This is a genomic window from Mycobacterium sp. NGS62, from assembly GCF_059812285.1.
This window is the reverse complement of record NZ_JCALCK010000005.1, coordinates 112180-165213: the sequence shown is the minus strand read 5'-3', so window position 1 is coordinate 165213 and position 53034 is coordinate 112180. Positions and strand designations below refer to the sequence as shown.

The following is a 53034-nucleotide window of genomic DNA, read 5'->3' as shown; positions in this document are numbered from 1 at the left end:
GGGTATCACCACGGACTGGAAGTCACGCTGGTACGCCGACAAGCAGTACGCCGACTACGTCAAGGAAGATGTGGCGATCCGCCGCCTGCTCTCCAGCGGGCTGGAGCGCGCCGGAATCGCCGACGTGGAGATCGAGCGCACCCGCGACCGGGTCCGGGTGGACATCCACACCGCCCGGCCGGGGATCGTCATCGGACGCCGCGGCACCGAGGCCGACCGCATCCGCGCGGACCTGGAGAAGCTGACCGGCAAGCAGGTCCAGCTCAACATCCTCGAGGTGAAAAACCCCGAGTCCCAAGCACAGTTGGTGGCGCAAGGCGTAGCCGAACAGCTGAGCAACCGCGTCGCGTTCCGCCGCGCCATGCGTAAGGCGATCCAGTCGGCCATGCGTCAGCCCAACGTCAAAGGCATCCGGGTGCAGTGCTCCGGTCGTCTCGGCGGCGCCGAGATGAGCCGCTCGGAGTTCTACCGCGAAGGTCGAGTTCCGCTGCACACGCTGCGCGCCGACATCGACTACGGCTTGTACGAAGCCAAGACCACCTTCGGCCGCATCGGCGTCAAGGTGTGGATTTACAAGGGCGACATCGTCGGTGGGAAACGGGAGCTGGCCGCTCCCACGGGTGGCGCCGACCGCCCGCGCCGCGAGCGGCCGTCGGGCACCCGTCCGCGCCGCAGCGGTGCCGCCGGCACGACGGCCACCAGCACCGATGCGGGACGCGCTGCCTCGGGTGCCGAAGAAGTCGCTGCGCCGGCCGCCGTCGCTGCGGAGCCGACCGCCGAAACGCAGAGCACGGAGAGCTGAATCATGTTGATTCCCCGTAAAGTCAAGCACCGCAAGCAACATCATCCCCGTCAGCGTGGCATCGCCAGCGGCGGCACCACGGTGAGCTTCGGCGACTACGGCATCCAGGCACTTGAGCACGCCTACATCACCAACCGGCAGATCGAGTCCGCTCGTATCGCCATCAACCGGCACATCAAGCGTGGCGGCAAAGTGTGGATCAACATCTTCCCGGACCGCCCGTTGACCAAGAAGCCCGCCGAGACCCGAATGGGTTCGGGTAAGGGTTCGCCGGAATGGTGGATCGCCAACGTCAAGCCGGGGCGGGTGCTCTTCGAGCTCAGCTACCCGAACGAGTCGATCGCCCGGGCCGCGCTCACCCGGGCAATTCACAAGTTGCCGATCAAGGCACGCATCGTCACCCGAGAGGAGCAGTTCTGATGGCAGTGGGAGTTTCCGCTGGCGAACTGCGCGAGCTCACCGAAGAAGAGTTGATCGAGCGGCTGCGCGAATCCAAGGAAGAGCTGTTCAACCTGCGCTTCCAGATGGCGACCGGCCAGCTCAGCAATAACCGTCGACTCCGCACGGTGCGTCAGGAAATCGCGCGCATCTACACCGTGCTCCGCGAACGTGAACTCGGCCTGGCTTCCGGGCCGGATGGTGAGGAATCGTAATGGCAGAGGCGAAAACCGGCGCCAAGGCTGCGCCGAAGAAGGCTGCTACCAAGGCTGCCAAGACCGCTCCGAAAAGTGCGGCGTCGAAAGATGCTGCTTCGGAGGGGAAGGGCCCCAAGCACACTCCGCGCACCCCGAAGCCGCGGGGCAGGCGGAAGACCCGCATCGGTTACGTGGTCAGCGACAAGATGCAGAAGACCATCGTGGTCGAGTTGGAGGACCGGGTACGCCACCCGCTCTACGGCAAGATCATCCGCACGACCACAAAGGTCAAGGCGCACGACGAGAACGGTATCGCCGGTATCGGCGACCGAGTCTCGCTGATGGAGACGCGCCCGCTGTCGGCAACCAAGCGCTGGCGGTTGGTGGACATCCTGGAGAAGGCCAAGTAGCGGTTGACGACCGCACACCCAGAAGCCCCTGAACAGGCATTGTTTCAGGGGCTTTTGCGTATGTTCGCAGGTATAGTCTGCAGCCGATATCCGGTAGGTCCACCACGAGAGTGAGGCCAGCGATGGCATCCGAGTCCAGTGAGTTCAACGGCAAAATCGAACTGGATATTCGTGACTCGGAGCCGGATTGGGGACCGTTCGCCGCTCCAAACGCACCGGAAAACGCCCCGAACATCCTGTATTTGGTGTGGGACGACGTCGGCATCGCCACCTGGGACTGCTTCGGCGGACTGGTCGACATGCCGAACATGACCCGCATCGCCGACCGCGGCGTGCGACTGTCGCAGTTTCACACCACGGCGTTGTGCTCGCCAACCCGAGCGGCGTTGCTGACCGGTCGCAACGCCACCACGGTCGGCATGGCCACCATCGAGGAATTCACCGACGGGTTCCCCAACTGCAACGGGCGCATCCCCGCCGACACTGCGCTGCTGTCCGAAGTGCTCGCCGAACGCGGCTACAACACCTACTGCGTCGGCAAATGGCATCTGACGCCGCTGGAGGAATCCAACCTGGCGTCAACGAAGCGGCACTGGCCGCTATCTCGCGGCTTCGAACGGTTCTACGGGTTCCTGGGCGGTGAGACCGACCAGTGGTATCCCGACCTGGTTTACGACAACCATCCGGTGACTCCGCCCGGTACCCCTGAGGACGGCTACCACCTGTCGAAAGACCTCGCCGACAAGACCATCGAATTCATCCGTGACGCCAAAGTGATTGCGCCGGACAAACCGTGGTTCAGTTATGTGTGCCCCGGTGCCGGCCATGCACCCCACCATGTGTTCAAGGAATGGGCCGACAGATACGCCGGTCGCTTCGACATGGGCTACGAGCAATACCGCGAGATCGTGCTGGAGAACCAGAAGTCGATGGGCATCGTCCCACCCGATACCGAGCTTTCGCCGATCAATCCGTACTTGGATGTGACGGGGCCGTCCGGTGAGTCGTGGCCGTTGCAGGACACGGTGCGCCCCTGGGAATCGCTGGGTGCCGAGGAGAAGAAGCTGTTCGCCCGGATGGCCGAGGTGTTCGCCGGCTTTCTGTCTTACACCGATGACCAGATCGGACGGATCCTGGATTATCTCGAAGAATCCGGGCAATTGGACAACACCATCGTCCTGGTGATCTGTGACAACGGTGCCAGCGGCGAAGGCGGGCCGAACGGATCGGTCAACGAGTCGAAGTTTTTCAACGGCTACATCGACACCGTCGAGGAGAGCCTGAAATTCCTCGATCGTCTCGGCGGGCCGGAGACCTACAACCATTACCCCATCGGGTGGGCGATGGCCTTCAACACGCCCTACAAGCTGTTCAAGCGCTACGCCTCGCATGAGGGCGGCATCGCCGACAGCGCAATCATCTCGTGGCCCAGCGGAATTGCCGCCCACGGTGAGGTGCGCGACAACTACATCAACGTCTGCGACATCACTCCGACCGTGTACGAGCTGCTGGGCATCACCCCGCCGGAGGTCGTGAAGGGGATTGCCCAACGGCCGCTGGACGGTGTGAGTTTCAAAGCGGCCCTGGATGATCCGGCGGCAGACACTGGCAAGAACACTCAGTTCTACACGATGCTGGGCACTCGGGGGATCTGGCACGACGGCTGGTTCGCCAACACCGTACATGCCGCCACCCCGGCCGGCTGGTCACATTTCGACGCCGACCGGTGGGAGTTGTTCCACATCGCCGCTGACCGCAGCCAGTGCCATGACCTCGCCGGCGACCATCCGGAGAAGCTGGAGGAGCTCAAAGCGCTGTGGTATTCCGAGGCCGACAAATACAACGGGCTGCCGCTGGCCGATTTGAATATCTTCGAAACGATGTCGCGGTGGCGGCCCCATCTGGCCGCCGACCGCTCCAGCTTCACCTACTACCCGAATGCCGCCGAAGTTGGTATCGGGGCCGCCGTCGAGCTACGCGGACAGTCGTTCTCGATAGTGGCCGACGTGACGGTGGACACCACCGGCGCCGAAGGGGTGCTGTTCAAGCAGGGCGGGGCGCACGGCGGCCATGTGCTGTTCATTCAGGACGGGCGACTGCACTACGTCTACAACTTCCTCGGCGAGCGGCACCAGTGGATATCGTCGTCGGGAGCAGTTCCGTTGGGCCGGCACCTTTTCGGGGTCCGCTACACCCGGTCGGGCACCGTGCCGAACAGCCATACACCGCTGGGCGAAGCCGTGCTCTACATCGACGATCAGGCGGTCGCCACGTTGTCGGAGATGACGACTCAGCCGGGAACGTTCGGGTTGGCCGGCGCCACGGTGAGCGTCGGGCGCAACAGCGGTTCGGCAGTGTCCAGCCGCTACAAGGCGCCATTCACCTTTACCGGAGGCACCATCACACGCGTCACCGTGGACATCTCGGGTACGCCCTACGAAGACTTGGAAAAGACGCTGGCACTGGCATTTTCGCGTGACTGACCGGCATGCTGACCGACCTGGTTGACTTACCCGGCGGCTCGTTTCGGATGGGATCGACGAGCTTCTATCCCGAAGAGGCGCCGATACACACCGCGACGGTGGGCGCCGTGGCGGTGGAGCGTCATCCGGTGACCAATGCCCAGTTCGCCGAATTCGTGGCTGCGACCGGCTATGTGACAGTTGCCGAGCAGCCGATCGATCCGGCGCTCTACCCCGGCGTTGATCCAGCGGACCTGCAGCCCGGTGGACTGGTGTTCCGTCCGACGCCGGGTCCGGTCGATCTGCGCGACTGGCGGCAATGGTGGCACTGGGTGCCGGGCGCGAGTTGGCGGCAGCCGTTCGGCCCGGCCAGCGATGTGGTGGACAAGGCCGACCATCCCGTCGTGCAGATCGCCTATCCCGACGCCGCGGCCTACGCGCGCTGGGTCGGCCGGCGGTTACCGAGCGAGGCCGAGTGGGAGTACGCCGCCCGCGGCGGATCCACCGGGACCTACTCGTGGGGCGACGAGGAGAGGCCGGGTGGGCAGCTGATGGCGAACACCTGGCAGGGCAGCTTCCCGTACCGCAACGACGGCGCTCTCGGCTGGACCGGAACCTCGCCGGTGGGGATCTTTCCGCCCAACGACGTCGGCCTGCTCGACATGATCGGCAATGTCTGGGAGTGGACGACCACCGAGTTCTCGGTGCATCACCGGCTGGATCAGCCGCCCAAGGCCTGCTGTATGCCGTCGGAAGCTGCTGATCCGGCGGTCAGCCAGACGCTCAAAGGCGGCTCGCACCTGTGCGCGCCGGAGTACTGCCATCGCTACCGGCCAGCGGCGCGGTCACCGCAGTCGCAGGACACCGCGACCAGCCATATCGGGTTTCGCTGCGTGGCGGACGTCGGTTAGTGGCGAGCGTGCGTGTTCCCGGCGTTTAGTGCGGCGTGTCGGCCGGGGACACGCACGTTCGCGGCAAAAGGGGAGGCAAAGGGGGACGAATTTGGCGCTGAGCTGGTCGTCACCTAGACTCTAGGGGTTGCCGTGGGCAGACCTCGGCCGGCGCGAGTCGGCCCCGCGTGCCCTTCGGTAATGAAGACCACGCACGTCAGGCCTCGACGGCACTGTATGGGCGTGCACACGTTAACCAGGGCCGAGGAGATCTAGTGATTCAGCAGGAATCGCGGTTGAAGGTGGCCGACAACACCGGCGCCAAGGAGATCTTGTGCATCCGCGTGCTCGGCGGCTCGTCACGGCGGTACGCCGGTATCGGTGATGTCATCGTGGCGACCGTCAAAGACGCCATCCCCGGCGGCAACGTCAAGCGCGGGGAGATTGTGAAGGCCGTCGTGGTGCGCACCGTCAAGGAACGGCGCCGCGCCGACGGCAGCTACATCAAGTTCGACGAGAACGCGGCGGTCATCATCAAGCCCGACAACGACCCGCGTGGAACTCGCATCTTCGGCCCGGTGGGCCGCGAACTGCGTGAGAAGCGCTTCATGAAGATCGTGTCGCTGGCCCCGGAGGTGTTGTAAATGAAGGTCCACAAGGGCGACACCGTCCTGGTCATCTCCGGCAAGGACAAGGGCGCCAAAGGCAAGGTGTTGCAGTCCTACCCAACGCGCAACAAGGTGCTCGTCGAAGGCGTCAACCGGATCAAGAAGCACACCCCGATCTCGACCAATCAACGCGGCGCGCAGTCGGGTGGCATCGTCACGCAGGAAGCTCCGATCCACGTCTCCAACGTGATGGTCGTCGATTCCGACGGCAAGCCCGCCCGGGTGGGCTACCGGGTCGACGAAGAAACCGGCAAGAAGGTCCGCATCTCCAAGCGCAACGGCAAGGACATCTAGAGATGACGACTGCAGAAAAGGTTCAGCCGCGGCTGAAGGTGCGCTATCGGGAAGAGATCCGTGACGCGCTCAACCAACAGTTCGGCTACGTCAACGTCATGCAGATCCCGACTGTGGTCAAGGTCGTCGTCAACATGGGCGTCGGCGACGCCGCCCGCGACGCCAAGCTGATCAACGGCGCGGTCAACGATTTGGCGCTGATCACTGGGCAGCGGCCGGAGATTCGGCGGGCCCGCAAGTCGATCGCACAGTTCAAGCTGCGTGAGGGCATGCCGATCGGCGCCCGGGTCACGCTGCGCGGCGACCGGATGTGGGAGTTCCTCGACCGGCTCACCTCGATTGCGCTGCCGCGTATCCGCGACTTCCGCGGCCTGTCGCCCAAGCAGTTCGACGGCGGGGGCAACTACACGTTCGGGCTGAACGAGCAGTCGGTGTTCCACGAGATCGACGTGGACTCGATTGACCGGACACGCGGCATGGACATCACCGTCGTCACCTCGGCGACGACCGACGACGAAGGACGAGCGCTGTTGCGGGCCCTCGGCTTTCCGTTCAAGGAGAACTGAACAGATGGCGAAGAAGGCACTTGTCAACAAGGCCCAGCGCAAGCCGCGATTCGCGGTGCGCGCGTACACCCGCTGCAGCAAGTGCGGCCGTCCGCGTGCGGTGTACCGCAAGTTCGGGCTGTGCCGGATCTGCCTACGCGAGATGGCGCATGCCGGCGAATTGCCCGGCGTGCAGAAGAGCAGTTGGTAACCGGCCCCGAACAGTTGCGCAGCAGGCCCGGACGGGGAACCGCTGCGAGGAAGGTGATACGGCTGTCATGACCATGACGGATCCGATCGCAGACTTTTTGACACGTCTGCGCAACGCCAATTCGGCGTACCACGACGAGGTGAGTCTGCCGCACTCGAAGATCAAGGCCAACATCGCCGAGATCCTCAAACGCGAAGGCTACATCAGCGACTATCACATCGAAGACGCTCGAGTCGGCAAAGCGCTTGTCGTGCAGCTGAAGTACGGGCCGAGCCGCGAGCGCAGCATCGCCGGTCTGCGGCGGGTGTCCAAGCCGGGTCTGCGCGTCTACGCGAAATCAACCAACCTGCCGCGGGTGCTTGGCGGCCTGGGTGTGGCGATCATCTCGACCTCCTCGGGCCTGCTCACCGACCGTCAGGCAGCCAGACAGGGCGTGGGCGGCGAAGTCCTCGCGTACGTGTGGTGAGGGAGACGTAGAGATGTCGCGTATTGGTAAGCAGCCGATTCCGGTCCCCGCCGGTGTCGACGTGACGATCGACGGTCAGAACGTGTCGGTCAAGGGCCCCAAGGGCGCCCTGGAACTCAAGGTGTCGGACCCGCTGAGCGTCGCGCGAGACGACGACGGCGCGATCGTGGTGACCCGCCCAGATGACGAGCGGCGCAACCGTTCCTTGCACGGCCTGAACCGCACCCTGGTGTCCAACCTGGTCACCGGTGTGACGCAGGGCTACACCACGAAGATGGAGATCTTCGGCGTTGGTTATCGCGTGCAGCTCAAGGGCACCACGCTGGAATTCGCGCTCGGGTACAGCCACCCCGTAGTGATCGAGGCGCCGGAAGGCATCACGTTCGCGGTGGAGACGCCGACGAAGTTCTCCATCTCCGGGATCGACAAGCAGAAAGTCGGCCAGATCTCGGCGAATATCCGCCGGTTGCGCCGTCCCGACCCCTACAAGGGCAAGGGCGTGCGTTACGAAGGCGAGCAGATCCGCCGCAAGGTCGGAAAGACAGGTAAGTAGTCATGGCACAAACGCAAGCTGGTACCGCGCGGAAGCCGGTGGGGCAGAGCGTGTCCGCTGCTCGTCGCGCAGCCCGGCTGCGCCGGCATGCGCGGCTACGCAAGAAGATTTCGGGCACCGCGGAGCGTCCGCGCCTGGTGGTGCATCGGTCGTCGCGGCATATCCATGTGCAACTGGTCAATGACCTCAACGGCACCACGTTGGCGGCTGCTTCGTCGATCGAGGCCGATGTGCGCGGGGTCGATGGCGACAAGAAGGCCCACAGTGTGCGGGTCGGCCAGTTGATCGCCGAGCGGGCCAAAGCAGCCGGAATTGACACCGTGGTGTTCGACCGGGGTGGCTACACCTACGGCGGGCGGATCGCTGCGCTGGCCGACGCCGCGCGCGAGAGCGGGTTGAAGTTCTGATGAAACACAATGGAGGGACCGCATCATGACGGAGCAGCCGACTGCAGGGGCCGCCGCTCCGGACACCGGCGGCGCGACTCGCGGTGAGGGGCGTGGCGAAGGGCGCGAGAGCCGGGGACGTCGCGACGACCGCGGCGGGGGCCGTGGCCGCGACCGCGATAGCAATTACCTGGAGCGGGTCGTCACCATCAACCGCGTCTCGAAGGTGGTCAAGGGTGGACGCCGGTTCAGCTTCACCGCATTGGTCATCGTCGGCGACGGCAACGGGATGGTCGGTGTCGGCTACGGCAAGGCCAAGGAGGTGCCGGCCGCGATCGCCAAGGGCGTCGAAGAGGCGCGCAAGGGCTTCTTCCGGGTGCCGCTGATCGGTGGCACCATCACCCACCCGGTGCAGGGTGAGGCGGCGGCCGGCGTGGTGCTGTTGCGACCGGCCAGCTCCGGTACCGGAGTGATCGCCGGCGGTGCCGCACGTGCGGTGCTCGAATGTGCCGGTGTGCGCGACATTCTGGCCAAGTCGCTGGGCAGCGACAACGCGATCAACGTGGTGCACGCGACGGTGGCGGCGCTCAAGCTGCTGCAGCGGCCCGAAGAAGTGGCCGCTCGACGTGGGCTGCCGATCGAGGACGTCGCACCGGCCCGCATGTTGAAGGCGCGGCGGGAAAGCGAAGCGCTGGCAACGAATGCAGCGCGTGAAGGAACGGCATAGCCATGGCAGACTTGAAAATCACCCAGGTGCGCAGCACCATCGGTACTCGCTGGAAGCAGCGGGAAAGCTTGCGTACCCTGGGACTGCGGCGAATTCGCCATTCGGTCGTCCGCGAAGACAATGCTCAGACTCGCGGGCTGATCGCGGTGGTGCGCCACCTCGTCGAGGTAGAACCTGCGGAGGCGAAGAAGTGACGATCAAACTTCACGACCTGCGGCCCGCGCCCGGGTCGAAGACCAAACGCACCCGTGTCGGTCGGGGTGAGGGATCCAAAGGCAAGACTGCCGGCCGCGGCACCAAGGGCACCAAGGCCCGCAAGAACGTGCCGGTGACCTTCGAAGGTGGGCAGATGCCGATCCACATGCGGCTGCCCAAGTTGAAGGGTTTCCGCAACCGATTCCGCACCGAATACGAGGTCGTCAATGTCGGCGACATCAATCGGCTGTTCCCGCAAGGCGGTTCAGTCGGTGTCGACGAGCTGGTTGCCAAGGGCGCGGTGCGCAAGAACTCACTGGTGAAGGTGCTCGGCGACGGCAAGCTCGCGGTCAAGGCCGACGTCACCGCCCACAAGTTCAGCGGCAGCGCCCGGGAGAAGATCACCGCCGCGGGCGGCTCGGTCACCGAACTGTAGCGAGACCACTGGCGCGAGCGTGCGTGTCCCCGGCCGCCACGCCGCACTCAGCACCGGGTTTACGCACGCTCGCCGCGGCTACGTCTGCGGTCGAGCGCCCAGCACGTCGCGAAACAGCGTCTGGCGCAGCGCGATTTCCCGCGGATCGCTCCACAGGTGAAAACCCAGCCGGTTCATTACATACCCGAACCCGATACCGGTGTCCGGGTCGGCGAACCCGAACGAGCCACCGAGCCCCGGCGTGCCGAACGCCCTGTCGGACGAGCCGAAGCAGAAGTGTGACACCGGTTTGCAATAGCCCAACGAGAAGACCGAGTCGACATGCAGCACCTTGTCGTGTAGCCCGCCGGTCGGAGTGACCGCCGGCTGGGTAAGCGCATCGAGAGCGGTTGCGGCTAAACCGAGTTCGCTGCCTCCGGTCGCCGCGCAACCGTAGGCTTTCGCGACCGAGCGGGCGGTGCCGATTCCGTTGGCGGCGGGAATCTCGACGGTACGGACGTCTTCGCGGTTGTAGTCGCGCATCGCGTCGACGTCGTGGGGCAACATAGCGGCTCGGCTGGTGAGGCCGAAGGGATTCAGTAAGCCCAGCGCGACACGCGGCGGCAGCGTATTGAGGTGTAAGAGCGCCTCGGAGCGTCGCCAGCCGTGCAAGTGGGCGACGAGGCCGCGGTCCACCGAGGCGGGCAATCCGATGTGCAGGTCCAGACCAAGCGGAGTAGCGACTTCGTCGGCGAAGAATCGGCCCAACGATCGGCCCGCCGGATCGGCGTGCCGGATCAATTCGGACTCATACCAGCCCAGCGTGATGGCGTGATAGCCGTGCCGCGTTCCCGGTGGCCAGACCGGAGCCTGTGCTGCCAGCACCGCCGACAGCTTGTCTGGATCGGCCAGGTCGGCCAGTCGCAGCGGTGCATCCAGCACGGGTAGTCCAGCTTGATGAGACAGCAGCTGCCGCACGGTTACCTCGGCCTTGCCGGCCTGCGCAAACTCCGGCCAGTGATCGGTGACCTTGGCGTCGTAGTCGAGGAGGCCGCGGGAGGCGGCGACGGCAACCGCAAGGGAGGCAATGCCTTTCGTCGTCGAGAACATGTTGACCATCGTGTCGTGGCGCCACGGTTCCTTGGTGATGCCGTTGCGGTAGCCGCCCCACAGATCGACGACTTTGACGCCGTTGCGGTAGACGGCGACGGCGGCGCCGACCTCACGGCCGCGGGAGAAATTGGCCCGAAACGCGTCGGCGACCTTGCCATACCCCTCGTCGACGTTGCCGTCGATCAGATCCGGCGACACGGTGACTTTGAGGACCATCGGGTGTTTATATCGCGACCCGCCGCCGAGGACCGCCGAATCGCCATTTCTTCGGTGTGTGAAGGTGCGCAAACCCGGAAAATTGCTCGGCGTGTCGACCGGAAACACGCACGCTCGCGCGGATTAGGCGATCTGTGGGATCACCTCAGCGGCAAGGCGTTCCATTTGCTCACGGTCTTGCGCGACGTCGTCGCCGACGGGGTTGAGCAGGATCATCTGAGCGCCGGCGTCGATCACTTCCCGCAGTCCGCGGGCGACGTCGTCGGGAGTGCCGCAGACCGGGACCGCGTCGATGCCGCGCATCTGGCCGTAAATGCGCCGTAGCCCGGCGATCACACGTTCGCGGGCCTTGGCGGCGTCGTCGTCGACCATCAGATAGACACGCTTGCCGATGGTGAACCGCGCGGGATCCTTGCCCTGGTCTGCGAGCTCGCGCCGCACTGTGTCGACGGCCTGGGCGAAGTTGGCTGTGGTCGACGAGCCGGCACCCAGAAACGCATCGCCATGGCGCACCGCCCGAGCCAGCGCCTGCGGTGCCTGTCCACCAAACCAGATCGGTGGGTGGGGCCGCTGCACGGGTTTCGGCTGGATCGGCAGATCGTCAACCTGACGGAACCGGCCGTGAAACGTCACCCTCGGCTGATCGGACCAGGCCGCCTTCATCAATTGCAGACCTTCGGTGAAACTGCGCACGAAGGTCGCCTTCTCCACCCCGAAGGCTGAGAACTGGCGAAAGCCGCCGCCGGTTCCGACCCCGACGTCCAGCCGCCCGTGACTGAGTCGATCGACGGCAGTCACCGCCGCGGCCAGTTGCAGTGGATCATGCAGTGACGCAACGAGCACCGCCACGCCCAGCCGCAGCCGCTCGGTGCAGGCCGCCGCGAAGGCCAGCAGCTCCAGCGGCGCCAGCAGAGGCGCTTGGCCGACAACCTGCTCCAGCGTCCAACCGCCGTCAAACCCGAGCTCCTCGGCGCGGGCAAGGTAGGACCGCACACCCGCCGCATCGAAGCCGGTCGAGTCCAGTTGAGGGATGGAGATCGAAAACCTCATCCTGCTCACCGTAGGCCGCCGCGGTGACCTGGGCCATCGGTAGGCTCGACGCCATGCTTGGTTTCCTGCCCGACCCGCCCGGCGCTGACGGGGTGCGCGCTCTGGTACGTCGCGTCGACGCCGCCCGCCACCACGGCATCCCCAACGGGTGCGTACTCGAACTCGACTTGTACGGCGCACCGCCGGAGACGGGCGGCTTCGACCCGCTGGCGATCATCAGCGCCGGTGGCCGGCCACTCGTACTGCGCGAAGCCGTCGCCGCAATTTACCGGGCCGCCGACGACCCTCGGGTCGCCGGCCTGATCGCACGGGTGCAGCTTCCGGCCGCCTCGCCCGGTCCGGTTCAGGAGTTGCGGGACGCCATCACCGCGTTCACCGCCCTCAAGCCGTCGTTGGCCTGGGCTGAGACCTACCCGGGCACGCTGTCGTACTACCTGGCTTCGGCGTTCGGTGAGGTATGGATGCAGCCGGCGGGTAGCGTCGGGCTGATCGGCTTCGCCACCAACGCCCTGTTCCTGCGTGAGGCCCTGGACAAGCTCGGTATCGAAGCCCAGTACGTCGCCCGCGGCGAATACAAGTCGGCGGCCAACCGCTACACCCAGGACCGCTACACCGACGCGCACCGCGAAGCCGACACCCGGCTGTTGGAGAGCCTGCGTACGCAGGTGTGGCAGGCGGTTTCCGAATCTCGCAAGATCGACCTCGATGCCGTCGATGCACTGGCCGATCGTGCGCCACTGCTGCGCGACGATGCGGTGAGCGCCAACCTCATCGACCGCATCGGCTACCGCGACGAAGCTTACGCGCGGATCGCGGAACTCGTTGGCGCCGAAGGCATCTCGCCGGAGACCGGCGACGCCGACAGCGATAACGCGCCGGCACGGCTCTACCTGGCCCGCTACGCCCGTGCGAGCGTTCCGCGGTCGGCGCCCTTGCCGCCGATTCCCGGTCGCCGGCCCAAACCGACCGTCGCCCTGGTCACCGTTGCCGGCATGATCGACAGCGGGCGTGGCGGTCCCCGAGTGTTCCCGTTCGGGACATCCAGCGTCGGCGCCGACACCATCGCGGCGGCGCTGCGCGAAGCCGCGGCCGACGCGTCGGTGTCGGCGATCGTGTTGCGTGTCAATAGCCCGGGCGGCGTGGTCACCGCGTCCGAAGTCATCTGGCGCGAGGTCGCCAAGGCCCGCGGTCGCGGCAAGCCGGTGGTCGCGTCGCTGGGTGCGGTTGCCGCATCCGGCGGCTACTACATCTCGATGGGCGCCGACGCGATCGTGGCGAATCCGGGAACGATCACCGGTTCGATCGGTGTGGTGACCGGAAAGCTGGTCGCCCGAGACCTCAAGGATCGGCTGGGGGTCGGGTCAGATTCGGTGCGCACCAACGCCAATGCCGACGCATGGTCGGTTAATGCGCCGTTCACCCCAGAACAGCATGCCCAGGTCGAAGCGGAGGCCGACCTGATCTACACCGACTTCGTGGAGCGCGTCGCGGAGGGCCGGCACCTGAGCGCGGCGGCGGTCGAGGAAGTGGCCCGGGGCCGGATCTGGACCGGCGCCGACGCCCTCGAGCATGGCTTGGTCGACGAGCTCGGCGGACTGCGTACCGCGCTGCGCCGGGCGAAGGTGCTCGCCGGCCTCGACGAAGATGCCGAGGTCCGGATCGTCAGCTACCCCGGATCCTCGTTGTGGGAGTTCCTCCGGCCGCGTCCGTCGTCGCAACCGGCCGCCGCGTCGCTGCCGGACGCGGTGGGCGCGTTGATCGGCCAGTCGGTCGTCGGACTTGTGGACCAGGCTGAGCGGACGCTGACCGGCGCGAGCGTGCTATGGCTGGGGGAGTCGCGGCTTTAGCCCGCCAGCGTCCCGCTGACGAAAATGATCTCGCCCAGCGGGTCGTCGTCGTCGATTGCGGGAACTTCGAGTCCGTTGCGCACGAACAGTTCCGCGCGCGTGACATCGTTGACTGCCCATCCTTTGCCATGCAGGTATTCGACGACGTGGTTGCGCTCGCCGGCGTACACCAACGACGCCATATCGATGTCGATGCCTTGTTCCCGCAGCGGCGCCGACATTTCCCGAACCCGCTCAGCGTCGAAATTTCGGATGCCCGGTACATATTCGGTGGCGATGGTGCTGCCCGGCACGCTCAGCGCGGTGATGTTGTCGAACAACCGGTCTTGGGCTTCGGGCGGTAGGTAAATCAGCAGTCCTTCGGCCAGCCAGGCCGTCGGCGCGCTGATGTCCAGGCCGGCCTCCTGCAGCGCCGCCGGCCAATCCGAGCGCAGGTCGATGCGGATGGTGCGCCGCGTCGCGGTCGGATCAGCGTCGATGCCGGCCAGTGTGGTGGTTTTGAAATCGACGACCTGGGGCTGGTCGATCTCGTAGACCACCGTCTCGGCCGGCCACTGCAACCGGTAGGCGCGTGAGTCAAGTCCGGAGGCCAGTATCACTGCCTGGCGCACGCCGGTTCCCATGGCGTCCAGGAGGTAGTCGTCGAAGTACTTGGTGCGCACCGCGATTCCGTCGATCATCGCCTGTACGCGGGCCGGTGATGCGTTCTCGATGGTCGACAGATCCAGCTCGTCGTCGATCATCTTGACGAAGAAGTCCAGCCCTACTGCGCGCACCAACGGCTCAGCGAACGGGTCGTTGATCAGTCCGCGGGCATCCTTCGTCGCCATCGCCCGACCCGCGGCGACCATGGTCGCGGTCGCGCCCACGCTGGAGGCCAGATCCCAGCTGTCATCATGTGTGCGTGCCATCGGTGTCCCTATCCGAGCGTCGCTGAGACGTAGCTCATCTTGCCGAAGACAGCCATCAAATCGCCGTCCGGATATTCAAAGCCGTTGCGGTCATACAGCTCCCGGATCGGGTAGGGGCTCACCTGCCAATCGCGGTTGGAGAGGTAATCGACGACGATGCTGCGTTCGCCCTGATAGAACAGGTCGGCCATGTCGACGTCGAAACCGAGTCGGCGCCACCGTTCGCTGATCCGCTGCGCATGGTCGCCGGAGAAGGCGTCGGGCTCAGGGAAGTGCTCGGTGGCCAGCCGGCTACCCGGAGCGCTGAGCGCGGTGATGTTGTCGAACAACCGGTCCTGGGCCTCCGGAGGCAAATAGGGCAGCAGCCCTTCGGCGCTCCACGCGGTCGGTTGGTCGGGGTCGAAACCGCCCTCTTTCAGGGCTGCCGGCCAGTCGTCGCGCAGGTCGATGCCGATTGTGCGGCGCTGCGCCGACGGTGTGGCGCCGAAATCGGCAAGGGTGCTGGTCTTGAAGTCGATGACCTGCGGCTGGTCGATCTCGTAGACCACGGTGCCCGCCGGCCACCGCAGTCGATAGGCCCTGGTGTCCAGGCCGGAGGCCAGGATCACCGCTTGCCGTACGCCGGCCTCTGTGGCGCTGGTGAAGAAGTCGTCGAAAAACCTTGTGCGTACCGCCATTTGCTCCGTGCGCGTTTTGCGGTTGAGCCACGGATCGTCATCCAGGCTGACCTCGCCGTCGATCAGCCGGATGAACGGAGTAAGGCCGACCGCACGGACCAGTGGATCGGCGAACGGATCGTCGAGCAGCGCGTCGGGGCCCTGCGAGGCCAGCGCGCGCGAGGCCGCCACCATCGTCGCGGTGGCACCCACGCTGGAGGCCAGATCCCAGGTGTCGTCGTGAGTTCGTGCCATTGGGTCCTCCTAGATTGGGCTGTGCCGAGTCGCTGCGATCGGCGCTAGTTCAGGGTGGCGCTGACGTAGCGCAGGTCACCGAACGGCATGTCTTCCTCGTCGATCGGCGGAAGACCGTTGGCGGCAAACAAATCCCGGACGCTGTCGCCGGTGACCCGCCAACCGTGGCCGGATAGGTAGGGTGCGGCTTCGTTGCGGTCGCCGAAATAGACCAGCTCGGTCATGTCGAGGTCGAAACCATGCTCGCGCCACCGCTGCGAGGCCTTCTGCATCCGTTCTTTCATCTTTTGCTCGTCGGCGGGCACGGGGTTGGACACGCTTTCGGTGGCGAACCGGCTACCCGGTGCACTGAGCGCAGTGATGGTGTCCAGCAGTCGGTCTTGTGCTTCCGCAGGCAAATAGCCCAACAAGCCCTCAGCGCTCCACGCCGTCGGCTTGCTCGGATCGAACCCGGTCTCGCGCAGCGCGGTGGGCCAGTCGTCGCGCAAATCGATGGCGACCGCGCGCCGCTCTGCGGTGGGTTCGGCGCCCAGCTTGGCCAGCGTGCCGGACTTGAACTCGATGACCTGGGGCTGGTCCACCTCGTAGACCACCGTCCCGGCCGGCCACGCCAATCGGTAGGCGCGGGCATCCAGACCGGATGCCAAAATGACCACCTGGCTGATGCCGGACTGCGTCGCATCGAGAAAGAATCCATCGAAGAACTTGGTCCGCACGGCCATGTTGTCGGCCATGCGGTGTGCGCCGGCCCGGTCGTCGTCGTCCTGCAGGTCGGCGGGGTTCAACTCGCCGCTGGCCATCCGGGTGAACAGATCGATACCGACGGCCCGCACCAGCGGTTCAGCGAACGGATCGTTGATCAACGGGCGTTCGGTACGAGTCGCCACCGCCCGAGCGGCCGCGACCATGGTGGCGGTTGCCCCCACGCTCGAAGCGAGATCCCAGGTGTCGTTATCCGTCCGCGCCATATCTGCTCCTTCAAAGTCGTTACTTAGCCAATGTAACTTGCTTAGCGCTGGGTGGCCACTTGAGGCACGTATCTTGCGGTTTTGCGTGTCATAACTGGCCAGTCGCGCCACGCTTTGGGCATGCCCTATTCGGTGGTAGGCAAGCGGGTGCTGATTACCGGTGCATCGTCGGGCGTGGGCGCCGCTTTGGCCCAACAACTCGCTGCCGACGGCGCGGTGGTCGGCCTAGTCGCCCGCCGGCGTGAGCGGTTGGACGCGGTGCTGACCGCCTGCCGGCGAAGCTCGCCGGATTCGCAGATGTGGGTCGCCGACCTGGCCGACACCGCGGCCATCGATCCGCTGGCCGTTGCGGCATGGGAGGGCCTCGGTGGCATCGACGTGTTGGTCAACAATGCGGCGATCCCGAAGCGCCGGGCGGTCAGCGAGTTGGAGCCGGCGGCGGTGGAGGCGGTCATGGGGGTCAACTTCTTTGCGCCGATGCGGCTGGTGCTGGCGGTGCTGCCGCGGATGCTGGCCCGCGGTGTGTTCGCCGACCCGTTCTCGGTTTCACTGCACGCGATCACCCGCCACCTGCTGCCACGGTCGGGCCGGGTTCGTTCGGCTGGTCAGTGATGGTTTGGCCAACAAAGACATCGCCACAAGGCTTTTCATCTCGCCTCGCACCGTGGAAACCCATCTCAGCCACGTCTATGCAAAACTCGACTTCGCCTCGCGCGTGCAGCTAGCGCAGGAAGCCGCCCGCCGTAGCTGAGCCACATTCGTTCACAGTCGGAGCATCTCGCGTCCCATGCAGGAGCGCTCGAGGAATCCATAGCGCTTCGGGTAGTTCCGGTGCGGCTGGCAGCCAGACGGTGTCGAGATGATCGACAGCCGGCGCATCGCGGCGACGACGATACCCCGCACCTCAGTCCGCCAATGAAAAGTATTCGGCCGCAACGGTATCGCTGCCGCGGTACCGAAGACAACCTCGTGCTCGCTGATGAGGATCGGCGCCCGGGAAGTCGTGCCGGGATGTTGCTTGGGGGCCGTGGCGCCGGTGACCATCGTGGCGTTGCCGTTAACGATGTTCATGACAGGTCCTTCTGCTTTCCTGTTGATGCTTCGACTATGCGACTTGGTCGGACGAAGTCCATCGGTGGTTGCGCGCAAATCTGCAGACGAGGTCGTAGATTTTGCGCGACGGCTACGGTGGTCATCCGCGTTTCCGCTGAGAGGCGGCCCGCCGAGTGAGCTGCTCAGTGTCGCTTTGAGGCACGCGGAATCGTGGGCCGCATCTCGCTCGATCAATCGCGATGGTCATGGCAGTCTCCCGAAGGGCGTCGGTGAAGTACCGTCGCCCCACAAAGTCTTGTCGCCGGAGCCACGCACCACACGCGTAGCGGACTACCTGTGTTCGGGGCGGCTGGGGTCGTCGATCGCCCGCCCAGCTTGATGCACGATGCGAAAAGCCAGTCGATCGCGCGCTGGTAATACATTACAGTTAATGTATGAAGACCATCACGGTCAATGTAAGCGAGCCGGTCTATGAGGACTTCCAGCGTGCTTCAAAACGTCTTGGCCGTCCCACCTCGGAGCTGATTCGCGAAGCCATGGAGGAGTACCGGCGCGAACGCCTTCGCCCGCGTAACAATCTGCGCGACTTTCGGCCGCGCTCGCTCGGCGCGGTACTCAAGCCGTTGGCAGCCGAGGACGATCTACTGTCGGAGATGCTCGGGTCCGAATCGTGATCGGCGTCGACACGAGCTTCCTGGTCGGCTTGACCGCCGAAGAACACCCTTCGCACCGCACGTGTTGGGAACTATTCGATGGCGAGATTGTCGGCAAACCGGCGTCGATGGCCATTACGGCGCAGGTGCTGACCGAGTTCTGTCACGTCGTCACCGACGAACGACGGTTCGAGCGACCCCTCCACATGGCTGCAGCACTGGACCTATGCGAGCAGTGGTGGCATGCCCAAGAGTCGCGCGTGGTGGTCGCCGATGCCGAAGTGGGCGCGGTCTGGTTGGTGTGGATGCGCGAGCTGAGATTAGGAAGGAAACGGCTGCTCGACACGATGCTCGCCGCAACTTATTACCGGGCCGGCGTTCGCCGCCTTGCGTCGACCAATTGGCGTGACTTCGCCGGTTACGGAGTCTTCGAGCTGGAGCGTCTGTAGGCGAGCCCGCCCACGACTCCTGACGCGCTGATATGCGCGGTCCACCCACGTCTACAACAAGCTGGGAATCACCGCCCGCATGCAACTCGGCGCAGGAAGTGGCTTGTCATTCGCGGTAGCTCCAGGCGCGCAGTTGCTCGGCGATCGTGTCGAGATCGGGGAGTGCGCCGGTGGCAACCTGGATGACGAATTCGAAGCGGTCATCCTCCGGGGCGCTGATCCACTGGTCGTTGACCGCGAGGAACGTCCGGCAGGCTGTCCATGCCGTTCGCTTGTTTCCATCGACCAGCGCGTGGTTTCGCACCAGGGAATGCAGCAGCGCTGCCGCCTTGAGGTGCACATCGGAATAAGCGTCCTGACCGAAAACCGTTGCGCGGGGGCGGGCCAAGGCTGACTCGAGCAAGCCGTAATCGCGGACTGCCGCGTCGGCCCCGCCGACCTCGCGGGCTATGTCGAGCAGGTCGTCGAGATCGAGGTACTCGATCATGCGTCTTTGAGACGCTCCAGGACCCCGGCCTCCTCGCGCAGTACCCGGTCCAGCGCCGTCGCAACCTTCGCTTTGTGCGTCCGCCGTGCGATGTATTCGTCAATGGCCGACAGCGCGACCGCCTGCATCGAGCGTCCCTCGGCGGCGGCTTGCTTGCGCAGCGCTTCGGTTTGCTCGGCACTGGTCCGCAACGTCATACCCATACCCCGGATGATACCGGAGTGATACCACCCCCAGCTATGGCCCGTGAGTGACGAATCTGCATGTGTTAACATGCATGCATGCGGACGACCGTGGAAATTACCGATCAGCAGCATCGCGCGCTCAGTGCGATTGCTCAGCGCCGCGGGGTGCGCGGTTTCTCGGCGCTCGTCCAGGAGGCACTGGATGCGTATTTGGGGAGTATGAACAGCGACGAGACAGACCTGCTGTTGGGACTCGAAGGCGCGCTCACGGACTCCGAGACACAAGAGGTGCAGTCATGCATCAAGGACGTAAGGGCTAGATGGCGGGCCTCGTAATTGTCGACACTGATCTTGTGGTCGATTTTCTTCGTGGCAAGGGACCCGGAGTACCGCTGGTGCGCGAGTTGATCACCGACCACCGCTTTCGGGTGACCGCGATAACCGCATTCGAATTACGCGTCGGTACGGATTTCTTGGCTCGCCGGGATGACATTCTCCGCCTGGTGCGTTCACGGGCTTTTCCGCTGGATCCGGTTAGTGCGCTACGCGCCGGGGATGTGGCCGCAACGCTGCGGACGGCCGGCCAAGATATCGGCATGGCGGATTGTCTGCAGGCGGGTATCTGTTTGAACTTCGAGTTGCCCTTCGCGACTCGGAACCGCAAGCACTTCGATCGCGTGGCGGGCTTGCAATTGTTCGACGTCGCTTGACCTGCTACATCGGATTGGCGCGCAGATACGAGTAGATCCCAGCAAATCCCGCGTTGACGTCCTCCGGGATGGGCACCGGCCCACCGAGAGCTCGTGCACCCCAGACGATTTGGGCGGTCCGCTCAACCAGCGCCGTGACGTGCAACGCCTTGCCCGGCCGCGGTGCGACGGCCACCATGCCGTGATTGGCGATCAGCGCCGCCGCGCGGCCCTCCAAAGCCTTGACCGCGTTTGCGCCGACGTCGGGTGTTCCGGACGCGGCGTACTCGGTGCAGCGGATATCCCCACCGCAGTACACCGCGAACTCGTCGATGCAGGCCGGAATCGATTGATGCGCAACGGCGAACATGGTCGCCCACACCGGATGGCTGTGGATCACGCTGCCGATGTCGTCAAAAGCCTTGAAACAAGCCAGGTGCAGCTGCATTTCCGTCGACGGTGATCGACCGTCGGCAGCCTGCAGCACGCTGCCTTCCGGATCTACCAGCACCAGATCCTCGAGCCTCATCTCGGCGTAGTCGACCGATGACGGGGTGATGACCAGGTTGCCGTCCTCGCGTCGCGCCGAGATGTTGCCCGCGGTCCCTTCGACCAGACCGCGCCGCAGCATGTCCTTGGCGGCCGCCAGCACCGCGGCTTCGGGGTTATCAACGAATCTCACGAGGCGAGCACCTCCGGGTTGACGATATGCGCCGGCCTACGACCGGACAGCAGCGCTTCCAAATCGTCGGCGACCATCTGCGCCTGTCGCGCTTCAGTGTTCCACGTCGCGCCGCCAATATGGGGGGTGAGCACCACATTCGGCAAGCTCACCAGCGGGTGATCGGTCGGCAGCCATTCGCCGACGAAGTGGTCCAGTCCGGCGGCCCCGACCTTGCCGCTGCGCAGCGCCTCGACGAGTGCATCGGTGTCATGCAGCTGGGCCCGCGCCGTGTTGAGGAACACCACGCCGTCCCGCATCGCGGCGAATTGCTCGGCGCCGATCAGCCCGGTGGTGTCGTCGGTGACTGGCGCGTGCAGCGAGACGATGTCGGCCTCGGCGAGTAGTTCGTCGAGGCTGTGGCGGGCATCGTCGTTGTACGGGTCGTACGCGATCACCTGCATGCCCAATCCGGTCAGCCGCCATTGCACCGCGCGGCCGACCGCTCCGAGGCCGACCAGTCCGGCCGTCAAACCCGCGACTTCGGCCGCCCGGAATCGCTGATACGGAATCATGCCGTCGCGGAACACTTCTCCGGCCCGCACGTCGGCATCGGCGGCCAGCACATGCCGGGTGGCAGCGAACAGCAGCGCCACCGTCATCTCGGCGACGGCGTCGGCGTTGCGGCCCGGCGTGTTGAGCACCGGGATGCCGGCCGCGGTGGCGCCGGCGATATCGACGTTGTTCGGGTCGCCGCGGGTGGAGGCGATCGCCCGCAAACCGAGCTCGAACACCGGCCCGCTAACTGAATCGCTTTCCACCACAACGATATCGGCGCTCTCAGCAGAAATCCGGTCGGCCAGCTGCTCGGCGGTGTAAATCCGCAGCGGCCGCTGGTCGATCCACGGGTCGTAGACCACGTCGACCAGCCGCCGCAACGTGTCGAACCCATCGCCACGCAGTGGCGCCGTCACCAAAGCACGCGTCACGACTGCCAATGCTGGCGTACGGTGACGGCCGTGTCACGCGCAGAGGTCACAATCGGCATCGACATCGGCAGCACCGCCGTCAAAGCCGTCGCCGCCGACGAGAACGGCCGGGTGACTGCGCGGGCACGTATCCCGCACCAGCTTCGCGTGCCCGCCCCCGACCGGCTGGAGCACGACGCCGACGCAGCGTGGCGAGCAGGCCCGCTGGCCGCGGTGGACCAACTGGCCCGCCATGACGCCCGCGCGATGGCCGTCTCGGCGATGGTGCCGTCGCTGACCGCGGTCGATGCGGCCGGCCGGCCGATCACGCCCGGGCTGCTCTACGGCGACAGCCGTGGCCGCGTCCCGGTCACCGACACCTCGTTCCCGCCGGCAGGGGAGACGGCCGAGTTTCTGCGCTGGACGGCAGCCCAAGCGCCCGAGGCCGCCGGGTACTGGCCCGCGCCGGCGGTGGCCAACCATGCGCTGGCCGGCGACGCAGTTGTGGATTTCGCCACCGCTTATACGACCCTTCCGCTGTTCGACGGCACCGGCTGGAACGAGCAAGCCTGCGCGGAATGTGGTGCCGGCGCCGGCCGCATGCCGCGGGTGGACGCCCCGGGCGCGGCGGCGGCGCAGGCGCCCGACACCGACGCTGTGCTGGCGGTTGGGGCCATCGACGCACTGTGCGAGCAGCTGGTGGCCGGCGCCGACCACGACGGCGACGTGCTGGTGCTGTGTGGCACCACGCTGATCGTGTGGGCGACGATTCCCGAGTGGCGGCAGGTGCCGGGTTTGTGGACGATTCCGCACACCGCGGCGGGGAAGAGCCAGATCGGCGGTCCGAGCAACGCCGGCGGCCTGTTCTTGAACTGGGTGGACCGCATCCTGGGACCGGGCGACCCGAAAACCGCTGAGCCGCGGCGAGTTCCGGTGTGGTCACCGTATGTACGTGGCGAACGCACGCCCTACCATGATCCGGACCGCCGCGCGGTGCTCGACCGGCTGGATCTCACCCACGACGCCGCGGCGCTGCGACGGGCCGCCTACGAGGCGTCCGGCTTCGTCGTCCGCCAGCTCGTCGAACGCAGCGGTGCCCCGGCGTCGCGCATCGTGGCAGCCGGCGGCGGCACCCGCGTGCTGCCTTGGATGCAGGCCATCGCCGACGCCACCGGCCTGCCGGTGCAGGTCTCAGCGGTCGCCGAGGGCGCGGCGCTGGGAGCGGCTTTCCTGGCCCGGCTGGCCGTCGGCCTGGAATCGTCGATGACCGACGCTGCGCGATGGGCCAGCACCGAATGTGTCGTCGAACCCGATCCGGCATGGACGAGTGCCACCGACGAGCGCTACCACCGATTTCTAGAGCTGGCCGACCGCCCGTCGACGCCTACCGAACGGCAGTGACCGCCAGGGTGTTTTGGGTGGGTATCGGCGTTTCCGGCAACTCGAGGCCGGCGTCGGTGAACAGGTCGGCGCGGCTGCGTGTCGACACCTGCCAGCCGCGTTCGGTCAGATAATCGGTCACCGGGTTGCGTTCACCGCGGTACACCAGCGAGGACAGGTCGACGTCGAAACCGTGTTTGCCCCACCGCTCGGTCATCGCTTTCGCTCGCTCGTCGAGCATCGGTGGACCGTCGGGGTGGTATTCGGTGGCCAGCCGACTGCCCGGCGCGCTAAGCGCGGTCACGGTGTCGAACAGCCGGTCCTGCGCGTCCGGCGGCAGATACAACAGCAGACCTTCGGCGCTCCAAGCGGTCGGCTTGCTTTCGTCGAACCCGTTGCGGCGCAACGCTGCCGGCCAGTCTTCCCGCAGATCGATGGGCACAGTTCGGCGCTCGGCGGTGGGGCGGGCGCCCAGTTTCGACAACGTCGACGTCTTGAACTCGACCACCTCGGGCTGGTCGATTTCATAGACGACAGTGCCGTCCGACCAGGCCAGCCGGTAGGCCCGCGAGTCCAGACCGGCGGCCAAAATGACGGCCTGGTGAATTCCTGCGGCGCTGGCGTCGGTGAAGAAGTCGTCGAAGAAGCGGGTGCGCACCGCCATCACATGGGTGAGCCGCTGCAGATTGAACTCCGCGTCTTCGTCGGCGCCGGGAACCTCGATCTGACCGTCGAGCAGCCGGGCGAAGAAGTCGACGCCCACCGCCCGCACCAGCGGGTCGGCGAACGGGTCATCGATCAACGGCTCGGGCTCTCTGCTGGCCAACGCGCGGGCAGCGGCGACCATCGTCGCCGTCGCGCCCACACTCGACGCCAGATCCCAGCTGTCACTTTCGCTGCGTGTCATGGGTACATCCTGATATTTAGCCAATGTAATGAGCCACCGAAACTGTACGCCTGCGTGCGGGCGTTCGCTGCCTGCGCTGTTACTCTCGTAGACTGCTTGACGCGCATATTCTGGCCTGCGGGTCGGCGCGTAATACAGGACAACCCGTTGCTGGCCAGACCAGCCCATTGGCATGCCGCGACCAGAGCCCGGCTGCGCAGGAGGAAGAGTGCTTTCGGCTTTCATCTCATCGCTGCGAACAGTCGATCTGAGACGGAAGATCCTGTTCACGATCGGCGTCATCATTCTCTACCGGGTCGGCGCGTCGCTGCCGTCGCCCGGCGTGAACTACCCGAACGTGCAGAAGTGCATTGCCCAGGTCAGCGGCGGGGAAGCCGCACAAATCTACTCGCTGATCAACCTGTTCTCCGGCGGCGCGCTGTTGCAGTTGACGGTGTTCGCAGTCGGGGTGATGCCCTACATCACCGCGAGCATCATCGTGCAGCTGCTCACGGTGGTCATCCCGCGGTTTGAGGAACTGCGCAAGGAAGGCCAGTCCGGCCAGGCCAAGATGACGCAGTACACCCGCTACCTGGCGATCGCGTTGGCCATCCTGCAGGCCACCAGCATCGTGGCGCTCGCCGCCAATGGCGGGCTGCTGCAGGGCTGCAGCCTGGACATCATCGACGACCAGAGCATTTTCACCCTGGTCGTCATCGTGCTGGTGATGACCGGCGGCGCGGCGTTGGTGATGTGGATGGGCGAGGTGATCACCGAACGCGGTATCGGCAACGGGATGTCGCTGCTGATCTTCGTCGGTATCGCCGCCCGGATTCCGGCCGAGGGCAAATCGATCCTGGACAGCCGCGGCGGGGTGATCTTCACGGCGGTGTGCGTGGCCGCGCTGATCATCATCGTCGGCGTCGTGTTCGTCGAGCAGGGCCAGCGCCGTATCCCGGTGCAATACGCCAAACGCATGGTGGGCCGGCGGATGTACGGCGGCACGTCGACGTATCTGCCGCTCAAGGTCAACCAGGCCGGCGTTATCCCGGTCATCTTCGCGTCGTCGCTGATCTACATCCCGCATCTGATCACCCAGCTGATCCGCAGCGGCACCGGCGGCGCGGGAAACAGTTGGTGGGACAAGTTCGTCGGCAACTACCTCACCGACCCGGCCAGCCCGGTCTACATCGCCATCTACTTCGGGCTGATCATCTTCTTCACCTACTTCTACGTGTCGATCACCTTCAACCCCGACGAACGTGCCGACGAGATGAAGAAGTTCGGCGGCTTCATTCCCGGTATCCGACCCGGCCGGCCGACCGCTGACTACCTGCGCTTTGTGCTGAGCCGCATCACACTGCCGGGTTCGATCTACCTCGGTGTGATCTCGGTGCTGCCGAACCTGTTCCTGGAGATCGGCAATACCGGACAGGTACAGAACCTGCCGTTCGGCGGCACCGCGGTTTTGATCATGATCGGCGTCGGTTTGGACACCGTCAAACAGATCGAGAGCCAGCTCATGCAGCGCAACTACGAAGGGTTCCTGAAGTGAGAGTGGTTTTGCTCGGACCGCCCGGGGCGGGCAAGGGCACCCAGGCCGTCAAGCTGGCCGACAAATTCGGGGTTCCGCAGATCTCCACCGGCGACCTGTTCCGCGGCAATATCAGCGCGGGCACCAAACTCGGCTTGGAAGCCAAGCGCTACCTCGACGCCGGCGACTTGGTGCCCTCTGAGCTGGCCAACGCGCTGGTCGAAGACCGGATCGACCAGCCCGACGCGGCCTCCGGGTTCATCTTGGACGGCTACCCCCGTTCGGTGGAGCAGGCCAGGGCGCTGCACGAGATGCTCGAACGGCGAGGAGCCCCGCTCGATGCGGTGCTGGAATTCCGGGTGTCCGAAGAGGTGCTGCTCGAGCGCCTCGAGGGGCGCGGCCGCGCCGACGACACCGAGGAAATCATTCATAACCGGATGAAGGTCTACCGCGACGAGACGGCGCCCTTGCTGAAGTACTACCAGCATGAGCACGAACTGAAAACCGTCGACGCCGTCGGCACTGTCGACGAAGTGTTCGCCCGAGCTTTGCAGGCGCTGGGCAAATAACCGTGATCGGCGGACTGCGAAGTCGCAAGGTCGTGCCGCAGCGCAGCTCCGGTGAACTCGACGCGATGGCCGCCGCGGGCGCCGTCGTGGCTGTCGCGCTGGGCGCAGTGCGGAAGGCCGCCGCACCCGGGGTGTCGACGCTGAACCTCGACGAGATCGCCGAATCAGTGATCCGCGACGCCGGCGCCACACCGTCGTTTCTGGGCTATCACGGGTACCCGGCATCGATCTGCTCGTCGGTCAACGATCGAGTGGTACACGGCATCCCATCCGCCACCGAGACCCTGGCCGCCGGCGACCTGGTGTCCATCGACTGCGGCGCCATCCTGGACGGTTGGCACGGCGACGCGGCGATCACCTTCGGGGTCGGGCAGCTCATCCCCGCCGACGAATTGCTGTCCCAGGCGACCAGGGAGTCGATGCAGGCCGGAATCGCGTCCATGGTTGCCGGCAATCGGCTCACCGACGTCTCGCACGCCATCGAGAGCGCCACCCGCGCCGCCGAAGCCCGTTACGGCCGCGCCTTCGGCATCGTCGAGGGCTACGGCGGTCACGGCATCGGCCGGCAGATGCACATGGACCCCTTCCTGCCCAACGAAGGCGCCCCGGGACGCGGACCGCTGCTGGCTGTCGGATCGGTACTGGCCATCGAGCCGATGCTCACACTGGGGACCCGCAAAACCAAGGTGCTCGACGACGAGTGGACGGTCACTACCGCCGACGGCTCGCGTGCTGCACACTGGGAGCACACGGTCGCGGTCACCGAGGACGGGCCCCGCATCCTGACCCTCGGCTAACCGGGACCGGTGCACCGGGTGTGAACCGAATAAGGTCCGCACTCGTGTCACCACCGGAAGGTTGTCGATGGACACTCCGGAAACCGGCCCGGTGCGGCTGCCCTATGCGGAGCACGCCGCGGCTTTGTGGCGCTACGCGTTCCGGCTGACCGGTGACCAGACCCGCGCTCAAGACGTCGTGGACGAGGCCCTGTCACGCGCGCAGCAGCATCCCGGGGTTCTCGACGACGCCGAGCGGTCGGCGCGTGCCTGGCTGTTCAGCCAGGCCCGAAACATGGTCGGCGACGACCGGCACAACGCCGGGCTGATGCCATCGGACGGCTCGGGGGCGCTGCAACCGGCGCGCAACCCGGCGCTGGACCGCATGCTGGTCGGCGACGCGATGGCGGAATTGCCCATGGAGCATCGGGCAGTGCTTCGTCGCTCGTACTACCAGGGGTTGACCACCGGAGAAATCGCCGACGATCTCGGGATTGCCGAGGGTACCGTGAAATTGCGGCTTCACCATGCTCTGCGAACCCTGCGACAAGCCCTGCTAGAAATGGGGGTGGCGCAATGACCGCCTTCGACTGCGCCGAATACTCCACCTGGGACGCCGCATATGCGCTGGGCTCACTGTCCGGCGCCGACCGGCAGGAGTTCGAGCGGCACATGGGCAGTTGCCCATCATGCCGGGAAGCCGTCGCCGAATTGTCCGGCATGCCCGGTCTGCTATCACTGCTCGACGGCAACGAGGTACTCGCGATCGAGACGGGCGATGTCCGGTGGGATATCCCGCCGCTGCCCGCGGCGCTGACGACGCCGGAGCGACGGTTGCAAGCCGTCCCAGATCACGGGGTGCCGCCAGAAACGGTCTTTCCGGTCTTTCGCGCCGGCAACTACGCCCCGGTACATGACGAGCTGACCGCCTTCGATCTGCCGGTCGAGGGAGCCATTCCGCCTGGGTTGGACGGCTGGTATCTGCGCAACGGTCCGAACCCGCGGGTGGACGTCGGCCACTGGTGTGTCGGGGACGGGATGGTGCACGGTGTTCGGCTGGAAAACGGTCGGGCAGCGTGGTACCGCAACCGTTGGCTGCGCACCGAGAGTTTCGAAAATCCCCTCCCGCTGTACAACCCCGACGGCTCTCGGAACCTGCACTCGAGCGTCGCCAACACCCATGTTGTTCGCCATGCCGGCAAAACGCTTGCGCTGATGGAATTCTCGTTACCGTACGAGATCAGCAACGATCTCAAAACGTTGGGTGCCTACGACTTCGGCGGCAAGTTGGCCGATTCGATGACCGCCCACCCCAAGATCTGCCCCGTCACCGGCGAACTGCACTTCTTCGGATCCGGCAACATCCTGGAGCCGCATGTCACCTATCACCGCGCGGATGCCGACGGTCAGCTGGTTGTCAACCGCCCCATCGACGTTCCCGCGCTGACCCTGATGCACGACTTCGCACTGACCGCTGAGCACGTCGTGTTCATGGACCTGCCGCTGGTGTTCGACCCGCGCCTGGCGCTCGCCCAACAGGACGAATTGGACCTGCCCTACCGGTGGGACGACAACCACCCGGCTCGGCTCGGCGTGCTGCGCCGGGACGATCCCTACGGTCCGATGTGCTGGTTCGAGATTGAGCCGTGCTACGTGTTCCACATCGCGAATGCGTACGACAGCGCCAACACAATTGTGCTGGAGGTTGTCCGCTACCCCGAAATGTGGCGCGACACTAGCGAATTCGGAATCGATGCGGCATTGTGGCGCTGGTCTCTTGATCTGGACACCGGGTCCGTCGCGGCGACCCAGCTCGACGACCGCGGGGTCGAGTTCCCGCGCGTCGACGACCGGCTGGTCGGTGCGGCCGCTCGCTACTCGGTCGCGGTCGGCGGCGGCGCCCTGGTGCGCTATGACCTCGAACGTGACAGTGCCTCCGAACACCGGTTTGCCGCCGACGGCCAGCTTGGTGCACCCAGCGAGGCGGTGTTCGCACCGGCCACCGACCACACTGACGAATCGGCCGGCTGGTACCTGACGTACGTGTATGACCCGATACGCGACAGCAGCGACCTGGTCATCATCGATGCTTCCGACTTCGACGGCGAACCCGCTGCGCGCATACAGCTGCCGCGCAGGGTCCCGCACGGCTTCCACGGCAACTGGCTGCCCGCCTGAGCGGCGCGTTGCGACATCCGCGCCTTGAAGTGAACCGAAGCGCAGCCTGACACGTGTCGTTATCAGAGGGTTTGGGAGGTGATCGAGTGCCCGATATTGCTGGCAGATCGGCACCCGAAGCCGCCTTGATGAAGGCCCTTTACGACGAGCACGCGGCGGCGTTGTGGCGATACGCGCTGCGGTTGTCCAGCGACCGGAACCGAGCCGAAGACGTTGTTCAGGAGACGCTGTTGCGGGCCTGGCAGCATCCCGAGGTGTTAGACGACACCGACGGCACTCACCGGTCGGCGCGTGCGTGGCTGTTCACGGTCGCTCGCAACATGATTATCGATGAGAGCCGAAGCGCCCGGTTCCGCAAGGAAGTTGGCTCGTTGGACACGGCTCCCGAGCGGGCAGGCCCGGATGACGTGACCGCGGCGTTGGACCGGATGCTGATCGCTGACGCGATGGCGCAGTTGTCGCCGGAGCACCGCGCGGTGATTTACCGGTCGTATTACAAGGGTTGGACCACCGCGCAGATCGCCGCAGAGCTGGAGATTGCCGAAGGGACCGTGAAGTCGCGGCTGCACTACGCCGTTCGAGCGCTGCGGCTCACACTGCAAGAGTTGGGGGTGACACGATGACGGCGCTACAACCGCCGGGAGCGCCCGGCGACGGATCACCCGGCTACGGCAGCCATGAGTACGCGATGTGGGACGCGGCCTACGTCCTGGGGGCACTATCGGCCGCCGACCGGCGCGAGTTCGAGGCGCACATCAGCGGCTGCCCGTCATGTCGCGAAGCCGTCGGTGAATTGGGCGGCATACCCGCGTTGTTGTCGCAACTCGATGGCGATCAAATGGCCGCGATCGCCTCGGATGACGATGCACCGGAGACGCCGCAGCTGCGACCGGAAGTCCTGACATCGCTATTGGCCGCGGTTCGCTGGCGGCGGCGCCGTTCGCACGTGATGACCTCGGCCGCTGCGGCTGCCGCCGCGGTCGTGCTGGCGATCGGGGTTTTTGTTGGGGTCGCGGGTCATTCCCCGACATCCTTGCCACCGCAGGCCAGCGTGTCGGCGCTGCCGATGGCGCAGGTTGGGACGACCGCGCTGACCTCGACGGTGTCGGTCAGCAGCGAGCGCTGGGGAACCTTCATCGATCTGCAGTGTGTCTGCCTGGCACCGGTGAATGCCCGCCACGACAGGCTGGCGATGGTCGTGGTGGGTCGCGACGGCAGCCGCACCCAGTTGGCCACCTGGGTGGCCGAGCCCGGGCATACTGCGACGCCGGCCGGCAGCATCTCGACATCGGTTGACCAGATCGCCGCAGTGCAGGTGGTGTCTGCCGACAACGGCCAGGTGCTGCTGCAGCGCGCGCTGTGAATTCCGGCGGCTACCGGCCGCCCATCCAGCTGTGGAATCGGTTATCCGGGTCGTAGATCGAGCGCACCTGATCCAGCCGCGCCAGGTTCGCGTCGGCGATGAATTTCGCCGGTCGCCGCGCGAGGTTCTCGTCGGCGAGTGCGATGCCGGTGGCCAAGTGCGACATCGCCGCCATGTTGGAACTCGCCCAGTCGCCGTAGCGTTCGTCGTCGGCCGGATCCGGCCAGGCGGTGTAGAGCGCGAGGTAGATCTCGTCCTCCAGGCCGTAGACCATGTCCGCACGATCGGGGGACGGCTGCCATCCCGCGAAGACGAACTGCGACGGGTGCGGTGGCATCGTTTCGATGATCTTGCGGATACCCGGTAGCAGCTCTTCGGCGGACGCCGAAGTGAACATGCTGTCCGCGATATAGCGGTGGCCCGCTGGGCAATTGGTCATCACCGCGGCATACCAATTGGCCAAGGTTGTGGGCGCATACGGCAGGTTGACGATCGACCGATCGGCGACCGGGCAGCTGCCCAGCGGCGCAAGGGCTTTCATCGCCTCGTCCTCCGAATCGGCAAACACCGGCGCGGCGATGGTGATGCCGGGGTGATTGAGGCCGGTGCCCGGGAAACTGCGGCAGGTGATCATTTGCAGTTCGACGCGGTCGTCGAGCTCGGCACAGACCGAGCGTCCCCAGGTGAACACCTCGTCGGCAACATCGATGGGATACATGTACAGGCAGGTGCCCCAAACCGGCGGCCGCCGGTGAATGCGCAAGCTGAAGGAGGTGACCACGCCGAAAAAGCCTGGCCCCGAGCCGCGGGCGGCCCAGTACAGGTCCGGGTGGTGCTCGGGATCGCAATGGATCTGCTCGCCGTCGGCGGTGACCACCTCCAACCCGAGCACGCTCTCACATGCCGGTCCGACCACCTTGCTGTTCCAGCCGTAGCCGCCTTGCAGCAGAAAGCCACCGAGGCCGATGCCTTCGCAATGTCCGGCCGGGAAGAAAAGCCCCACGGCGTCGAGCTCGAGCGCGAAGTCGCTCGCGGCCTTGCCGGGTCCGACGCGCGCGACCATCGCATCCGTGTCGACGATGCAGTGATCGAGGCGACTGACATTCAGCAGCAGGCCGCCGTCGCGCAAATGACTGGCCGTCCAGCTGCGCCCGCCCGAACATACGCCGACCTGGTGGCCGTTGGCACGCGCATAGCGGATCGCTTCGACCACGTCGTCGCTGTCATTGGCCAGCACGATCGCATCGGGAAAGCGTTCCGGCACTAAGCCGTTCCATACGGAGCCGCGGCGGGCTGGTTCATATCCGTCCATACCGCGCAAGAAGATCTGCACCCGTGTTTCCTTTCACCGAGCTGCGGCAACGCAATGTTCAGCGCGGCTGCTGAGGTAGGCCGCGACCTCGCCGGCGAGCGGCGTGGCGCCGCGACGGATCGCCCGCAGCGGGCCGCTGGGCGGAATGCCATACCCGATGGCGAACAATCCGTCACCAAGGTGGCAGGCGAACCCGCCACGCGGATCGCCCCGCCCGTCCAGGACCCCCAGGTGACCGACCAACGGCTCGAGGTCGGTGGAAAACCCAGTGGCGGCGATGATTACGTCCGGCGACAGCGACGTACCGTCCGCGAGAATCACGTCACCCGTTGCAATTCGCTGCACCGCAGCTACCACCGCAACGCGCCCGGCGCGCACGACATCGACCAGCTCGTCGGCCAGGGTGGGGATGCGCCCGGACAGCTCGACCGTCGCCTTCAGCCCAAGCGGGGGTTGGTGGAATCCGTAGCCCGACAGGTCACCAAACAGTAAGCGGTTGAGGCGTGTGATCAGCGGATCGATCATGCGCGCCGGGACCGGAGCAAACAGTTCCAGAAAGACATCTGACGGCAGACCGCCGATCGAACGGCGCACCAGGTGCGGCGGGGTTCGTACGGCAAGCCAGATTTTGCCGGCGCCGCCGCGGGCGAGCTGGACGGCGATGTCGGCGGCCGAGTTGCCGGCGCCGACTACCAGGACATCGCGCCCCCGGTACGGGCGCGCGTTGCGGAAGTCGGCTGAGTGAACGAGTTCGCCGGTGAAGCCCGCGACGCCCGGCCACGGCGGAACCGTAGGTGTGCAGTACCGGCCAGTGGCGAGAACGGCGGCGGCTGACCGGGTTTCGCCCCGTGATGTATCGAGCAGCCAACCGTCTGGAGTCCGGTCGATACGGTTGACCGCACACCCGAGCACCGGCGTGATGTTTTGTGTTCGCACGTATCGGTCGAAGTAGCGGACCATGTTGTCCTTCGTCGGCCAACGACCTGCGCCCAGCGGGATCCGTTGCCCGGGAAGATGTGACAAGTAGCCGTTCGTGTTGAGGCGGAAGTTGTCGTAGCGCGCGTGCCAGGACGCCGCAGGCGTCGTCGCGCGGTCGATGACGAGAGCCTCGATCCGATGCCGATGACCAAGCTCACGAGCGACGGCGAGGCCTGCTGGCCCCGCACCGATGACAACGACGTCCTGAGTAGTGAACAACTGGCGCATGACCCCCTATTCACGGGCCCCCTGCGGTAACACGGTCTAGATCCGCGTGCGGTTCACCGGTGCACGGCCACTGACCGCCGGCGCTGATTGAACTTCTTGTCGCCGTCAAGCGTGTTGGCAGTAGGAGGTGTGTGTTGACGGGCGAACCGCTTCGCGTTGTGGTTGTCGGTGGCGGTGTGGCCGGCGTTTCCATCGCCCGCGGATTGTTGCGCGACGGGCATGATGTCACGCTCTTCGAGCGGCGGCCGCAGCTGACGGCCGGTGGTGGCGCAGTGACCATCTGGTCCAATGGCGCGACGGTGCTGCGTCAGCTGGGCGTCGATATGGACGGCACCGGTCAGCTGTTGTCGGTGGTGCGGGTGTTGACATCCACTGGTCGCCCCTTGGCGACTTTGGACTTGACCGCGATCGAGGACCGGCTCGGGGCACCCGTCCGGATGGTGCCACGCCGGGTGCTGCTGGAACGGCTGCTGAAAGGGTTTCCGGCCGAACGCATCCGGTGTGACGCTCGCGCGGTCGCCGTGGTCAGGACAGCTGGCGGAGCGGTGGTCGAATTCGACGACGGCGGCCGTGCCGAAGCAGATGTGGTGATCGGCGCCGACGGCTTGCACTCGATGGTTCGAAAGACCCTGGGCGCGCCGCACGCGACATCCACCGGGTGGTGCAGCTGGCAGGGGCTGGTCACCCTCACCGACATACCCGACAACCACGCCGCGCTGATGATGATCGGCGAACACGGCAACCTCGGACTGTGGCCGGCCGGGGGGTGCGATCTGCAGTGGTGGTTCGACCTGCCGTGGTCGCCTGGCTTCGTCCGACCGGGTCGTCCGATCGAGGAAATCCGCTCGCACTTCAGTGGGTGGTCTGATTTGGTCGACCGCGTCCTGGAGACACTGACCGATGCGGACCTCGCCCCGTCCCCGTTTCCGCATTATCGACACCCGATTCCCCGCCGCGGTGACGGCGCAGTGACGTTGCTCGGCGACGCCGCACACACGATGCCGCCCACCTTGGCGCAGGGAACCAATCAGGCGCTGCTCGACACCATGGTGTTGTGCAAGGCCATCTCGGATTTCGGGAGCGGCGATCTGTGCGCCGCCTTGCGCTGGTATGAGAACACCAGGCGACCGAAGGTCAAGGCCGTGTCCTGGGTGACCACGCAGCAGGTGTCTCGCAGCGAGCCGATGCTGCGGCCGGCGGCGTTGATCTCCGACCGGTTTATGACGTGGGCGCTGACGACGTTTCTGGGTTGGGCAAGCCACCGCCGCATGGCCGCGCAGATCAGCAGAGAAGTCGCGGCCGCCAACCTGAGCGTCGAACTGTCGAGGTGATGTGATGTCCGTGACGGCACCGCCCGCCGGGTTGGCTCGCGCCGTCGAATGGCTCCGCCACCACCTGTATCGGGTACATCAACGGCTGACACCTGCCCCGGCAGCGATGATGGAGATGATCATCGCGACCTGGGCATCGCAGGCGATCACGGTGGCGGCCCAACTCGGTGTCGCCGATGAGCTGGCCGATGGGCCGCTGCCGATCGACGAACTGGCCGCCCGAGTGGGCGCAGACGCGGACGCGCTGCGTCGGCTGTTGCGGGCGTTGATCGGCCGGGGCATCTTCCGGCGCCGGCGCGACGGCCGCTATGAGCTGAATGCGCTTGCGGCGACGCTGTGTTCCGACGCGGCGGTGTCGATGGTGTGGGCGGCGCGGTTCTACGGCTCGACCGAGCAGCGCGAACGATGGACGCTGTTATTGGACTCGATCCGAACCGGCAACGCGGTTGTCCCGGCCCTGCACGGCAAGCAGAGCTTCGACTACTTCGCCGAGCACCACGAGCACGCCGAACTCTTCAACCAGACCATGACGAGCGTTTCGCAGCTTACGGACGCACCCGTCGTCGCCGCTTACGACTTCGGTGCCTTCCCCACGATCGTCGACGTTGGCGGCGGGCAGGGGCCGCTGCTGGCCGCCATCCTGGCGGCGGCGCCGGCGTCGCGGGGCGTTCTTTACGACCTGCCCGGTGTCGTCGCGGGTGCCGAGGAGCTGTTGCGTGAGCGCGATGTCGCCGGGCGGGTGCAGATCGTGGCGGGGTCGTTTTTTGACGACGTTCCGGGCGGAGCTGACGCGTACGTGCTCAAAAACATCATCCACGATTGGCCCGACGAGAAGGCGGTGCAGATCCTGCGCAACGTTCGCGCGGCGGCCGGGCACCGGGCCACGGTACTGCTGATCGAACTGGTGATCCCTGACCACGACCGTGATTTCCCAGGAAAGTGGGTAGACCTGGAGATGCTGCTGAATCTGGGCGCCCGCGAACGCACCGCGGTCGAGTATCGAGACCTACTCGGCCAGGCCGGGTGGCGGTCGACCAGGGTGGTGCAAACCGCCTCACCACTGTCCGTGGTGGAGGCCGTACCCGCCTGAACGGCGAAGCGATGAACTCAAAGCGTCCGCGAGTCGTCTATCAGATATGCCTAGCACGTACCGGGTGGTCGATTACCTCGTCGGGCAGCTCGCGGCCATCGGAGTCACCCACATCTTCGGCGTGGATGGCGCCAACATCGAAGACCTTTACGACGCCGCATATTTTCGGTCGGACATCACGGCGGTGCTGGCGAAGCATGAGTTCTCGGCGGCGACGATGGCAGATGGGTACAGCCGCAGCGGGGCCGGCTTGGGGGTGGTGGCGGCAACTTCGGGCGGTGGTGCGCTCAACCTCGTTCCCGGACTTGGGGAATCGCTGACCAGCCGGGTTCCGGTGCTGGCATTGGTGGGTCAGCCGGCCACGGCGATGGACGGGCAGGGCAGCTTCCAGGACACGAGCGGCCGCAATGCCTCGCTGGATGCCGAGCGGTTGTTTTCGTCGGTGTCGCTGTTCTGCCGAAGGGTACTGACACCCGGCGACATCGTTGCCGCGTTGCCGGCGGCACTGGCGGCAGCGCGCACGGGTGGGCCGGCGGTACTGTTGCTGCCCAAAGACATTCAGCAAGACACGATCGGCATCAACGGCCACCGCTGTGATCTTGAACGGCCGCGTTCCATTGGCGATCCGCATCCGATCGTGCGGGCAGTGCACCAGGCGATCGGGCCGGTCACGATCATCGCCGGTGAGCAGGTGGCCCGCGACGACGCGCGAAGCGAACTGGCGGCGCTGCGGGCGGTGCTGCGCGCGCGGGTGGCGTGTGTGCCCGATGCCAAGGATGTCGCGGGGACACCGGGTTTCGGGTCGTCGTCGGCGCTCGGAGTCACTGGTGTGATGGGTCATCCCGGGGTCGCGGAGGCGGTCGCCCGCAGCGCGCTGTGCCTGGTAGTGGGTACGCGGCTGCCGGTGACCGCGCGCGCCGGGCTCGACGATGCGCTGGCCGGAGTGCGCACGGTGTCGATCGGGTCCGCGCCGCCGTACTTTGCCTGCACCCACGTGCACACCGACGATCTGCGGGCATCGTTGCGACTGTTGACCAGCGCGTTGACCGGGCGTGCGCGGCCGATCGGTATCCGGGTACCTGATGCGGTGTTGCACAAGGAACTTTGCCCGCCTTCGTTCGACGGGCCGGGGGTGCGCTACCGCGATGCGATGATCGCGCTCGACCGGGCGCTGCCCGACGGGGTGGACATCGTCGTCGATGCCGGCAACACCGGCGCGGCCGCGATCCACTATCTGCCGACGCGGCGCGAAGGCCGATTCATTGTCGCGCTTGGTATGGGCGGCATGGGCTACAGCTTCGGCGCCGGCATCGGCATGGCATTCGCCCGTGGCCGGCGGGTCGTGGTCGTCGCCGGGGACGGGGCTTTCTTCATGCACGGCACCGAGATACACACCGCGGTGCAATACCGGCTTCCGGTGACGTTCGTGTTATGCAACAACAACGCCCACGCCATGTGCGTGACCCGCGAGCAGTTGTTCTATGACGATCGATACAGCTACAACCGATTTGCGCCAAGCAATCTCGGGGCTGGCCTGGCGGCGATGTTTCCCGGACTGATATCCGTCGACGTCACCGCCGTCGACGCGTTCTCGTCGGCGATGAGCACGGCACTCGATGTCGACGGGCCATCGGTGGTCAGCGTCGAGTGCGCAGCCGACGAAATCCCGCCGTTCGCGCCATTTCTGGCTCGGCCGACGACCAGTTTGTCGGCGGCTCAGCTGCATTCAACCACGAAGGAGAGCCGCACCCATGTCGCTGTCAGCGCTTGATGATATTGCCGAACCCATCGAGGGAGTGGTGCGCATCGAGACCGCGCCGTTGGAGCAGACCGCCCCGATCTTCATGGCGAAGATGCGGTCGGTGTATCCGCACGACGAGGTCTTCGGTCAGTACTGCACGGTCAATGACTACGTCGACTGCCCTCCCGACGAGCTGTTCGCCTGGTTGGCCGACACCCGAAGTCTCGAGGAGTGGACCTATACCCTGCGCGACTTCACTCCGACTGATGAGCCTGGGCTCTGGCAGGCCTACGACCGGTTACTGCCGGACACCAAGATCTACACCCGAACCGTGGCCAACGCCGATGCCCGTACCGTCGACTACCACTGCGCCTGGGACCAGGGCAGGCACCTGTGGATGATCTATCTGATGCGGGTGCTGGACGCGCAGGTGGTGCTCGACAAGCCGGGATCGGTTGTGCTGTGGACCAATTGCCGACATCCGTTCTATGACCACAACCCACATCCGGAAACTGTCCCGCCAGGCCGCACGGGCTGGGTGGGCGACTTCTGGGACTTGTTCGGCGCCGGCCATGGCCTGGAGTTGAACAACCTCAAGACGATCGCCGAATACCGTCACCGCAGTGGCCTCCCGGTCATTCCGGCCTGGATGAGATGAGCGCCTCATGAGCCCACCCGCTGTCAGCCTGGCCGATGTTTCCAGCTATCTGCCCGGCACGCCGATCGGCGCGGATTACTACGCTGAATTCGCTGAATCCGACGCCCTGCGTGACAATCTCATGTTTCGCGCACCCAAGCTTCGCCACCACGTCGCGCCCGACGAGACCGCGATCGACATGGTCGAACGGGCCTGTGCGGGGCTGATAGAACGCCATGGCCGGGAAGCCGTCGAAGACGTCGAGGTGCTGATCACCCATACTCAGCTGCCAGATATGCCGTTTTACGGCGCAGGCGGCGGGGTCGCGCACCGGTTGGGTATGCGACCGTCGTGGGTGCTGGACTTGCACAACGGCGGGTGCGCGGCATTCGTGTTGGCACTGAAGGTGGCTCGTCAACTGTTGGCCACCGGGGAAGGACGGACGGCGCTCATCGCGATCGCGCAGAACGCGGCGGGTCAGGTGTTCGACCAGCCCGGGGTCCGCGGCAAGGCGCAGGCGTCGGTTCCCGGCGACGGCGCCGCGGTCGGCCTGGTCACGGTATCGGACCAGTCGCACATCCTCGATGCGGAGTGCCGCACCTACGGTGAATACGCCGGCGACATGACGTACACGATTGACCCGCCACGCAAGTACTGGCAGCCCGGATCCGGCGAAGGCTGCATCGGTTTCACCGACAGCAAGATCGCCAAGGTGCTCGCTCGCGGCAACCGCCAGGTTCCGGAACTGGCATTGGCCGTGTGTGACCGAATAGGTCTGGTGTCCAAGGATATCGACCTGCTCGTCACCAACCAACCCAATCGGGTGTTCCTGCGGAACTGGCGCGAAGCACTCGAGGTGCCGGAATCGCGACACCTCGATACCTTCGATGAGTGCGGCAACCTGTTCGGTGCCGCCATCCCGGTGAACCTTGATCGCGCGATCAGTAGCGGACAGATCGCGGCCGGCGACGTGGTGCTGATGGCGGCCTTCGCACACGCGGGTGACTTCGCCGGCGCCGCGGCCATCCGATGGGGCGGACGCAACTGATGGCGACGGTGGCGGACCCGGTGTCCAGTGAGGCGCTGCCAAACCCAGTCGACCCACTTGCCTTGTCGTTGAACGAGAACCCGTTCCCGCCGTTGCCTTCGGTACGGTCGGCGTTGATCCGCTCGATCGACGCGGCCAACCGGTATCCGGAGTTTTTGCCGCAGCAGCTGCGGCGAGTGATCGCCGGACATATCGGTGTGGCGGAAGCCCAGGTGGTGCTCGGCGCCGGTGCGACCGGTGTGGTGATGCAGCTGCTCCAGACGATGACCGCGCCCGGCGATTCGATCGTCATGGCTGCACCGACGTTCGACGGGTATCCGATTTTCGCGCAGCTCGCCGGTTTGCGCCCGGTGATCGTTCCGCTCGACAAGCACGGACACCACGACCTGGAGGCCTTCGCCGATGCCGCCGTGAACGCCCGGGTGGCCGTGCTATGCCGGCCGCACAACCCGACCGGCACCATCGAACCCGTCGCCGACGTGCTGCAGTTTCTGCGCCGGATACCGGCGGACACGATCGTCGTGCTCGACGAGGCTTATATCGAGTTCACGGCAGCCGAGCATCGAATCGACGCGGCGACGTTGATCGCACGTTTCCCGAATGTGGTTGTGGTGCGGACATTCTCCAAAGCGTACGGATTGGCGGGGTTGCGGATCGGTTATGGACTCGGATCGACCGAGCTCATCCAGACATTGTGGACCAGTCAGCTGCCGTTCGGCATGGCGATTACCAGCCTGACGGCAGTCACCGCGTCCTATGATGCCGAAGGCCAACTGCTCCAGCGGATCCGGCTCATCACTGCCGAACGCCGGTATCTGCGGATGCGGCTATCCGCGGTGGGGATCTACAGCACCAACTCGCATGCGAACTTCTTGTACCTGCCGTCGAGGGATCGGCCCTGGCGCGAGGTGTTGGGCGGCGGCGGTCTGCAGATTCGTTGTTACGCCGACGGCGGCGCGCGCATCACCGTTGGTGCCCGAGAGTCCACCCTGGCGGTGTTGGCCGCGATGTGAAAGTCGGCGCGATCGCGCCGAAGTGCGGTAAGAAGGGGCGTGGCCGCTTCCGATAACCGTGACCCGATCGCGGCGGCGCGGACCAACTGGGAGCGCGCCGGATGGGGCGACGTGGCCCAGGGCATGGTCGCGGTGACCTCGGTGATGCGGGCCCACCAGATCCTGCTTGCCCGTGTCGAGACCGCCTTACGCCCCTATGACTTGAGCTTTTCCCGGTTCGAGTTGCTGCGCCTGTTGGCGTTCACCCGCACCGGCGCGCTGCCGATCACCAAGGCTTCCGACCGGCTGCAGGTCCACGTCACCAGCGTCACCCATGCGATCCGGCGACTGGAAGCCAACGGGCTGGTGCAACGGATTCCGCACCCCACCGACGGGCGGACCACGCTAGTGCAGATCACCGACTTGGGCCGCTCGACGGTCGAAGACGCCACCGTCACGCTCAACAAGCAGGTGTTTGTCGACATCGGGATGTCGGACGCGGACTCGCAGGCGTTGGTGTCATCGATCGAGACGTTGCGGCACAACGCCGGCGACTTTTGATGCGGGGCTTTGGCGCTGCACCGTTGGCGCGCGCACCCCTTGGCGCGAGCGTGCGTGTTCCCGGGTTTTATTGCGGCGTGTCGGCCGGAGACACGCACGCTCGCGCCGGAGAGGTGCTCACGCGATAAGTGACGGCAGCGGGATCGTCGCGGTGACTGCTGTCCCGGTGCCGGGCCGCGACCGGATGTTCAGCTGCCCACCGACCAGCTCGGCCCGTTCGGACATCGACAGCACCCCGTAGCCGCCCATCTCGTCGCCGCCCAGCGGATTCTCGAAGGTGTCGAAACCGACTCCGTCGTCGACGATTTCCAGCCGGGCGATCTCGTCGTCCACCGCGAAGCGCACCCGGGCCATGGTGGCGTTGGCGTGTTTGACGATGTTTTGCAAGCCTTCCTGCGCGATGCGGTACAGCGCGAGCTCGATGTGCTCGGGCAGCCGGGTATCGGAGAGGTCGAGCTCCAGATCCATGTGCGGCATCGATCGGGCCAGGCTGGCCAGGCCGCCGGCCAGGCCGAGATCGTCGAGAACGGGCGGACGCAGTCCGCTGATCGCCGCGCGCGCTTCCTGCAGGGTCAGCCTGACGAGTTCGCGGGCTTCGTCGAGTTGTTCGGAGGCTTCCGCCGGGTCGTCGCCGAGCGCCCTCGCCGCGGCGTCGAGCCGGTAGGACAAGGTGATCACCCGTTGCGAAATCCCGTCGTGGATGTCACCGGCCAGCCGGCGACGCTCGATTTCCTGCGCCTCGATCACCTGCTCGACGAACAACTCGTGCGAGCGTTCCCGGGCCACCAGCCGGCGATGCAACCGGGCCTGATGCATCGCCCCGGCGATCAGCCGGCCGATGACCCGCAACAGCTCGACGTCACCGTCGGTGAATTCGCGCCGCGCGACAGTGTGCACGTTGAGCACGCCGACCAGGCCGCCGGGATCGGTTTCCATCGGCACCGACACCATCGAGGTGAAGTCGCGTCCCCGCAGCGATTGGATCGGCAGATACCGCGGGTCGGCTTCCTTGTCGTGGGTGATCACCACGGGTTCGCGGTGGCTGGCCACCCACCCCGATACCCCGGACCCCAACGGCAATCGGATCTTTCCCACCTGACCGTCGAACGGTGGTGTCGCGCCGGCCAGCGTCAGTGAGCGCTCGCTGTCGTCGAGCACGTGAACGAAGCACACGTCGGTGCCGGTGGCCGCGGTGATCATCCGCGCCGCCGCTGCGGCCAGGGGTTCGACGCCGGGGCCGCTGGAGGCCGCCTGAATGAGTTCGCGCAGCAGCGCCAGTTCGCGGTCGGCGTCGACGATGTCGCGTACCGCGTTGGACGGCCGGATGCGCTCGGTCACTGGTAAATACCCTCGCGCAGGGCGGTCGCGACGGCGCCGGTCCGATCGGTGACACCGAGCTTGCGGTAGATCGAGCGCAGGTGGCTCTTCACGGTTTCCTCACCGATGACGAGCTTGTTGGCGATGCCGCGGTTGGACAGCCCGGTCACCATGTAGGACAGGATCTCGCTTTCGCGCTGGGTCAATCCCTGGCGCGCACCCGGCCAGAATTCGTCGCGTTGCAATCGGGCCGCGGTGTCCGCTGCACGGGCGGCCATGCCGGGGTCGATCACTGTTTCCCCGTGGTGGGCCAACTCCAGCTGGCGCACCAACTCGTCGCTGCTGATGCTTTTCAGCAGGTAGCCGCACGCACCAACCCGCAGGGCCTGGAAGAGGTACTGCTCGTCGTCGTATACCGACAGCATGACGACCTTGCGGTCGGGGTCGCGTTCACGCAACTGCAGGCACAGGTCCAGTCCACTGGCGCCCTGCATGCGCACGTCGCACAGCACGACGTCGGGTTGCAGATCGTCGATGACGCCGACCGCGCGTTCGGCGCCGACGGCTTGGCCGACCACCTGCACCCTGTCCTTGAACGCGGTCAGCATCGCCTTGAGACCTTCGATGACCATCTCATGGTCGTCGACAAGCACGAGGCGAACCGGCGCGGCGCCGGACCCGATGTCGGAAGGCCCCATGGCACCACCCTAAAGCCCCGGTGAGCACGGCGAAGGCAACATGGCCGGTCGCAGTTAGTCACGCCAATCCCCCTAATGGGGGACGCCCGGCCGGGCCGCGGCCGGGAAGCTATCAGCATGCAAACCACGACGCACGGCGCGCGCCCGCGACGGACGTTCTGGTGGGATCGGGCCCGTCCGGTCGACGCTGACGTCCAACCGCTGCGTGCGGTGATCTTCGACGTGGACGCCATGGCCGACATGGATGGCGAGCCCAGAGCCGGGCTGATCGACCTGGTCATGAGTTTGTTCGTGGCCGGGATTTGGGTCGGCGTAGTGAGCACCCGCCGCCGGGCATGGACCGAGACGCTGGTACGGCAGCTCGTCGGCGAGGGGCTGCTGGAGACCTTGGTGACTGTCGACGACGTGGATCGGCCCGACCGGGCCGCTGAACTGTACCGGTTGGCGTTGTGGGAGCTTGGGATCACCGCTGAGGACGCGGTGGCCGTCACTGGTTCGGGGCAGGGGCTGCGCACGGCGAGGGCCGCGGGCCTGCCGGCGGTAGCGCTCACCGCCGGTGACGCCGCCGGCCACTGGTTAGCCGGTGCCGCCGAGATCCGCAGCGGATATGAGGACGGTGACCCGCTGCTGGCGGCCGAGTGCCAGCAGCTGCACCGGCGCTGGTGGATTGCGCAAAAGCGCGGCGAGGCCTGCCGCGAGACAGAAGTTAGGGCTGTGGTTGGGGCCGAATCACGACCGTAGTTTCTGTTTCGCGACGATGCTGCTTAGCCATTGCGCAGCAGCTCGATCACCGCGCTGAAGTCCTTATCGGCGTGGTCGGTTGCGAAGCCGGCGTAGATCTCCGCGGCGTGACTGCCCAACGGCGCGGCTGAACCGGTCGAGGCCACCGCATCCATCGCCAGGCCAAGGTCCTTGTTCATCAACGCGGTCGCGAAGCCCGGTTTGAAGTCGTGGTTGGCCGGTGACGTCGGCACCGGGCCGGGTACCGGACAGTTGGTGTGCACAGCCCAGCAATTGCCGGTTGCGCCGGTGATCACGTCGAACAGCGACTGGGCTGACAGCCCGAGTTTCTCGGCCAACACGAACGCCTCGCCGATCGCGATCTGCTGCACGGCCAACACCATGTTGTTGCAGACTTTGGCGGCTTGACCCGCGCCGGCTGCGCCGCAGTGAATGATCTTGCGCGCCATGGGTTCCAAAATCGGATTCGCCTGTTGGAGGGCGGCCTCGTCGCCACCGACCATGAAGGCCAGCGTGCCCGCGACGGCACCCGCCTCGCCGCCGGAGACCGGCGCGTCGAGCTGGGTGACGCCGTGTGAGCCGGCCAGCGCGTGCACCTCGCGCGCGTCGTCGACCGAGATCGTGGAGCTGTCGATGAACAGCGCGCCCGGTTTAGCGGCGGGCAGGATGTCGGCGTAGCAGCGTTTGACCGCATCGCCATGGGGCAGCATGGTGATGACGACGTCAGCCTCGGCCACCGCGGCGGCGGCGCTGTCGAACACCGCGACGCCCTTGCCGGCGGCGGTCGTGCACGCAGCGGTCACCGGGTCGAAGCCGCGCACGGTATGGCCGGCGGCAGCGAGATTCGCCGACATCGGTCCGCCCATGTGGCCCAGGCCCAGAAACGCGATCGTCGACAACTTCCCGCCTTTCTACGCGCCGGCGCGGACCCGGGCGGCTTCTGCCCGGCCGATGACCACCCGCATGATCTCGTTGGTGCCCTCCAGGATGCGGTGCACCCGCAGATCGCGGACGATCTTTTCCAGACCATACTCGCGCAGATAGCCGTAGCCGCCGTGCAACTGCAGCGCCTTGTCCGCCACGTCGAAGCACGCGTCGGTGACATACCGCTTGGCCATCGCGCACAACTCGACTTTGTCCTCGGCATCGTCGTCCAGCGCAGTAGCCGCACGCCACAACAGCATTCGCGAGGTCTCCAGCGCGGTAGCCATATCAGCCAAGGTAAACCGGATCGTCGGCTCGTCGAGCAGGACATTGCCGAACGCCTCGCGATGCGCAAGGTAGGCGGCCGCCTTGTCGAATGCGGCCTGCGCCCCGCCGAGTGAACAGGCGGCGATGTTGATCCGGCCGCCGTTGAGCCCTTTCATCGCGATGCCGAAACCGGCGCGTTCGCCCTCGGCGCCGCCCAGCATGGCGTCGGCGGGCACCCGCACCTCTTCCAGCACCACCTGCGCCGTCGGCTGCGCGTTCCAGCCCATCTTTTCCTCGTGGGGACCGAAACTCAGCCCGGCACTGCCCTTCTCGACGATAAAAGCCGAGATGCCGCGGGGGCCCTCGCCGCCCGTGCGTGCCATCACCACGTACACGTCGGAGGCGCCCGCCCCCGAGATGAACTGCTTGACACCGTCAAGGACGTAATCGCCGCCCTGCTTGACAGCACGGGTGCGCAAGGCGCTGGCGTCCGAGCCGGCATTGGGTTCGGTCAGGCAGTAGCTGGCAACGACGTCCATCACAGCCAACCGCGGCACCCAGGCCTTGCGCTGCTCGGCGGTGCCGAAGGTGTCGATCATCCAGGCGCACATGTTGTGAATGGACAAGAAGGCAGCCGTCGTCGGGTCGGCGATCGCCAGCTGCTCGAAGATCCGCACCCCGTCAAGCCGTCGCAGCGCGCTGCCGCCCACGTCGTCGCGGCAGTAGATCGCCGCCATGCCGAGCTGCGCCGCCTCACGCAGCTCGTCGACCGGGAAGTGTTGGCTTGCATCCCATTCCAGGGCGTACGGCGCCAGCCGCTTGCCGGCGAACGCGGCCGCTGTTTCGGTGATCACCCGCTCGTCGTCGTTGAGTTCGAAGAATGGCATTCTGCAGCTACTTCATTGTGGGGATGACGAATTCGGCACCGTCCTTGATGCCCGACGGCCAGCGTGAGGTGACGGTTTTGACCTTGGTGTAGAACTGGATCGAGGCCGGCCCGTGCTGGTTGAGGTCGCCGAAGCCGGAGCGTTTCCAACCGCCGAAGCTGTGGTAGGCCACCGGAACCGGGATCGGCACGTTGACGCCGACCATGCCGACCTGCACCCGGGAGGTGAAGTCGCGGGCGGTGTCGCCATCGCGGGTGAAAATCGCCACCCCGTTGCCGTATTCGTGTTGAGAGGGCAAGGCTAGAGCCTCTTCGTAATTCGTGGCCCGGACGATGCACAACACCGGCCCGAAGATCTCGTCGGTGTAGATCGACATGTCCGCGGTGACGTGATCGAACAGTGTGGGGCCGATGAAAAACCCGCCCTCGAGGTTGGCGTCACCGAATGCCAGGTCATCGCTGGCACGCTCACGCCCGTCGACGACGAGGTCGGCGCCGGCGGCCACGCCCTGGTCGATGTAGTCGCGCACCCGGTTGAGAGCGGCGCCGGTGACCAGCGGGCCGTAGTCGGCTTTGGGGTCCAGACTGTGCCCGACGCGCAGGTTGTTGATGCGCTCAACGAGCCTGCCGCGCAGTCGGTCAGCGGTCTGTTCGCCGACCGGCACAGCGACGCTGATGGCCATGCACCGCTCACCGGCGCTGCCGTACCCGGCACCGATCAGCGCGTCGACCGCCTGATCCAAGTCGGCATCGGGCATCACGATCATGTGGTTTTTGGCCCCACCGAAGCATTGCGCACGCTTGCCGGTACCCGTCGCCGTGGCATAAATGTACTGGGCGATGTCCGAGCTGCCGACAAACCCGACCGCGGTGATATCGGGGTGGGTCAAGATCGCGTCGACGGCTTCCTTGTCGCCGTGGACCACCTGGAACACCCCGGGCGGCAGGCCGGCCTCGACGAACAACTCGGCCAGGCGTACCGGCACCGACGGATCGCGCTCAGACGGTTTGAGAATAAAGGCATTCCCACACGCCAACGCCGGTCCCGCTTTCCACAGCGGGATCATCGCCGGGAAGTTGAACGGGGTGATGCCGGCCACCACGCCCAACGGCTGGCGCAATGAGTACACGTCGATGCCCGGTCCGGCGCCCTCGCTGTATTCACCCTTGAGCAGATGCGGGATGCCGACGGAAAACTCGATCACCTCGATACCGCGCTGAATGTCGCCGCGGGAATCGGCCAGTGTCTTGCCGTGCTCCAACGACAGCAGTTCGGCCAGTTCGTCGACATTCTGGTTCACCAACTCGATGAACCGCATCATCACCCGGGCGCGCCGTTGCGGATTCCAGGCCGTCCAATCGCGCTGCGCCTGGGCCGCCGAGGCCACCGCCGCATCGACGTCGGCTTTGCTCCCCATCGGCACCAGCGACTGCACTTGGCCGGTGTTGGGGTCGAATACCTCCGCGGCGCGACCGGACTGCCCGGCGCAGCGTTGGCCATCGATGAAATGCGAAATTTGAGCGGTCATGGCAGCCCTCGGCTAACAGAGAAGAACGAGTGGATACTAGGACATCCTAGTAATGATCCGGGGTGCGTGGCAAGCCGGGACAAACAGCGGCCTCAGTAGATTCGGTTGCGTGACCTCTGATGCCGCCGACCGAGTCATCGAGTTGTACGAGCGTCATGCAGGCGCCTGGTCGCGGGATCGTGGCGAGTGCGTACCCGAAGCACGGTGGCTGGATCGTTTCCTGGCGCTGCTGCCACCTGATGCCGCTGTGCTCGATGTCGGATGCGGATCCGGCGTGCCGGCTCGATACCTGATCGAACAGGGCTGCCGGGTGACGGGGGTGGACTCCTCTACCACCATGATCGCGATGTGCCGGAATCGCCTCCCCGAGCAGAATTGGCATGTCGCTGACATGCGGATGTTGGCTCTGGAGTGCACGTTCAACGGAATACTTGCCTGGGACAGCTTCTTTCACCTGCCGCCAGTTGATCAGCGCCATATGTTTTCGGTCTTCAAGCGGCACGCAGCGCCTGGGGCGGCGCTGATGTTCACCACCGGTCCAGCCCACGGCGAGCGGATTGGCAGCTATGCGGGCGAGCCGCTGTATCACGCAAGCCTCGACAGTGCCGAATATCGCGCACTGCTCGATTCGTATGGGTTTCGAGTAGCAGCTCACGCAGTCGAAGACCCGACCTGCGGACTCCATACCATCTGGCTTGCACTGCTTGAATAGGAGCATGGCTGCGATCACTCGGCGGACGGTATTGGCAGGTGCTGGGACGGCAGCGGGCGCTGCCGCGTTGGGATTCGGCGGATACGAGCTGTTGCGCAAGCCAGGACCGAGCGAATCGTCGATGGCCGGTGGCAACAAACCCAACATCCTGGTGATCGTCGTCGACCAAATGCGCACGCCACAGTGGTTTCCGCAGCGCGGGCAACTCAACGCCATGCTGCCCAATATCGGTCGATTGCAGAGCAGCAGCGTTTCTTTCGAGTCGCACTACACCGCGTCGAACATGTGCACCCCTTCGCGCGGAGTGATGACCACCGGCCTGTACTCGCATCAAACCGGATGTTTGTTCACCGGCGAGGGGCCCAGCGAGTCGACGCTTGCCCCCCGGTTTCCGACCTGGGGCACCATGCTGCGTCAGCAGGGCTATGCGACGTGGTGGTGGGGCAAGTGGCATCTGGGCCAGGCGGGTGATTCGACGCCGGAAGGGCTCGAGGAGCACGGCTTTTCCGGCGGAACCTTCCCCTCGCCGAACGGTTCGCCCAACCAGGGACTGCAGAAAGACCCAGGCATCGTCGACCAGTTCTGCCAATGGTTCGACGACAACGCCGGCACCGGCCCGTGGTGTACGACGGTCTCGCTGGTCAACCCGCACGACATCTGCTGGTGGCCGAAAAGCCCATTGCCCGAGGATGTCCCGCACTGGTTCGACACCGCGCCGGTGAACTTCGAAACACCCGAGGACTTGCGTCGCCGGGGCAAGCCACAACTGCAGATCGACTATCTGAACTTCATGTCTCCGCTGCTGACCGGGATGCTGTCGTATTCGGGGCCGGATGCTGCACGCCAGTGGGCGCGCTGCCTGGACATGTACCTGTGGCTGCAGCAGCAGGTGGACGCCCAGATCGGGCGCGTGCTGGACAAACTGGCCTCACGCCGCGAAATCGACCGCAACACCGTGGTCGTCTTCACGTCCGACCACGGCGAATACGGCGGCTCGCATGGCTTGCGCGGCAAGGGCGCAGCGGCTTACGACGAGTCGATCCGGGTACCGCTGTACATTCGTGACCCGCAGGGGCGCCTCACACCCAGCCCCGGCGACACCCGAACGCAGCTCACCTCCAGCGTCGACTTGGCCGCGCTGCTACTGACCATCGGGTATGGCGGCGACGGATGGCGCGCCGAACCCCGCTACTCGTATCTGGCGAGGCGTGCGGATCTGGCCGCCATCGCCAGAAACGCAGCCGCGCAGGGGCGGCCATGGATCGCGCACGTCACCGACGATATGTCAGTCGAGGAGATGACGACCTTGTTGAAGTCGCCGGACATCCGTGCGGTATTCGGGACGGGCGAGTTGCCGACCGACATTCCCACGTCTGCGCCGAATCACATTGTGGCCGTGCGAACCCAGGACGCCAAGCTCAGCATGTACTCGTACTGGAAGCCCGGTGGCATGGACATCGACACATCTCGACAGATCGAGCGGGAACTCTACGACTACTCAACGCCGTTGGGCCGTCAGGAGATCGACAATCAGGCCGGCCGCAACGGCAAGCAGTCCGCGTTGCAGGCTCTCATCGACCACGAGGTGCTGCCCGAAGTGCGGGCTCCGCTGCCGGCCTTCCTCAACGACGCGCAGGAACAGGGTCTTGCCGATATGCGTGAGCTGGTCTCCCGTCGCGGAGGCTGACACCGCCCTTTACCTCCGACAACGTCGTGTTGCGGTGAACTTCTCGCCGACTTCCCGCGTGTAAGCAGTAGGAGGTTTTGCGATGAGTTCGATGCTGATGGTCTACATTTCGCTGGGCGCGCCGCTCGCCGGGATGGCGCTGCTGAAGTTGCAGGCGCGACTCGAACGTTGGGCCTACACCCGTCACGCCGACGATTAACGATGGGCCCTAGGACTTGTCCTGTAGTCCCTCGATGAAGGCGCGGGTCGCCTCCCAGGTGGGTAGCAGTCCGGCAGCGCTGACTTCCTCGAGGGTGGGAGCCGCGGCGTCACGCTCCGACAGCACCAGTTCGCTGCCGCCGGGCCAGTCGATTCCCAGCGCTGGATCGGTGGGGCAGATGGTGTGTTCGCGTTGCGGGCTGTATTCCGACGAGCACAGGTACATCACTGTCGAGTTGTCCTGCAACGCAAGGAATCCGTGCGCAAGTCCCTCCGAGATGTAGATCGTTCTGCGATCGTGGTCATCGAGTAGTACTGAATCCCACCGCCCGAAAGTCGGTGAGCCCACCCGGATGTCGACGACGACGTCGAAGACCGACCCGGACACGCACGTCACATACTTGGCCTGGCTCGGGGGCAACTGGGCGAAATGCAGGCCGCGCAACACCCCTGCTGACGAGACGGAACAGTTGGCCTGCTGCAGATTGAAGTGGTGGCCGGCGAACGACGTGAAATCCCGGTCGGTAAGCCACTCGAAGAAGAATCCCCGGGAGTCGGAGTGGAGTTGCGGAGTGATCTCCCATGCACCTGGGATGTCGAGTTCACGAATCTTCATGTCACTGACCGCGCTGGTCGTAGCGGGCCTCGACGGCGTCCTTCAACGGCCCCCACCAGGACTCGTTGGCGCGATACCAGTCGATGGTGGCGCGCAGACCGTCCTCGAAGTCAGTATGCTTTGGCGCCCAGCACAATTCGTCATGCAACTGAGAGGGGTCGATGGCGTAGCGCAGGTCGTGGCCGACACGGTCTGTCACGTGATCGAAGTCGTCGGGATCGCGGCCCATCATCTGCAATATTGTCCGCAGCACCGACAGGTTGTCGCGTTCGCCCTCCGCACCGATCAGATACGTCCGTCCCGGTCGGCCGGCTTCGAGGATCCGCCGGACCGCGGCGTTGTGATCGTCGACATGGATCCAGTCCCGCACATTGGCTCCGCGGCCGTACAGCTTGGGGCGCCGTCCGGTCAGCAGGTTGGTGATTTGGCGGGGAATGAATTTCTCCACGTGTTGATACGGCCCGTAATTGTTCGAGCAGTTCGAGATCGTTGCGCGCACACCGTAAGAGCGCACCCAGGCACGCACCAACATGTCAGCGGCAGCCTTGGTCGACGAGTAGGGGCTCGACGGGTTGTAGGGGGTGGATTCGGTGAACCGTCGTGGGTCGTCGAGTGCGAGGTCGCCGTAGACCTCGTCAGTCGAGATGTGGTGCAGGCGCACATCATGGCGGCGGACCGCTTCGAGAATGGTGTACGTGCCGATCACGTTGGTGTGCAAAAACGGCTCTGGATCGGCCAGCGCGTTGTCCACATGGGTTTCGGCGGCGAAATGCACGACCGCGTCGGACTCGGCGACCAACTGGGAAACCAGTTCGGTGTCGGTGATGTCGCCTTCCACCAGCCGGATGTCGTTGTCGACGGGGGCCAGCGATTCTCGGCTGCCGGCGTAGGTCAGCGCGTCGAGCACCGTGACCACGTCCTCGGGGTTTTCCCGTACCGCGGCGTGCACGAAATTGGCGCCGATGAAGCCGGCGCCACCGGTCACCAGTAGCCGCATGCCGCAACCCTAACCGAGCAACGATCGCCTGGTGCGGAGCCGGTGAGGCCCGCTGCCTAGGTGCGGGACGTCAAGCCAAGCGCTGTGGCGAGTTCGGTCAGCGCTTCGAGCAGCTGCTCGGGCCGCGTCAGCACCTGGATCGCCACGTGGTCGGCACCGGCCTGCAGATGCTCGTCGAGGCGAGCGGCGATGGCGTCGGGGGAGCCGTGGGCGACCAACGCGTCGATCAGTTTGTCGCTGCCGGGCTCGCGGACGTCTTTCTCGGTGAATCCCAGCCGGTGCCAGTTGTTCACGTAGTTGCTCAGCCCGAGGTAAAAGCCGACGCTCTTGCGGCCGACCCGCCGGGCCTCCTCGGCGTCAGCGGTCCACACCACCTTGTGTTCGGGCGCCAAAAACACCGCGTTGCCCACCAGCTCGCGGGCCTGCGCGGTGTGCTCGGGCGTGGTCAGATACGGGTGAGCGCCGGCACTTCGCTGCGCCGCCAGCGCGAGCACCTTCGGTCCCAGCGCCGCGATAACTCGCCGACTGGTCGGCACCGTTGCGGCGTCGAGTTCGTCGAGATAGCTCACCAGCGCCTCGTATGGCCTGTGGTACTGCTGACTGTGTTCCGGGTGTCCCACCCCAACGCCGAGCAAAAACCGCCCCGGGTAAGCCTTTTCGATGCGCTGATAGGACTCGGCGACGGTCGCTGCCGGCGACGACCAGATATTGATGATCCCGGTGGCCAGTTGCAGCGAGGTGGTCTGCGCGAGCGCGGGCTCCACCCACGACAAGTCGGCGTCCGGTGATCCGCCGATCCACGCCGCGCCATAGCCCAGCGATTCGATCTGGTTGGCCAGGTCGGGGGAGATGCTGCGGGTGCCCAACCACACGCCGTAGCGGCCCAGGTCGGGTTTGAGGGAAACGGCCTCGGTCATCTGCGTCCTTGTCGTGTGTCTGTCGCCGCGCTCAGGTGGGGGTCAGCTCTAGCGCGCCGGCCAGTTCGGCCAGCGCCGGCACCAGCTTGTCAGGTCGGGTCAGCACTTGGATAGCGACGTGGTCGGCGCCGGCGGCGACGTGTTCGTTGATTCGTGCCGCGATCGCCGCGGGAGTGCCGTAGGCGACCAGGGCATCGACCAGGCGGTCGCTGCCCGGGCGGGTGACGTCGTCGTCGGTGAACCCGATCCGTTTGAAGTTGTTCAAGTAGTTGGCCAGGTTGAGGTAGATGTCGAGGGCCTTGCGCCCGACGGCTCGTGCGCTATCGGCATCCGTGGTCAACACCACTTTGTGCTCGGGTGCCAGTAGTGCCGACGGGCCGAGCAGCTCGCGGGCCTGCGCGGTGTGTTCGGGGGTGGTCAGGTACGGATGCGCGCCGGCGCTGCGCTGTGCCGAGAGTTTCAAGACCCGCGGGCCCAGCGCGGCCACCACCCGACGCTCGGCCGGCACGCCGTAGTCGTCGAGGCGGTCCAGGTATTCCACCAGCGCGTCGTAGGGCTTGCGGTATTCGCTAATGGCTTCGGGGTGGCCGACGCCGATGCCGAGCAGAAAGCGACCCGGGTAGGCCTTGTCGATGCGGTGAAACGACTCGGCCACCGGCTTGGCCGGCGCCGACCAGATATTGACGATGCCGGTGGCCACCTGCAGCGTGGTCGTCTGCTCGAGGATGGGCTCCACCCATTCCAGCTCGGCCGGCGGTGAGCCACCCACCCAGACAGTGCCGTAGCCCAGCGCCTCGATCTCCCTGGCTTGCTGTGGGGTGACGCCGCGGCCGAAGGATCCGAAACGACCGAGGTTGGGCTTGGTTGCTGCTGCTGCGTCCGTCATGGTGGCTCCAACCTGCGGTCCGGTGTCGCTATTCCGGCCCCGGTGAGACGCTCGCGGCGATTTTGGCCAGGCCGAATGAGCGAGTATCGTGGAGCAACGGTGCGTCATCCGCGCTGGCTTTTTTGCGTGCCCAGTCCTAGGAATCTCGGAATTTTCCTAACACCGGCTCACGTTTCAAGTCGAGCGAATGCTGCGCTGATTCGGGCGCACACCCGGACGAAACCAATGACGAGGA

General features: G+C 65.7%; 62 protein-coding genes and 1 pseudogene (1 of these 63 only partly in view). 41 read left to right on the top strand and 22 right to left on the bottom strand.

The annotated features are described in order from the left end of the window. The 16 genes from rpsC to rplO all read left to right on the top strand — a co-directional run. A protein-coding gene (gene rpsC / locus AC5Y49_RS15175) for a 30S ribosomal protein S3 (protein WP_499888331.1) crosses the window boundary here: on the top strand, nucleotides 1–802 show its 3' portion. It extends 35 nt beyond the left edge of the window; 802 of the gene's 837 nt are visible here — the last part of the coding sequence; its start codon lies off the left edge, out of view; the stop codon is at nucleotides 800–802. A gap of 3 nt (nucleotides 803–805) precedes the next feature. Beyond that, nucleotides 806–1222: a 50S ribosomal protein L16 gene (gene rplP, locus AC5Y49_RS15170; RefSeq protein WP_065014863.1), complete on the top strand. Its 417-nt coding sequence runs from the start codon at nucleotides 806–808 to the stop codon at nucleotides 1220–1222. Beyond that, entirely contained in the window at nucleotides 1222–1455 is a 234-nt protein-coding gene (rpmC, locus tag AC5Y49_RS15165) for a 50S ribosomal protein L29 (RefSeq protein WP_499888327.1), read from the top strand. The genes rplP and rpmC overlap by 1 nt, the downstream gene beginning before the upstream one ends. After that, nucleotides 1455–1847 carry a 30S ribosomal protein S17 gene (gene rpsQ / locus AC5Y49_RS15160; RefSeq protein ID WP_499888326.1) on the top strand — a complete coding sequence of 131 codons (393 nt, stop codon included), beginning with the start codon at nucleotides 1455–1457 and terminating at the stop codon, nucleotides 1845–1847. The genes rpmC and rpsQ overlap by 1 nt, the downstream gene beginning before the upstream one ends. A gap of 122 nt (nucleotides 1848–1969) precedes the next feature. Next, nucleotides 1970–4330 carry an arylsulfatase gene (locus AC5Y49_RS15155; RefSeq protein ID WP_499888325.1) on the top strand — a complete coding sequence of 787 codons (2361 nt, stop codon included), beginning with the start codon at nucleotides 1970–1972 and terminating at the stop codon, nucleotides 4328–4330. 5 nt (nucleotides 4331–4335) lie between these two features. Continuing rightward, nucleotides 4336–5220, top strand: a complete 885-nt coding sequence (locus AC5Y49_RS15150; protein WP_499888323.1) for a formylglycine-generating enzyme family protein — start codon at nucleotides 4336–4338, stop codon at nucleotides 5218–5220. 254 nt (nucleotides 5221–5474) lie between these two features. Then, complete coding sequence (gene rplN, locus AC5Y49_RS15145; RefSeq protein ID WP_499888321.1) at nucleotides 5475–5843, top strand: 50S ribosomal protein L14; 369 nt, start codon at nucleotides 5475–5477, stop codon at nucleotides 5841–5843. Continuing rightward, nucleotides 5844–6161 (top strand): 50S ribosomal protein L24, encoded by a 318-nt coding sequence (gene rplX, locus AC5Y49_RS15140; RefSeq protein ID WP_499888318.1) that lies wholly within the window; start codon nucleotides 5844–5846, stop codon nucleotides 6159–6161. Between the two features lie 2 nt (nucleotides 6162–6163). Further along, on the top strand, nucleotides 6164–6727 hold the full coding sequence (rplE, locus tag AC5Y49_RS15135) for a 50S ribosomal protein L5 (protein ID WP_499888316.1): 564 nt from the start codon (nucleotides 6164–6166) through the stop codon (nucleotides 6725–6727). A gap of 4 nt (nucleotides 6728–6731) precedes the next feature. Further along, a complete protein-coding gene (locus tag AC5Y49_RS15130) occupies nucleotides 6732–6917 on the top strand; it encodes a type Z 30S ribosomal protein S14 (RefSeq protein ID WP_065015691.1) in 186 nt (61 codons plus the stop codon). Between the two features lie 67 nt (nucleotides 6918–6984). Beyond that, a complete protein-coding gene (rpsH, locus tag AC5Y49_RS15125) occupies nucleotides 6985–7383 on the top strand; it encodes a 30S ribosomal protein S8 (protein WP_499888314.1) in 399 nt (132 codons plus the stop codon). 13 nt (nucleotides 7384–7396) lie between these two features. Then, entirely contained in the window at nucleotides 7397–7936 is a 540-nt protein-coding gene (gene rplF / locus AC5Y49_RS15120) for a 50S ribosomal protein L6 (RefSeq protein WP_499888311.1), read from the top strand. Nucleotides 7937–7974: 38 nt separating this feature from the next. Next, a complete protein-coding gene (rplR, locus tag AC5Y49_RS15115; RefSeq protein ID WP_197495356.1) occupies nucleotides 7975–8343 on the top strand; it encodes a 50S ribosomal protein L18 in 369 nt (122 codons plus the stop codon). A 25-nt stretch (nucleotides 8344–8368) separates the two neighbouring features. Beyond that, nucleotides 8369–9049 carry a 30S ribosomal protein S5 gene (gene rpsE, locus AC5Y49_RS15110; RefSeq protein WP_499888308.1) on the top strand — a complete coding sequence of 227 codons (681 nt, stop codon included), beginning with the start codon at nucleotides 8369–8371 and terminating at the stop codon, nucleotides 9047–9049. Nucleotides 9050–9051: 2 nt separating this feature from the next. After that, entirely contained in the window at nucleotides 9052–9243 is a 192-nt protein-coding gene (gene rpmD, locus AC5Y49_RS15105; RefSeq protein ID WP_499888305.1) for a 50S ribosomal protein L30, read from the top strand. Then, nucleotides 9240–9680 carry a 50S ribosomal protein L15 gene (rplO, locus tag AC5Y49_RS15100; protein WP_499888301.1) on the top strand — a complete coding sequence of 147 codons (441 nt, stop codon included), beginning with the start codon at nucleotides 9240–9242 and terminating at the stop codon, nucleotides 9678–9680. The genes rpmD and rplO overlap by 4 nt, the downstream gene beginning before the upstream one ends. A 78-nt stretch (nucleotides 9681–9758) precedes the next feature. Here rplO and AC5Y49_RS15095 read toward each other — a convergent pair whose 3' ends face one another. Both AC5Y49_RS15095 and AC5Y49_RS15090 read right to left on the bottom strand, forming a co-directional pair. Further along, nucleotides 9759–10988, bottom strand: a complete 1230-nt coding sequence (locus AC5Y49_RS15095) for a serine hydrolase domain-containing protein (RefSeq protein WP_499888297.1) — start codon at nucleotides 10986–10988, stop codon at nucleotides 9759–9761. 123 nt (nucleotides 10989–11111) lie between these two features. Further along, nucleotides 11112–12038 (bottom strand): LLM class flavin-dependent oxidoreductase, encoded by a 927-nt coding sequence (locus tag AC5Y49_RS15090; protein WP_499888294.1) that lies wholly within the window; start codon nucleotides 12036–12038, stop codon nucleotides 11112–11114. Nucleotides 12039–12091: 53 nt separating this feature from the next. Here AC5Y49_RS15090 and sppA point away from each other — a divergent pair, with 53 nt between their 5' ends. Then, nucleotides 12092–13885 (top strand): signal peptide peptidase SppA, encoded by a 1794-nt coding sequence (sppA, locus tag AC5Y49_RS15085; protein ID WP_499888291.1) that lies wholly within the window; start codon nucleotides 12092–12094, stop codon nucleotides 13883–13885. On the opposite strand, the gene AC5Y49_RS15080 is transcribed toward sppA, so the two are convergent. The 3 genes from AC5Y49_RS15080 to AC5Y49_RS15070 are packed head-to-tail and all read right to left on the bottom strand — an operon-like array spanning nucleotide 13882 to nucleotide 16675. Then, a complete protein-coding gene (locus AC5Y49_RS15080; protein WP_499888289.1) occupies nucleotides 13882–14796 on the bottom strand; it encodes a class I SAM-dependent methyltransferase in 915 nt (304 codons plus the stop codon). The genes sppA and AC5Y49_RS15080 overlap by 4 nt on opposite strands. Nucleotides 14797–14804: 8 nt before the next feature. Then, the gene (locus AC5Y49_RS15075) at nucleotides 14805–15707 is read right to left on the bottom strand and encodes a class I SAM-dependent methyltransferase (RefSeq protein ID WP_499888287.1); all 903 of its coding nucleotides are present in this window, start codon (nucleotides 15705–15707) and stop codon (nucleotides 14805–14807) included. A gap of 44 nt (nucleotides 15708–15751) precedes the next feature. Further along, nucleotides 15752–16675, bottom strand: coding sequence for a class I SAM-dependent methyltransferase (locus AC5Y49_RS15070; protein ID WP_499888285.1), 924 nt, complete (start codon nucleotides 16673–16675; stop codon nucleotides 15752–15754). Nucleotides 16676–16795: 120 nt separating this feature from the next. Between AC5Y49_RS15070 and AC5Y49_RS15065 the strand changes: the two genes are divergently transcribed. Together AC5Y49_RS15065 and AC5Y49_RS15060 are read left to right on the top strand one after the other, a co-directional pair. After that, on the top strand, nucleotides 16796–17287 hold the full coding sequence (locus tag AC5Y49_RS15065; RefSeq protein WP_499888283.1) for an SDR family NAD(P)-dependent oxidoreductase: 492 nt from the start codon (nucleotides 16796–16798) through the stop codon (nucleotides 17285–17287). Then, a pseudogene (locus AC5Y49_RS15060) lies at nucleotides 17271–17426 on the top strand (response regulator transcription factor); the annotation flags it as partial. The gene AC5Y49_RS15065 and the pseudogene AC5Y49_RS15060, both read left to right, overlap by 17 nt. An 11-nt stretch (nucleotides 17427–17437) precedes the next feature. On the opposite strand, the gene AC5Y49_RS15055 reads toward AC5Y49_RS15060, so the two are convergent. Continuing rightward, nucleotides 17438–17746: a hypothetical protein gene (locus AC5Y49_RS15055; RefSeq protein WP_499888281.1), complete on the bottom strand. Its 309-nt coding sequence runs from the start codon at nucleotides 17744–17746 to the stop codon at nucleotides 17438–17440. Nucleotides 17747–18162: 416 nt separating this feature from the next. On the opposite strand from AC5Y49_RS15055, the gene AC5Y49_RS15050 reads away from it, so the two are divergent. Further along, entirely contained in the window at nucleotides 18163–18402 is a 240-nt protein-coding gene (locus AC5Y49_RS15050) for a ribbon-helix-helix protein, CopG family (RefSeq protein ID WP_499888279.1), read from the top strand. Continuing rightward, on the top strand, nucleotides 18399–18830 hold the full coding sequence (locus AC5Y49_RS15045) for a type II toxin-antitoxin system VapC family toxin (protein WP_499888278.1): 432 nt from the start codon (nucleotides 18399–18401) through the stop codon (nucleotides 18828–18830). Before AC5Y49_RS15050 ends, AC5Y49_RS15045 begins: the two co-directional genes overlap by 4 nt. Nucleotides 18831–18936: 106 nt before the next feature. Here the strand turns inward: AC5Y49_RS15045 and AC5Y49_RS15040 are convergent, their stop codons facing one another. Further along, the gene (locus tag AC5Y49_RS15040) at nucleotides 18937–19317 is read right to left on the bottom strand and encodes a type II toxin-antitoxin system death-on-curing family toxin (RefSeq protein WP_499888276.1); all 381 of its coding nucleotides are present in this window, start codon (nucleotides 19315–19317) and stop codon (nucleotides 18937–18939) included. Next, nucleotides 19314–19520, bottom strand: a complete 207-nt coding sequence (locus tag AC5Y49_RS15035) for a CopG family transcriptional regulator (RefSeq protein WP_499888274.1) — start codon at nucleotides 19518–19520, stop codon at nucleotides 19314–19316. Before AC5Y49_RS15035 ends, AC5Y49_RS15040 begins: the two co-directional genes overlap by 4 nt. A 78-nt stretch (nucleotides 19521–19598) precedes the next feature. Between AC5Y49_RS15035 and AC5Y49_RS15030 the strand changes: the two genes are divergently transcribed. Both AC5Y49_RS15030 and AC5Y49_RS15025 read left to right on the top strand, forming a co-directional pair. Continuing rightward, entirely contained in the window at nucleotides 19599–19838 is a 240-nt protein-coding gene (locus AC5Y49_RS15030) for a hypothetical protein (protein ID WP_499888273.1), read from the top strand. Beyond that, nucleotides 19823–20212: a type II toxin-antitoxin system VapC family toxin gene (locus tag AC5Y49_RS15025; RefSeq protein ID WP_499888272.1), complete on the top strand. Its 390-nt coding sequence runs from the start codon at nucleotides 19823–19825 to the stop codon at nucleotides 20210–20212. Before AC5Y49_RS15030 ends, AC5Y49_RS15025 begins: the two co-directional genes overlap by 16 nt. Nucleotides 20213–20216: 4 nt before the next feature. Here the strand turns inward: AC5Y49_RS15025 and AC5Y49_RS15020 are convergent, their stop codons facing one another. Beyond that, entirely contained in the window at nucleotides 20217–20873 is a 657-nt protein-coding gene (locus tag AC5Y49_RS15020) for an L-fuculose-phosphate aldolase (RefSeq protein ID WP_499888270.1), read from the bottom strand. Continuing rightward, nucleotides 20870–21850: an NAD(P)-dependent oxidoreductase gene (locus tag AC5Y49_RS15015; protein WP_499888268.1), complete on the bottom strand. Its 981-nt coding sequence runs from the start codon at nucleotides 21848–21850 to the stop codon at nucleotides 20870–20872. Before AC5Y49_RS15015 ends, AC5Y49_RS15020 begins: the two co-directional genes overlap by 4 nt. 21 nt (nucleotides 21851–21871) lie before the next feature. On the opposite strand from AC5Y49_RS15015, the gene AC5Y49_RS15010 reads away from it, so the two are divergent. Beyond that, nucleotides 21872–23221: a xylulokinase gene (locus AC5Y49_RS15010; protein ID WP_499888265.1), complete on the top strand. Its 1350-nt coding sequence runs from the start codon at nucleotides 21872–21874 to the stop codon at nucleotides 23219–23221. On the opposite strand, the gene AC5Y49_RS15005 is transcribed toward AC5Y49_RS15010, so the two are convergent. Continuing rightward, nucleotides 23205–24107 (bottom strand): class I SAM-dependent methyltransferase, encoded by a 903-nt coding sequence (locus tag AC5Y49_RS15005; protein WP_499888263.1) that lies wholly within the window; start codon nucleotides 24105–24107, stop codon nucleotides 23205–23207. The genes AC5Y49_RS15010 and AC5Y49_RS15005 overlap by 17 nt on opposite strands. A gap of 208 nt (nucleotides 24108–24315) precedes the next feature. Between AC5Y49_RS15005 and secY the strand changes: the two genes are divergently transcribed. From secY to AC5Y49_RS14970, 7 genes are all read left to right on the top strand, one after another. After that, complete coding sequence (secY, locus tag AC5Y49_RS15000; protein WP_499888261.1) at nucleotides 24316–25641, top strand: preprotein translocase subunit SecY; 1326 nt, start codon at nucleotides 24316–24318, stop codon at nucleotides 25639–25641. Then, the gene (locus AC5Y49_RS14995) at nucleotides 25638–26189 is read left to right on the top strand and encodes an adenylate kinase (protein ID WP_499888259.1); all 552 of its coding nucleotides are present in this window, start codon (nucleotides 25638–25640) and stop codon (nucleotides 26187–26189) included. The genes secY and AC5Y49_RS14995 overlap by 4 nt, the downstream gene beginning before the upstream one ends. After that, nucleotides 26186–26986, top strand: coding sequence for a type I methionyl aminopeptidase (gene map, locus AC5Y49_RS14990; RefSeq protein ID WP_499888813.1), 801 nt, complete (start codon nucleotides 26186–26188; stop codon nucleotides 26984–26986). Before AC5Y49_RS14995 ends, map begins: the two co-directional genes overlap by 4 nt. A gap of 67 nt (nucleotides 26987–27053) precedes the next feature. Next, nucleotides 27054–27545, top strand: coding sequence for a sigma-70 family RNA polymerase sigma factor (locus AC5Y49_RS14985; RefSeq protein ID WP_499888257.1), 492 nt, complete (start codon nucleotides 27054–27056; stop codon nucleotides 27543–27545). Continuing rightward, a complete protein-coding gene (locus AC5Y49_RS14980) occupies nucleotides 27542–29143 on the top strand; it encodes a carotenoid oxygenase family protein (protein ID WP_499888255.1) in 1602 nt (533 codons plus the stop codon). The genes AC5Y49_RS14985 and AC5Y49_RS14980 overlap by 4 nt, the downstream gene beginning before the upstream one ends. 128 nt (nucleotides 29144–29271) lie before the next feature. Further along, nucleotides 29272–29766 (top strand): sigma-70 family RNA polymerase sigma factor, encoded by a 495-nt coding sequence (locus AC5Y49_RS14975; RefSeq protein WP_499888811.1) that lies wholly within the window; start codon nucleotides 29272–29274, stop codon nucleotides 29764–29766. Further along, entirely contained in the window at nucleotides 29763–30506 is a 744-nt protein-coding gene (locus AC5Y49_RS14970; protein ID WP_499888254.1) for an anti-sigma factor family protein, read from the top strand. Before AC5Y49_RS14975 ends, AC5Y49_RS14970 begins: the two co-directional genes overlap by 4 nt. 10 nt (nucleotides 30507–30516) lie before the next feature. Here the strand turns inward: AC5Y49_RS14970 and AC5Y49_RS14965 are convergent, their stop codons facing one another. Together AC5Y49_RS14965 and AC5Y49_RS14960 are read right to left on the bottom strand one after the other, a co-directional pair. After that, on the bottom strand, nucleotides 30517–31818 hold the full coding sequence (locus AC5Y49_RS14965) for an FAD-binding oxidoreductase (protein ID WP_499888810.1): 1302 nt from the start codon (nucleotides 31816–31818) through the stop codon (nucleotides 30517–30519). Nucleotides 31819–31851: 33 nt separating this feature from the next. Continuing rightward, complete coding sequence (locus tag AC5Y49_RS14960) at nucleotides 31852–33024, bottom strand: flavin-containing monooxygenase (RefSeq protein ID WP_499888251.1); 1173 nt, start codon at nucleotides 33022–33024, stop codon at nucleotides 31852–31854. A gap of 134 nt (nucleotides 33025–33158) precedes the next feature. On the opposite strand from AC5Y49_RS14960, the gene AC5Y49_RS14955 reads away from it, so the two are divergent. Genes AC5Y49_RS14955 through AC5Y49_RS14925 form a run of 7 tightly spaced genes read left to right on the top strand, consistent with a single transcriptional unit; the run spans nucleotide 33159 to nucleotide 40424 of the window. Continuing rightward, nucleotides 33159–34355 carry an FAD-dependent oxidoreductase gene (locus AC5Y49_RS14955; RefSeq protein WP_499888249.1) on the top strand — a complete coding sequence of 399 codons (1197 nt, stop codon included), beginning with the start codon at nucleotides 33159–33161 and terminating at the stop codon, nucleotides 34353–34355. Nucleotides 34356–34359: 4 nt separating this feature from the next. Then, nucleotides 34360–35445 carry a methyltransferase gene (locus AC5Y49_RS14950; RefSeq protein WP_499888248.1) on the top strand — a complete coding sequence of 362 codons (1086 nt, stop codon included), beginning with the start codon at nucleotides 34360–34362 and terminating at the stop codon, nucleotides 35443–35445. 46 nt (nucleotides 35446–35491) lie between these two features. Continuing rightward, the gene (locus AC5Y49_RS14945) at nucleotides 35492–37216 is read left to right on the top strand and encodes a thiamine pyrophosphate-binding protein (protein WP_499888246.1); all 1725 of its coding nucleotides are present in this window, start codon (nucleotides 35492–35494) and stop codon (nucleotides 37214–37216) included. Beyond that, nucleotides 37197–37844 carry an SRPBCC family protein gene (locus AC5Y49_RS14940; RefSeq protein WP_499888245.1) on the top strand — a complete coding sequence of 216 codons (648 nt, stop codon included), beginning with the start codon at nucleotides 37197–37199 and terminating at the stop codon, nucleotides 37842–37844. Before AC5Y49_RS14945 ends, AC5Y49_RS14940 begins: the two co-directional genes overlap by 20 nt. 7 nt (nucleotides 37845–37851) lie before the next feature. Continuing rightward, on the top strand, nucleotides 37852–38871 hold the full coding sequence (locus AC5Y49_RS14935) for a 3-oxoacyl-ACP synthase III family protein (RefSeq protein ID WP_499888243.1): 1020 nt from the start codon (nucleotides 37852–37854) through the stop codon (nucleotides 38869–38871). Then, entirely contained in the window at nucleotides 38871–39884 is a 1014-nt protein-coding gene (locus AC5Y49_RS14930) for a pyridoxal phosphate-dependent aminotransferase (protein WP_499888240.1), read from the top strand. The genes AC5Y49_RS14935 and AC5Y49_RS14930 overlap by 1 nt, the downstream gene beginning before the upstream one ends. Nucleotides 39885–39923: 39 nt before the next feature. Then, on the top strand, nucleotides 39924–40424 hold the full coding sequence (locus tag AC5Y49_RS14925; RefSeq protein ID WP_499888238.1) for a MarR family transcriptional regulator: 501 nt from the start codon (nucleotides 39924–39926) through the stop codon (nucleotides 40422–40424). Nucleotides 40425–40541: 117 nt separating this feature from the next. Here the strand turns inward: AC5Y49_RS14925 and AC5Y49_RS14920 are convergent, their stop codons facing one another. Together AC5Y49_RS14920 and AC5Y49_RS14915 are read right to left on the bottom strand one after the other, a co-directional pair. Beyond that, nucleotides 40542–41762 carry a GAF domain-containing sensor histidine kinase gene (locus tag AC5Y49_RS14920; protein ID WP_499888237.1) on the bottom strand — a complete coding sequence of 407 codons (1221 nt, stop codon included), beginning with the start codon at nucleotides 41760–41762 and terminating at the stop codon, nucleotides 40542–40544. Continuing rightward, complete coding sequence (locus tag AC5Y49_RS14915; protein ID WP_499888235.1) at nucleotides 41759–42439, bottom strand: response regulator; 681 nt, start codon at nucleotides 42437–42439, stop codon at nucleotides 41759–41761. The genes AC5Y49_RS14920 and AC5Y49_RS14915 overlap by 4 nt, the downstream gene beginning before the upstream one ends. A 117-nt stretch (nucleotides 42440–42556) precedes the next feature. Here AC5Y49_RS14915 and AC5Y49_RS14910 point away from each other — a divergent pair, with 117 nt between their 5' ends. Further along, on the top strand, nucleotides 42557–43180 hold the full coding sequence (locus AC5Y49_RS14910; protein WP_499888233.1) for an HAD family hydrolase: 624 nt from the start codon (nucleotides 42557–42559) through the stop codon (nucleotides 43178–43180). Nucleotides 43181–43203: 23 nt separating this feature from the next. Here the strand turns inward: AC5Y49_RS14910 and mmsB are convergent, their stop codons facing one another. The 3 genes from mmsB to AC5Y49_RS14895 are packed head-to-tail and all read right to left on the bottom strand — an operon-like array spanning nucleotide 43204 to nucleotide 46786. Next, complete coding sequence (mmsB, locus tag AC5Y49_RS14905; protein WP_499888231.1) at nucleotides 43204–44079, bottom strand: 3-hydroxyisobutyrate dehydrogenase; 876 nt, start codon at nucleotides 44077–44079, stop codon at nucleotides 43204–43206. Between the two features lie 12 nt (nucleotides 44080–44091). Next, nucleotides 44092–45258: an acyl-CoA dehydrogenase family protein gene (locus AC5Y49_RS14900; RefSeq protein WP_499888229.1), complete on the bottom strand. Its 1167-nt coding sequence runs from the start codon at nucleotides 45256–45258 to the stop codon at nucleotides 44092–44094. Nucleotides 45259–45265: 7 nt separating this feature from the next. Continuing rightward, on the bottom strand, nucleotides 45266–46786 hold the full coding sequence (locus AC5Y49_RS14895) for a CoA-acylating methylmalonate-semialdehyde dehydrogenase (RefSeq protein WP_499888228.1): 1521 nt from the start codon (nucleotides 46784–46786) through the stop codon (nucleotides 45266–45268). Between the two features lie 109 nt (nucleotides 46787–46895). On the opposite strand from AC5Y49_RS14895, the gene AC5Y49_RS14890 reads away from it, so the two are divergent. Together AC5Y49_RS14890 and AC5Y49_RS14885 are read left to right on the top strand one after the other, a co-directional pair. Continuing rightward, on the top strand, nucleotides 46896–47498 hold the full coding sequence (locus tag AC5Y49_RS14890) for a class I SAM-dependent methyltransferase (protein ID WP_499888226.1): 603 nt from the start codon (nucleotides 46896–46898) through the stop codon (nucleotides 47496–47498). A 4-nt stretch (nucleotides 47499–47502) separates the two neighbouring features. Then, nucleotides 47503–49185 (top strand): sulfatase-like hydrolase/transferase, encoded by a 1683-nt coding sequence (locus tag AC5Y49_RS14885; protein ID WP_499888224.1) that lies wholly within the window; start codon nucleotides 47503–47505, stop codon nucleotides 49183–49185. A gap of 208 nt (nucleotides 49186–49393) precedes the next feature. On the opposite strand, the gene rfbC is transcribed toward AC5Y49_RS14885, so the two are convergent. From rfbC to AC5Y49_RS14865, 4 genes are read right to left on the bottom strand one after another with little or no spacing between them, the layout of a single operon-like run. Next, nucleotides 49394–49999 carry a dTDP-4-dehydrorhamnose 3,5-epimerase gene (gene rfbC, locus AC5Y49_RS14880; protein ID WP_499888222.1) on the bottom strand — a complete coding sequence of 202 codons (606 nt, stop codon included), beginning with the start codon at nucleotides 49997–49999 and terminating at the stop codon, nucleotides 49394–49396. 1 nt (nucleotide 50000) lies between these two features. Further along, entirely contained in the window at nucleotides 50001–50996 is a 996-nt protein-coding gene (gene rfbB / locus AC5Y49_RS14875) for a dTDP-glucose 4,6-dehydratase (RefSeq protein WP_499888220.1), read from the bottom strand. A gap of 56 nt (nucleotides 50997–51052) precedes the next feature. Beyond that, nucleotides 51053–51913 (bottom strand): LLM class F420-dependent oxidoreductase, encoded by an 861-nt coding sequence (locus AC5Y49_RS14870; protein ID WP_499888218.1) that lies wholly within the window; start codon nucleotides 51911–51913, stop codon nucleotides 51053–51055. A 31-nt stretch (nucleotides 51914–51944) separates the two neighbouring features. Further along, on the bottom strand, nucleotides 51945–52799 hold the full coding sequence (locus AC5Y49_RS14865) for an LLM class F420-dependent oxidoreductase (protein WP_499888217.1): 855 nt from the start codon (nucleotides 52797–52799) through the stop codon (nucleotides 51945–51947). Between the last annotated feature and the right edge of the window lie 235 nt (nucleotides 52800–53034).

Bases quoted from the DNA above. Each gene is read 5' to 3' on its own strand.
- rplP (WP_065014863.1), top strand. From the start codon at position 806: ATGTTGATTCCCCGTAAAGTCAAGCACCGCAAGCAACATCATCCCCGT.
- rpmC (WP_499888327.1), top strand. From the start codon at position 1,222: ATGGCAGTGGGAGTTTCCGCTGGCGAACTGCGCGAGCTCACCGAAGAA.
- rpsQ (WP_499888326.1), top strand. From the start codon at position 1,455: ATGGCAGAGGCGAAAACCGGCGCCAAGGCTGCGCCGAAGAAGGCTGCT.
- AC5Y49_RS15155 (WP_499888325.1), top strand. From the start codon at position 1,970: ATGGCATCCGAGTCCAGTGAGTTCAACGGCAAAATCGAACTGGATATT.
- AC5Y49_RS15150 (WP_499888323.1), top strand. From the start codon at position 4,336: ATGCTGACCGACCTGGTTGACTTACCCGGCGGCTCGTTTCGGATGGGA.
- rplX (WP_499888318.1), top strand. From the start codon at position 5,844: ATGAAGGTCCACAAGGGCGACACCGTCCTGGTCATCTCCGGCAAGGAC.
- rplE (WP_499888316.1), top strand. From the start codon at position 6,164: ATGACGACTGCAGAAAAGGTTCAGCCGCGGCTGAAGGTGCGCTATCGG.
- AC5Y49_RS15130 (WP_065015691.1), top strand. From the start codon at position 6,732: ATGGCGAAGAAGGCACTTGTCAACAAGGCCCAGCGCAAGCCGCGATTC.
- rpsH (WP_499888314.1), top strand. From the start codon at position 6,985: ATGACCATGACGGATCCGATCGCAGACTTTTTGACACGTCTGCGCAAC.
- rplF (WP_499888311.1), top strand. From the start codon at position 7,397: ATGTCGCGTATTGGTAAGCAGCCGATTCCGGTCCCCGCCGGTGTCGAC.
- rpsE (WP_499888308.1), top strand. From the start codon at position 8,369: ATGACGGAGCAGCCGACTGCAGGGGCCGCCGCTCCGGACACCGGCGGC.
- rpmD (WP_499888305.1), top strand. From the start codon at position 9,052: ATGGCAGACTTGAAAATCACCCAGGTGCGCAGCACCATCGGTACTCGC.
- AC5Y49_RS15095 (WP_499888297.1), bottom strand. From the start codon at position 10,988: ATGGTCCTCAAAGTCACCGTGTCGCCGGATCTGATCGACGGCAACGTC.
- AC5Y49_RS15090 (WP_499888294.1), bottom strand. From the start codon at position 12,038: ATGAGGTTTTCGATCTCCATCCCTCAACTGGACTCGACCGGCTTCGAT.
- sppA (WP_499888291.1), top strand. From the start codon at position 12,092: ATGCTTGGTTTCCTGCCCGACCCGCCCGGCGCTGACGGGGTGCGCGCT.
- AC5Y49_RS15080 (WP_499888289.1), bottom strand. From the start codon at position 14,796: ATGGCACGCACACATGATGACAGCTGGGATCTGGCCTCCAGCGTGGGC.
- AC5Y49_RS15075 (WP_499888287.1), bottom strand. From the start codon at position 15,707: ATGGCACGAACTCACGACGACACCTGGGATCTGGCCTCCAGCGTGGGT.
- AC5Y49_RS15070 (WP_499888285.1), bottom strand. From the start codon at position 16,675: ATGGCGCGGACGGATAACGACACCTGGGATCTCGCTTCGAGCGTGGGG.
- AC5Y49_RS15065 (WP_499888283.1), top strand. From the start codon at position 16,796: ATGCCCTATTCGGTGGTAGGCAAGCGGGTGCTGATTACCGGTGCATCG.
- AC5Y49_RS15055 (WP_499888281.1), bottom strand. From the start codon at position 17,746: ATGAACATCGTTAACGGCAACGCCACGATGGTCACCGGCGCCACGGCC.
- AC5Y49_RS15050 (WP_499888279.1), top strand. From the start codon at position 18,163: ATGAAGACCATCACGGTCAATGTAAGCGAGCCGGTCTATGAGGACTTC.
- AC5Y49_RS15040 (WP_499888276.1), bottom strand. From the start codon at position 19,317: ATGATCGAGTACCTCGATCTCGACGACCTGCTCGACATAGCCCGCGAG.
- AC5Y49_RS15035 (WP_499888274.1), bottom strand. From the start codon at position 19,520: ATGGGTATGACGTTGCGGACCAGTGCCGAGCAAACCGAAGCGCTGCGC.
- AC5Y49_RS15030 (WP_499888273.1), top strand. From the start codon at position 19,599: ATGCGGACGACCGTGGAAATTACCGATCAGCAGCATCGCGCGCTCAGT.
- AC5Y49_RS15025 (WP_499888272.1), top strand. From the start codon at position 19,823: ATGGCGGGCCTCGTAATTGTCGACACTGATCTTGTGGTCGATTTTCTT.
- AC5Y49_RS15005 (WP_499888263.1), bottom strand. From the start codon at position 24,107: ATGACACGCAGCGAAAGTGACAGCTGGGATCTGGCGTCGAGTGTGGGC.
- AC5Y49_RS14985 (WP_499888257.1), top strand. From the start codon at position 27,054: ATGGACACTCCGGAAACCGGCCCGGTGCGGCTGCCCTATGCGGAGCAC.
- AC5Y49_RS14980 (WP_499888255.1), top strand. From the start codon at position 27,542: ATGACCGCCTTCGACTGCGCCGAATACTCCACCTGGGACGCCGCATAT.
- AC5Y49_RS14975 (WP_499888811.1), top strand. From the start codon at position 29,272: ATGAAGGCCCTTTACGACGAGCACGCGGCGGCGTTGTGGCGATACGCG.
- AC5Y49_RS14970 (WP_499888254.1), top strand. From the start codon at position 29,763: ATGACGGCGCTACAACCGCCGGGAGCGCCCGGCGACGGATCACCCGGC.
- AC5Y49_RS14965 (WP_499888810.1), bottom strand. From the start codon at position 31,818: ATGGACGGATATGAACCAGCCCGCCGCGGCTCCGTATGGAACGGCTTA.
- AC5Y49_RS14960 (WP_499888251.1), bottom strand. From the start codon at position 33,024: ATGCGCCAGTTGTTCACTACTCAGGACGTCGTTGTCATCGGTGCGGGG.
- AC5Y49_RS14950 (WP_499888248.1), top strand. From the start codon at position 34,360: ATGTCCGTGACGGCACCGCCCGCCGGGTTGGCTCGCGCCGTCGAATGG.
- AC5Y49_RS14945 (WP_499888246.1), top strand. From the start codon at position 35,492: ATGCCTAGCACGTACCGGGTGGTCGATTACCTCGTCGGGCAGCTCGCG.
- AC5Y49_RS14940 (WP_499888245.1), top strand. From the start codon at position 37,197: ATGTCGCTGTCAGCGCTTGATGATATTGCCGAACCCATCGAGGGAGTG.
- AC5Y49_RS14935 (WP_499888243.1), top strand. From the start codon at position 37,852: ATGAGCCCACCCGCTGTCAGCCTGGCCGATGTTTCCAGCTATCTGCCC.
- AC5Y49_RS14930 (WP_499888240.1), top strand. From the start codon at position 38,871: ATGGCGACGGTGGCGGACCCGGTGTCCAGTGAGGCGCTGCCAAACCCA.
- AC5Y49_RS14915 (WP_499888235.1), bottom strand. From the start codon at position 42,439: ATGGGGCCTTCCGACATCGGGTCCGGCGCCGCGCCGGTTCGCCTCGTG.
- AC5Y49_RS14910 (WP_499888233.1), top strand. From the start codon at position 42,557: ATGCAAACCACGACGCACGGCGCGCGCCCGCGACGGACGTTCTGGTGG.
- AC5Y49_RS14900 (WP_499888229.1), bottom strand. From the start codon at position 45,258: ATGCCATTCTTCGAACTCAACGACGACGAGCGGGTGATCACCGAAACA.
- AC5Y49_RS14895 (WP_499888228.1), bottom strand. From the start codon at position 46,786: ATGACCGCTCAAATTTCGCATTTCATCGATGGCCAACGCTGCGCCGGG.
- AC5Y49_RS14885 (WP_499888224.1), top strand. From the start codon at position 47,503: ATGGCTGCGATCACTCGGCGGACGGTATTGGCAGGTGCTGGGACGGCA.
- rfbC (WP_499888222.1), bottom strand. From the start codon at position 49,999: ATGAAGATTCGTGAACTCGACATCCCAGGTGCATGGGAGATCACTCCG.
- rfbB (WP_499888220.1), bottom strand. From the start codon at position 50,996: ATGCGGCTACTGGTGACCGGTGGCGCCGGCTTCATCGGCGCCAATTTC.
- AC5Y49_RS14870 (WP_499888218.1), bottom strand. From the start codon at position 51,913: ATGACCGAGGCCGTTTCCCTCAAACCCGACCTGGGCCGCTACGGCGTG.
- AC5Y49_RS14865 (WP_499888217.1), bottom strand. From the start codon at position 52,799: ATGACGGACGCAGCAGCAGCAACCAAGCCCAACCTCGGTCGTTTCGGA.